Source organism: Nitrosospira multiformis, assembly GCF_900110185.1.
Lineage (GTDB): Bacteria > Pseudomonadota > Gammaproteobacteria > Burkholderiales > Nitrosomonadaceae > Nitrosospira > Nitrosospira multiformis_A.
In genome coordinates this window covers 1-41,573 of sequence record NZ_FOCT01000020.1, presented here as the reverse complement: position 1 = coordinate 41,573, position 41,573 = coordinate 1, and the positions used below count along the sequence as shown (strand labels likewise).

The 41,573-nt window shown below is 54.5% G+C and carries 40 protein-coding genes and 1 tRNA gene; 17 read left to right on the top strand and 24 right to left on the bottom strand.

Annotation, left to right across the window (positions count from 1 at the left end; translation table 11 throughout):
* Positions 1 to 10: 10 nt before the first annotated feature.
* Positions 11 to 106, top strand: a complete 96-nt coding sequence (locus tag BMY01_RS18905; RefSeq protein ID WP_368086254.1) for a DUF445 family protein — start codon at positions 11 to 13, stop codon at positions 104 to 106.
* A 125-nt stretch (positions 107 to 231) separates the two neighbouring features.
* Here BMY01_RS18905 and BMY01_RS15895 read toward each other — a convergent pair whose 3' ends face one another.
* Positions 232 to 486, bottom strand: a complete 255-nt coding sequence (locus tag BMY01_RS15895) for a hypothetical protein (protein WP_254772790.1) — start codon at positions 484 to 486, stop codon at positions 232 to 234.
* Between the two features lie 129 nt (positions 487 to 615).
* Here BMY01_RS15895 and BMY01_RS15890 point away from each other — a divergent pair, with 129 nt between their 5' ends.
* Complete coding sequence (locus BMY01_RS15890; protein WP_074749093.1) at positions 616 to 1,074, top strand: hypothetical protein; 459 nt, start codon at positions 616 to 618, stop codon at positions 1,072 to 1,074.
* 1,000 nt (positions 1,075 to 2,074) lie between these two features.
* Here the strand turns inward: BMY01_RS15890 and BMY01_RS15880 are convergent.
* Together BMY01_RS15880 and BMY01_RS15875 are read right to left on the bottom strand one after the other, a co-directional pair.
* Positions 2,075 to 2,851 carry a hypothetical protein gene (locus tag BMY01_RS15880; RefSeq protein ID WP_074749091.1) on the bottom strand — a complete coding sequence of 259 codons (777 nt, stop codon included), beginning with the start codon at positions 2,849 to 2,851 and terminating at the stop codon, positions 2,075 to 2,077.
* 612 nt (positions 2,852 to 3,463) lie between these two features.
* Positions 3,464 to 3,539: transfer RNA gene (locus tag BMY01_RS15875), tRNA-Arg, on the bottom strand.
* 33 nt (positions 3,540 to 3,572) lie between these two features.
* Between BMY01_RS15875 and BMY01_RS15870 the strand changes: the two genes are divergently transcribed.
* Together BMY01_RS15870 and BMY01_RS15865 are read left to right on the top strand one after the other, a co-directional pair.
* On the top strand, positions 3,573 to 4,817 hold the full coding sequence (locus BMY01_RS15870; RefSeq protein ID WP_074749090.1) for an MFS transporter: 1,245 nt from the start codon (positions 3,573 to 3,575) through the stop codon (positions 4,815 to 4,817).
* Positions 4,818 to 5,371: 554 nt separating this feature from the next.
* Positions 5,372 to 5,767, top strand: coding sequence for a TraR/DksA family transcriptional regulator (locus BMY01_RS15865; RefSeq protein ID WP_074709386.1), 396 nt, complete (start codon positions 5,372 to 5,374; stop codon positions 5,765 to 5,767).
* A 31-nt stretch (positions 5,768 to 5,798) separates the two neighbouring features.
* Here the strand turns inward: BMY01_RS15865 and BMY01_RS15860 are convergent, their stop codons facing one another.
* The 7 genes from BMY01_RS15860 to BMY01_RS15830 form a co-directional block, all read right to left on the bottom strand.
* A complete protein-coding gene (locus tag BMY01_RS15860) occupies positions 5,799 to 6,431 on the bottom strand; it encodes a Smr/MutS family protein (protein ID WP_074749089.1) in 633 nt (210 codons plus the stop codon).
* A gap of 139 nt (positions 6,432 to 6,570) precedes the next feature.
* Positions 6,571 to 7,521, bottom strand: a complete 951-nt coding sequence (trxB, locus tag BMY01_RS15855; RefSeq protein WP_074749088.1) for a thioredoxin-disulfide reductase — start codon at positions 7,519 to 7,521, stop codon at positions 6,571 to 6,573.
* A 38-nt stretch (positions 7,522 to 7,559) separates the two neighbouring features.
* Positions 7,560 to 10,148 carry an alanine--tRNA ligase gene (gene alaS, locus BMY01_RS15850; RefSeq protein ID WP_074749087.1) on the bottom strand — a complete coding sequence of 863 codons (2,589 nt, stop codon included), beginning with the start codon at positions 10,146 to 10,148 and terminating at the stop codon, positions 7,560 to 7,562.
* A gap of 6 nt (positions 10,149 to 10,154) precedes the next feature.
* Positions 10,155 to 10,616, bottom strand: coding sequence for a hypothetical protein (locus BMY01_RS15845; RefSeq protein WP_175463299.1), 462 nt, complete (start codon positions 10,614 to 10,616; stop codon positions 10,155 to 10,157).
* On the bottom strand, positions 10,613 to 11,065 hold the full coding sequence (recX, locus tag BMY01_RS15840) for a recombination regulator RecX (protein WP_074749085.1): 453 nt from the start codon (positions 11,063 to 11,065) through the stop codon (positions 10,613 to 10,615). Before recX ends, BMY01_RS15845 begins: the two co-directional genes overlap by 4 nt.
* A 68-nt stretch (positions 11,066 to 11,133) precedes the next feature.
* Positions 11,134 to 12,153 (bottom strand): recombinase RecA, encoded by a 1,020-nt coding sequence (gene recA / locus BMY01_RS15835; protein WP_074749084.1) that lies wholly within the window; start codon positions 12,151 to 12,153, stop codon positions 11,134 to 11,136.
* A 161-nt stretch (positions 12,154 to 12,314) separates the two neighbouring features.
* On the bottom strand, positions 12,315 to 13,751 hold the full coding sequence (locus BMY01_RS15830) for a tetratricopeptide repeat-containing S1 family peptidase (protein ID WP_074749083.1): 1,437 nt from the start codon (positions 13,749 to 13,751) through the stop codon (positions 12,315 to 12,317).
* A 152-nt stretch (positions 13,752 to 13,903) separates the two neighbouring features.
* On the opposite strand from BMY01_RS15830, the gene BMY01_RS15825 reads away from it, so the two are divergent.
* On the top strand, positions 13,904 to 14,551 hold the full coding sequence (locus tag BMY01_RS15825; RefSeq protein WP_074749082.1) for a TIGR00645 family protein: 648 nt from the start codon (positions 13,904 to 13,906) through the stop codon (positions 14,549 to 14,551).
* A gap of 11 nt (positions 14,552 to 14,562) precedes the next feature.
* Here the strand turns inward: BMY01_RS15825 and BMY01_RS15820 are convergent, their stop codons facing one another.
* The 7 genes from BMY01_RS15820 to BMY01_RS15790 all read right to left on the bottom strand — a co-directional run bounded on the left by BMY01_RS15820 (position 14,563) and on the right by BMY01_RS15790 (position 19,777).
* Positions 14,563 to 15,072 carry a CinA family protein gene (locus BMY01_RS15820; protein ID WP_074749081.1) on the bottom strand — a complete coding sequence of 170 codons (510 nt, stop codon included), beginning with the start codon at positions 15,070 to 15,072 and terminating at the stop codon, positions 14,563 to 14,565.
* A gap of 84 nt (positions 15,073 to 15,156) precedes the next feature.
* Entirely contained in the window at positions 15,157 to 15,789 is a 633-nt protein-coding gene (locus BMY01_RS15815; RefSeq protein ID WP_368086253.1) for a phosphatidylglycerophosphatase A family protein, read from the bottom strand.
* Complete coding sequence (gene thiL / locus BMY01_RS15810; RefSeq protein WP_074749080.1) at positions 15,770 to 16,756, bottom strand: thiamine-phosphate kinase; 987 nt, start codon at positions 16,754 to 16,756, stop codon at positions 15,770 to 15,772. The genes BMY01_RS15815 and thiL overlap by 20 nt, the downstream gene beginning before the upstream one ends.
* Positions 16,757 to 16,848: 92 nt before the next feature.
* Positions 16,849 to 17,325, bottom strand: a complete 477-nt coding sequence (gene nusB, locus BMY01_RS15805; RefSeq protein ID WP_074749079.1) for a transcription antitermination factor NusB — start codon at positions 17,323 to 17,325, stop codon at positions 16,849 to 16,851.
* 100 nt (positions 17,326 to 17,425) lie between these two features.
* On the bottom strand, positions 17,426 to 17,908 hold the full coding sequence (gene ribH / locus BMY01_RS15800) for a 6,7-dimethyl-8-ribityllumazine synthase (RefSeq protein ID WP_074749078.1): 483 nt from the start codon (positions 17,906 to 17,908) through the stop codon (positions 17,426 to 17,428).
* A gap of 115 nt (positions 17,909 to 18,023) precedes the next feature.
* Positions 18,024 to 19,157 (bottom strand): bifunctional 3,4-dihydroxy-2-butanone-4-phosphate synthase/GTP cyclohydrolase II, encoded by a 1,134-nt coding sequence (gene ribBA, locus BMY01_RS15795; protein WP_074749077.1) that lies wholly within the window; start codon positions 19,155 to 19,157, stop codon positions 18,024 to 18,026.
* 2 nt (positions 19,158 to 19,159) lie between these two features.
* Entirely contained in the window at positions 19,160 to 19,777 is a 618-nt protein-coding gene (locus BMY01_RS15790; protein WP_074749096.1) for a riboflavin synthase, read from the bottom strand.
* A 202-nt stretch (positions 19,778 to 19,979) separates the two neighbouring features.
* Between BMY01_RS15790 and BMY01_RS15785 the strand changes: the two genes are divergently transcribed.
* A complete protein-coding gene (locus BMY01_RS15785; RefSeq protein WP_074709373.1) occupies positions 19,980 to 21,245 on the top strand; it encodes an ATP-binding protein in 1,266 nt (421 codons plus the stop codon).
* Positions 21,242 to 21,805, top strand: a complete 564-nt coding sequence (locus tag BMY01_RS15780) for a response regulator transcription factor (RefSeq protein WP_074749076.1) — start codon at positions 21,242 to 21,244, stop codon at positions 21,803 to 21,805. The genes BMY01_RS15785 and BMY01_RS15780 overlap by 4 nt, the downstream gene beginning before the upstream one ends.
* Positions 21,806 to 21,893: 88 nt before the next feature.
* On the opposite strand, the gene ribD is transcribed toward BMY01_RS15780, so the two are convergent.
* The 6 genes from ribD to dnaA form a co-directional block, all read right to left on the bottom strand.
* Positions 21,894 to 22,994, bottom strand: a complete 1,101-nt coding sequence (gene ribD / locus BMY01_RS15775; RefSeq protein ID WP_074749075.1) for a bifunctional diaminohydroxyphosphoribosylaminopyrimidine deaminase/5-amino-6-(5-phosphoribosylamino)uracil reductase RibD — start codon at positions 22,992 to 22,994, stop codon at positions 21,894 to 21,896.
* 114 nt (positions 22,995 to 23,108) lie between these two features.
* Complete coding sequence (nrdR, locus tag BMY01_RS15770; protein WP_074749074.1) at positions 23,109 to 23,588, bottom strand: transcriptional regulator NrdR; 480 nt, start codon at positions 23,586 to 23,588, stop codon at positions 23,109 to 23,111.
* 129 nt (positions 23,589 to 23,717) lie between these two features.
* The gene (glyA, locus tag BMY01_RS15765) at positions 23,718 to 24,968 is read right to left on the bottom strand and encodes a serine hydroxymethyltransferase (protein WP_074749073.1); all 1,251 of its coding nucleotides are present in this window, start codon (positions 24,966 to 24,968) and stop codon (positions 23,718 to 23,720) included.
* Between the two features lie 145 nt (positions 24,969 to 25,113).
* Positions 25,114 to 27,546 carry a DNA topoisomerase (ATP-hydrolyzing) subunit B gene (gyrB, locus tag BMY01_RS15760; protein WP_074749072.1) on the bottom strand — a complete coding sequence of 811 codons (2,433 nt, stop codon included), beginning with the start codon at positions 27,544 to 27,546 and terminating at the stop codon, positions 25,114 to 25,116.
* A 324-nt stretch (positions 27,547 to 27,870) separates the two neighbouring features.
* Entirely contained in the window at positions 27,871 to 28,980 is a 1,110-nt protein-coding gene (dnaN, locus tag BMY01_RS15755) for a DNA polymerase III subunit beta (protein WP_074749071.1), read from the bottom strand.
* Between the two features lie 219 nt (positions 28,981 to 29,199).
* Positions 29,200 to 30,630, bottom strand: coding sequence for a chromosomal replication initiator protein DnaA (gene dnaA, locus BMY01_RS15750; RefSeq protein ID WP_074749070.1), 1,431 nt, complete (start codon positions 30,628 to 30,630; stop codon positions 29,200 to 29,202).
* Positions 30,631 to 30,806: 176 nt separating this feature from the next.
* Here dnaA and rpmH point away from each other — a divergent pair, with 176 nt between their 5' ends.
* The 5 genes from rpmH (at position 30,807) to mnmE (ending at position 34,732) form a co-directional block, all read left to right on the top strand.
* The gene (rpmH, locus tag BMY01_RS15745) at positions 30,807 to 30,944 is read left to right on the top strand and encodes a 50S ribosomal protein L34 (protein WP_074749069.1); all 138 of its coding nucleotides are present in this window, start codon (positions 30,807 to 30,809) and stop codon (positions 30,942 to 30,944) included.
* 21 nt (positions 30,945 to 30,965) lie between these two features.
* A complete protein-coding gene (rnpA, locus tag BMY01_RS15740; protein ID WP_074749068.1) occupies positions 30,966 to 31,313 on the top strand; it encodes a ribonuclease P protein component in 348 nt (115 codons plus the stop codon).
* Positions 31,301 to 31,525: a membrane protein insertion efficiency factor YidD gene (gene yidD, locus BMY01_RS15735; protein WP_074749067.1), complete on the top strand. Its 225-nt coding sequence runs from the start codon at positions 31,301 to 31,303 to the stop codon at positions 31,523 to 31,525. The genes rnpA and yidD overlap by 13 nt, the downstream gene beginning before the upstream one ends.
* 51 nt (positions 31,526 to 31,576) lie before the next feature.
* Positions 31,577 to 33,295 carry a membrane protein insertase YidC gene (gene yidC, locus BMY01_RS15730; RefSeq protein ID WP_074749066.1) on the top strand — a complete coding sequence of 573 codons (1,719 nt, stop codon included), beginning with the start codon at positions 31,577 to 31,579 and terminating at the stop codon, positions 33,293 to 33,295.
* A gap of 78 nt (positions 33,296 to 33,373) precedes the next feature.
* The gene (gene mnmE, locus BMY01_RS15725) at positions 33,374 to 34,732 is read left to right on the top strand and encodes a tRNA uridine-5-carboxymethylaminomethyl(34) synthesis GTPase MnmE (RefSeq protein ID WP_074749095.1); all 1,359 of its coding nucleotides are present in this window, start codon (positions 33,374 to 33,376) and stop codon (positions 34,730 to 34,732) included.
* A gap of 33 nt (positions 34,733 to 34,765) precedes the next feature.
* On the opposite strand, the gene BMY01_RS15720 is transcribed toward mnmE, so the two are convergent.
* Positions 34,766 to 35,047, bottom strand: a complete 282-nt coding sequence (locus BMY01_RS15720) for a hypothetical protein (protein WP_074749065.1) — start codon at positions 35,045 to 35,047, stop codon at positions 34,766 to 34,768.
* A 298-nt stretch (positions 35,048 to 35,345) separates the two neighbouring features.
* Here BMY01_RS15720 and BMY01_RS17935 point away from each other — a divergent pair, with 298 nt between their 5' ends.
* The 5 genes from BMY01_RS17935 to BMY01_RS15700 all read left to right on the top strand — a co-directional run bounded on the left by BMY01_RS17935 (position 35,346) and on the right by BMY01_RS15700 (position 41,419).
* Positions 35,346 to 35,507, top strand: a complete 162-nt coding sequence (locus tag BMY01_RS17935; RefSeq protein WP_175463298.1) for a hypothetical protein — start codon at positions 35,346 to 35,348, stop codon at positions 35,505 to 35,507.
* Positions 35,508 to 37,119: 1,612 nt separating this feature from the next.
* Positions 37,120 to 39,018, top strand: coding sequence for a tRNA uridine-5-carboxymethylaminomethyl(34) synthesis enzyme MnmG (gene mnmG, locus BMY01_RS15715; RefSeq protein WP_074749064.1), 1,899 nt, complete (start codon positions 37,120 to 37,122; stop codon positions 39,016 to 39,018).
* Positions 39,015 to 39,665, top strand: coding sequence for a 16S rRNA (guanine(527)-N(7))-methyltransferase RsmG (gene rsmG / locus BMY01_RS15710; RefSeq protein WP_074749063.1), 651 nt, complete (start codon positions 39,015 to 39,017; stop codon positions 39,663 to 39,665). The genes mnmG and rsmG overlap by 4 nt, the downstream gene beginning before the upstream one ends.
* A gap of 78 nt (positions 39,666 to 39,743) precedes the next feature.
* Positions 39,744 to 40,556, top strand: a complete 813-nt coding sequence (locus BMY01_RS15705; RefSeq protein ID WP_074749062.1) for a ParA family protein — start codon at positions 39,744 to 39,746, stop codon at positions 40,554 to 40,556.
* A gap of 26 nt (positions 40,557 to 40,582) precedes the next feature.
* Positions 40,583 to 41,419, top strand: a complete 837-nt coding sequence (locus BMY01_RS15700; protein WP_074749094.1) for a ParB/RepB/Spo0J family partition protein — start codon at positions 40,583 to 40,585, stop codon at positions 41,417 to 41,419.
* Positions 41,420 to 41,573 lie beyond the last annotated feature (154 nt).

The following is a 41,573-nucleotide window of genomic DNA, read 5'->3' as shown; positions in this document are numbered from 1 at the left end:
CGAGCGGCAGGTGGGCGAGGACCTGCAGTACATTCGCATCAATGGCACGCTGATAGGCGGGTTGGCAGGCCTGACGATTTACACCATCGCCCACGTATTCGCTTGACCTCCAGCCTCCGCAAACATGCTTCCCCCAGCCCGTCCCTGGGAGAGAGATAGCGCCCATGGGCGAATACGGGGTCTTCAAATGTGCACGGCCGCGAGCAATACTGTCGCGATATTTCTATACTTTTATTTCGATGTCTGACTGCTTTTCTCTTTCGTGATGGGATTCTGCAACGTATAACCCTTCTCTTTCATCTTGTAACCGCCGTAAGCGCCGGCACCCCCCGCCAGGAGATACCAACAACCCGAGAGCGTGGGAAGAACGGCCAGCAGAGTAACGAGGCTTATTATTTTCCTGAATTTCATTGCAGTCCGGGAATAAGAGGAAAATAATAATTGTCGCAGAAAGTCGCCCCACAGAAAACAGAATAGGCGCGTCATCCTCGCGTCTCCTTTTTCGTTAATAACACCATGGGATGCAAACAGATCATGGCAAGGAAACTATATCGCGGCCGCACATTACTGAGATAACGTCGAATTCAGCCTGAAGCAAAATTTGGAGGAAAGATCATGAACCAAGCGTCGATTTCAACTACATGGACAAAGCGCTTGCTGCTCCTGGCCCTGGTTGCGCTCCTGTCAGCATGCCAGTCCACCGAAACGAGGCGTGCCGGCGGCTTGATCGGCAGCGTTGCCGGTTCCATTGGTGGCGGCTACCTTGGCAGCTACCTAGGTGGGGGCACTGCAGGCCGTATATTGGGTGCTGTGGCCGGCGGGGTGGGCGGATATTATCTGGGTGCGGAAATCGGAGGACGTCTCGGGCAGGAAGACCAGCGTCGCATGGCTCAAACTTCCCAGCGGGCGTATGAAACCAACGAGACCCAAACTTTCACCAATCCCGATAGTGGCGTGAGCGGGAGAGCCGAGGTCGTGGGCGTTGATAACGACAGTAATTGCAAGACCATCCGACAAACTGTCGTACTAAAAGATGGAAAAACCGTTACAGAGGATGTGAAAAGCTGCAAATAGAAAGGAAAAACAGCACGACACTCAACCTTCTCGCCCATAAATGACAAATAAGCAAGCGAGCAGATCAGACACGCATAAAGTCGCGCCTATAAACGCATGAAGCGGACGATGTTGAAGCGTCCTCATCCGAAGCGATTCACCTCCGCTTGCGCTTTTTGTATGTGGCATGCAAAGAAACGCTTGGGCCCCGCGCGGATTTTCGCCGCATCCGGCGATCAAGAAGCCGCGGGCGACTCCGGCGATTTCCGGGGATAATCGATGGTTGCTGCCTATATTCAACTGCTCCCATGCCCGAAGCCGAAGAATTCATGATCTCCGCTTCCCAGCGTGCCAGGAGCTTCCCCGCTCTATCATCACTTTCCGGATCACCGCTCAATCCGGACAGATCGACCAAACCCCTTCCCATTCTCCCACCCTCCAGTTTCGCCTGATGTGCCTGATGTAAAATAATTCTCGTACTTTCCCAGCACATTGTCTGTGCGGTTCGCCACTTACCTTCTGCCTTCCTACCCTTTCAACGCTGCAGGTTACAAACCCGTTGACAGCCAATCAGAACCCCGAAGACACGTGATCAGACTTTCCTGGTGAAGCTCTGGATTAGAGTTTCAGTTCGATCAGATGAAAGAGAATGAGGAGTTCATTGTTCTGAATGGCAGATGGCAGCAAGTTTACCTACACCATCGATGATTCAACATCTACCCATCCTGGAAGAGGAAAGCAAGTGACGGGCTACATTCTCTCCATGCGGGCGCTTTTCAGGAGAAGTCTGCGGAGGTAATTTCTTCACTCTTCATCGAACTGCTCCTTGCGCCGCCTGACCGGCGGAAGCAGGGCGCAGGAAATTATGGGATGGGAAGGCAGGGCGTGAAGGCGTCTCCCCACCCTGAGAAGCGCTCTATGAAGCCAACACCGTGGACCACTCGGCAGGAACACAATCCCGAGATGGCCCATTTTCAGCCAAGCTCCAGTGAGAAAAATCTCAAGTGGAGCTCAGAACTTATTACTTTTTAGACTTTGGAGCTTCGGACTTCGCGGTTTCGGGTTTTGAAGCTTCAGGCTTTGGAGCTTCGGACTTCAAGGTTTCGGATTTCGGGGTTTCAGGTTTTGAAGTTTCAGGCTTTGGAGTTTCCGTTTTTGGAGACTCCTGAGCGGGAAGCGCGGTTAACTGGACGCGAACCGTGGCAGACTTCTCGAGTTCCTCCCTGTCTTGACCTTTCTTGCTTGCAACTGCCGGAAGTTCAAGATTCAGTTGATAACTTCCTTTGCTTGCTCGCCGTAGAACCGGTTCTTTGCCGCCTGGCTCATTCAGTTTTACTTCTTTGCCATCCGGGCCTATTAAAGTGGCCACCAGATCACTTGAACCCGATTTTGATATTTTTATCCGGTAATCCGGAGAATCAGCGGTGAGCAAGCGAAACTCCACTCTCGCGCTGGAGCTTACATCCGCGCTCGCCAACTTGTTGTTCGTGACATTTCCCAGGCATCCCCCGGTGTCGCAAGGGAATTGTCTCGGATTGCTCTCCTGACAGGTTATGAAATATCCACCGCGCGCGAAAGCCGCACTTTCCAGATTGACTTCCAATCCCAGTTCATTCAGCTTGTTTACGGAAGTTTTTGCACGGCCCCTGGCAAAACTTGTCTGCCTATCCTGATTGCAGTGGCTTGCTTCCTTACCCAAAGCGCTTGCTCCGGCTTCTTTATCGTCGATTGCGAGCCGCGGCCCATCCTTGTTTGCCTGAACCAAAACCCGGTTATACGTCTTGGTGACGATTTCCACCGGTGCTCCTTTCGATTCCCCGTGTGACGGGACAGAAAACAGAGAAAATGGAGTGACGAGGATTAAAAGTTTTAGTCTTAGTGTTCTCATTTGTTATCGCCCAGTTTTTTATAGGTGCGTGATGAAAAGCATCATCGCAGGACGGTAGAGCTGTTCCTCCCGATCGTTTCGCCAAGGAGCGAAGCCGTGGTATTCCAGTTTAGTACATTGCTTCAACGAATGGAATGCCGCTTTGAATTGCGGACCCGATAATTCCCTAAAAATCAGGTAAAAAAGAAGATAAATGATGCAAATATAGCCAATGGGACAATATAGGGAGCTAGAGAGTATAGTGGCAGCATAATGCCATTTGCCTAAACTCTCACTGTCAATTGTCAAAAACCCGATCAATTGTGTTTAGGTCTTTTGTTGGGTTATTAGCAGCAGAATTTTATCACCTGATACGCTGGTGACTACTGGACTAAAGTACACCTGAGTAACAGCTGGACTATCTTATGCAGAAGATGGGATATAAAAAGGCAGAGAAAAGAGGTATTACGGGCGCCGTGCAACCCTGGCGTAACCCCCGCATAATCAGGAAGTTATTTTAAAAGTATAACTTCTTGTTTCTATTGGCGCCCTGAACACGAATCGAACGTGTGACCTACCCCTTAGGAGGGGGTCGCTCTATCCACTGAGCTACCAGGGCGGGTAACCGCGCATTTTACGCTAATATTCGGGTATGGAAAAACCCGATCAGATAGCCCTGCCCCAGCAACCTATCCCCCAGAAAAAACTGCCCCGCACCGTGATCGTTCTCGGGCTGGTGAGTTTCTTCAACGATTTTGCTTCTGATATCGTCGTTCCGCTCATTCCGATCCTGCTGGCGACGGTGCTAGCGGCGGGACCGATAGCGCTCGGATTGATCGAAGGTGTTGCGGATGCGGTGGCGAGCCTGCTCAAGCTGTGGGCGGGACGGCATTCGGATATCATGAGTGGACGGCGCAAGGGGCTTGCGGTCGCAGGATATGCGCTTTCGAACATTACCCGTCCTATGCTCGGGCTCGCGGGCTCCTGGCCCTTGATTCTGGTATTGCGCAGCATCGACCGGGTAGGCAAGGGTTTGCGCAGCGCGCCGCGTGATGCACTGGTTGCGGATGCGACGCCCCCGGGAATGCACGGCTACGCCTTCGGGTACCATCGCGCGATGGACAACGGCGGTGCCGTTGCAGGCAGCTTGGCGGCGGCGGCAGTGCTGGCATGGTCCGGCTTGAACCTCACAGAAGTGATCCTCTGGTCCGCGGTTCCAGGCTTCATCGCCGTGCTGCTGCTCGGTGTGGGAGTGAAGGAAAATAAGGAGGATAAAGAGGATGCGGCTGGTCATCATCCAGCTTCTCCTGAACTTCCACCTTTGCGCTGGTCGCTCTTATCCCTCCCCATGCGTCGCTATCTTCTGGTGCTGATGCTGTTTACGTTTGCCCGCGCCTCGGAAACTTTCATCCTGCTGCTGGGACATGAGTTAGGGGTTGGAACCGTGGAATTACTGCTGCTGTGGTCGGCGCTGAGTTTCTGCAAAGCCGCGACCTCCATCTCGGGTGGGCAACTGGCGGACAGTCTGGGGCGCGGGACGTTGATGCTGATAGGCTGGTCCACGTTTTCACTTTCGTTCCTGATGCTGGGGCTGGTGCAGGGAAGTAGCGGATTATGGGCGGTAAGCATTTTTTACGGTTTATGCGCCGGCATGAGCGAGGGAGCGGAGCGCGCCATCATCAGCGATTACGCGCTGCCGCGGGAACGGGGGACAGCTTTTGGCTGGTATCACCTGATGGTGGGGCTCGCGGCAATTCCCGCTGGGCTGCTGTTCGGATCGCTCTGGCAGTTTCAGAGTGCGGCCACGGCGTTCTTTTTCGCGGGAGGACTGGCTGCGTTAGCAGCGGTGCTGTTGCGGATGTGGGCGTTGCCGGTAAGAAAATTGAATGCAAACTGAAGGATGAGCTTCGCAGAAGCTCTCAAGGCATCGAACAAGTCAAGCCATACGTTTCATCAGTAGGCTGCGCGCTCTACTCACTATACGTTTATTTGCTTTTCGAATAGAAGTTGTGTTGCCTTGGGCACAGTCGATTCCTTCGAAAAGCCCTACTATGCCTCCATTCGACCTTCGACAAGCATGTCCTGGGCACTGTTCGTCCCCTTTGACGGCTTGTCCTGAACCGTTCGCTCCCTTCGACAGTTTCAGGGCAAACGGAGGCGAAGAATTCAGGATTCAAGGGTGAACGGTAGAGAAAAGTTCATGTGAATTGGGATAATGCTCAAGACCTGCAGGAAGAAGGGGCAAGTACAATGCAAAGGGATGAGCGCGGTGCTGCTTACTCTTCTATAATCAATCTATTGCACGTAACACTGCCCTATTGCGGTGATACGGACGCTGATTTCCCCTGCCTCGCATGCAAATTGCACTGTGAATTCGCTTGAGCGGAATATCTGTTTTCCTCTTTCCTGAGGGTTTGTCAGCCGGCAATTCCGATCATAAAGGAATTTATCATGGCACAATTTACTGAAGAGCAATTGGCGCAGTTGAAGGAAGTTCTGCAACAGCGCTACCTGCAACTGCGGGAAGAGGTCCGGGACGAACTGGAGAGTTCGGATAACCAGCACTATGCCGATCTGGCAGGCAGTGTCGCTGATCCGGGTGATGCTTCAGTAGCGGATATGTTGGTGGACGTGGACGCCAACCTCGTGGATCGCCAGGTGAACGAGATGCGCGAGGTGGAAGCGGCGCTAAAACGCCTGGCGGACCTGGATTACGGCGATTGTATCGACTGTGGCGGCGAAATAGGGTTCGAGCGGCTCATGGTTTACCCCACTGCGCAACGTTGCGTACGCTGTCAGGAAGTGCATGAGAAAACTTACATGCACGAGAACAAACCTACCCTTTAAGCAGATCGTTTTAAGCAACCTCCTGAATATTTCACGAGTTTGCTGGCTGACTGTCCGAGAGTATCCTGAGCAGCACGAGCACAGCGCCACTGCCGCCCTCCGCCGGCCCTGCCTGGCAGAACGCCAGCACATCCTCCCGTTGCGAGAGCCAGCCGCCAATCCGGCTTTTCAGGACGGGCTCCCGATTCTGCGATCCGAATCCCTTGCCGTGTATTACACGCACGCAGCGCTTGCCGCTTTCGCCGCTCGCATCCATGAACGCCACCAGCGCGAGCCTTGCTTCCTCCCGCGTAAGCCCGTGCAGGTCAAGTTGGGCCTCTATTTTCCAGTAGCCTCGCCGCAGCCGGCGCAAGGTCTGGCGCGAGACGCCGGGGCGCAAAAAAATCCATTCATCACTGGGATCCATGGAGCGGACATCGTCCGATAGCGCGTCATGGGCAACAGGTCGTGCAGGTTGAAACTGAAGGGGGATGGGTGGCGGATGGCTGGCCGAAAGAATGACCTTATCGGTTGGGGCGAGGGGCGCGACGTCACGCATGGCGTCACGAAACAGGGCAGCATCATTATCCCCGATGGATGGGGCGGTTCCCTCTCGTTTATCCCCCTCCGCAGCAGTTTTTGCCCGCGTGGTATGGATGCCGGGCTTTCTTTCCCGCCGTCTCATCTCGGCCCCCGAGCAACTCCCTTCGGCTCATTCCCCTCGGGCCATGGATAACCTGGATATTGATTGTGCCGGAAGACTCCAAGGTAGGCGTGAATTGGCAAATTACGCGGAAGCCCTGTTCTGATTGCCGCTCCCCGCCTCAGACCAGAACATCCAGGTACTTTTCGGCATCCAGCGCGGCCATGCAGCCAGTTCCCGCACTGGTTACCGCCTGCCGGTAGATGTGATCCTGTACGTCACCTGCCGCAAAAACGCCGGGAATGCTGGTGGCCGTGGCATTGCCATGTGTTCCCGCCTGCGTCATGATGTAACCGTTTTCCATTTTTAGCTGGCCCTGAAAAATATCGGTGTTCGGCTTGTGGCCAATCGCGATGAACACCCCCTGTAAATCCATCGTTTTGGTCGAACCGTCCAGAACATTCTTTATGCGCATTCCCGTAACACCGCCCTCATCGCCAAGCACTTCATCGAGTACGTAGTGAAGCTCCAGCTTAATGTTCCCGTTTTTTACCTTGTCCATCAGTTTGTCTATCAGGATTTTTTCTGAACGGAATTTATCGCGCCGGTGAACGACAGTGACGCTGCGGGCAATATTGGAAAGATAAAGGGCCTCTTCTACCGCTGTGTTGCCACCCCCAATCACCGCCACGTCCTGTCCCTTGTAGAAAAAGCCGTCACAGGTGGCGCAGGCTGAAACCCCCCTGCCCATGTACGCTTCCTCCGAAGGCATCCCCAGATAGCGCGCAGAAGCACCGGTGGCAATAATCAATGCATCGCAAGTGTAGGTCCCCTGATCACCAATCAGCGTAAAAGGTTTTTCTGTAAGTTGGACCGTATGAATGTGATCGAAAACGATCTCTGTATCGAAACGTTCCGCATGCTTCTGAAAACGTTCCATCAGTTCCGGGCCTTGCACGCCCATCGCATCCGCAGGCCAATTGTCCACCTCCGTTGTAGTCATGAGCTGACCACCCTGGGCCAGGCCGGTAATAAGCATGGGCTTGAGGTTGGCGCGGGCGGCATAGACCGCAGCGGTATAACCGGCAGGACCGGAACCGAGGATGAGAAGGCGTGCGTGTTTACTAGTCATTCCTGATCAATCTATTGAAGTTATTGGAGACGCCTTGCTTATAGGTGCTGCTCGACCCAGTTGGCGACACTTTCCAGGGCAGCGGGCAGGCTATCGGGCACTGTTCCCCCTGCCTGCGCCAGGTCGGCTCGACCGCCCCCTTTGCCGCCCACCTGCTGAGCTACGAAATTGACGAGATCGCCCGCCTTGAGCCTTGCTGTCAGATCGCTGGTCACGCCTGCGATCAGCTTGACCTTGCCATCTTCAACGGCAGCCAGCACTGTCACGCAGGATTTGAATTTATTCTTGAACTTGTCCACTGCTTCACGCAGGGTTTTCAGGTCTGCCTCTTCAAGACACACCGCCAGTACTTTCACGCCTTTTATCTCGCGCACCCGGTCAGCGAAGTCATCGCCTTGTGAACTGGCCAATTTCGATTTCATGCGCCCCAGCTCTCTTTCCAGATGTTTCACGCTATCGAGAATCTGGGTAATGCGCACAGCAGCGTCCTGGGGTTGCGCTTTCACTGCCTCGGCAACGCGCTGCAATTGCAATTCCTGCTCCTGGATGTAAGTGAGGGCTCGCTCTCCTGTCACCGCTTCCACACGCCGCACTCCGGCAGCCACCCCGGATTCGGCCACGATCTTGAAGAGACCGATGTCGCCCGTGCGCTTGACATGGGTGCCACCACACAATTCGCGCGAAGTACCGATATCCAGTACGCGCACTTCGTCGCCATATTTCTCGCCGAACAACATCATGGCCCCCGATTTCTTTGCATCCTCGATTGCCATCATGCGCGCTTCGGTGGCAGCATTGGCGAGAATTTCGGCATTCACCAGCATTTCCACCTTGCGGATTTCCGCGTCCGTCACGGGCTGGTTGTGCGCAAAATCAAAGCGCGTTTTATTCGCGTCCACCAGCGAGCCTTTTTGCTGGACATGGTGACCCAATACTTCGCGCAGCGCCTTGTGCATGAGGTGAGTGACTGAATGATTGCGTTCCGTTCGCGCGCGTGCGCTGCGATCAACTTCCGCCAGCACGACATCGCCTGTTACCAGTCGTCCGCTGCGTAGCAATCCCTTATGACCGAACACATCCGCCTGGATTTTCTGGGTATCGGCAACGGCAAAAGTGCCGTTGGCAGCAAGCAGTTCACCGCTGTCCCCTACCTGGCCGCCAGACTCGGCATAGAAAGGGGTTTTATCCAGCATGATCACCGCCTCATCGCCCGCCTCGATAAACTCGACCCGGCTGCCCTCCTTATAGATCGCAAGAACCTGTCCTTCCTGTTGCAGGCTTTCGTATCCATGGAACGCCGTTGAGGGACCATTATAAGCAATGGCTTCCTGCATGATGAATTTGCTGGTGGTGCGTGCGCGCTCGCGCTGGCGCTCCATTGCCTGGTCAAACCCGGCCTCGTCTATGGCAATTCCACGTTCGCGCGCAATGTCGGCGGTAAGATCCAATGGAAAGCCGAAGGTATCGTAGAGACGAAACAGGGTTTCTCCATCCAGCATCCTGTCGCCACGCCGTAGCGCCGCTTCCAGCACCTGCATGCCGTTTTCCAGCGTTTCGGCAAAGCGCTCCTCTTCCTGCTTCAGTACCGCCGCCACCCGCGTCTTTGCCTCCATCAGTTCCGGATAAGCCTGCCCCATGACGCTCGCCAGGTCTTCCACCAGCAGGTGGAAGAAAGGCTGTTTTTGTCCGAGCTTGTAACCATGGCGAATGGCGCGCCGGATAATGCGCCGCAGGACATAGCCGCGACTTTCATTGCCTGGAATCACGCCATCGGCAATGAGAAAAGAACAGGCCCGGATATGGTCGGCAATGACATTGAGCGAACTGCTGGACAGATCGGTTGTGTCGGTGGCTCGCGCCGCAGCCTTGATCAATTCCTGAAACAGGTCGATTTCGTAGTTGCTGTGAACCTGTTGCATCACTGCGGAGATACGCTCCAGGCCCATGCCGGTATCGACCGAAGGGCGCGGCAGGGGATGCCAGGTGCCCGCGCTGTCGCGGTTGTATTGCATGAACACCAGATTCCAGATTTCCACGTAGCGGTCGCCGTCGGCATTCGGTGTTCCAGGCGGCCCGCCGGGGATTTCCGGACCATGGTCGTAAAAAATCTCGGAACACGGGCCGCAGGGCCCGGTATCGCCCATCTGCCAGAAGTTGTCCTGAGTAGCGATGCGGGTAAAACGCGAAGAATCGATGCCTACCTCGTTCAGCCAGATATCGGCGGCCTCGTCATCCTCGGCATAAACCGTAATCCATAATCGCTCCTGGGGAATTTTCAGGATATCGGTGAGAAACTCCCAGGCGAACCTGATGGCGTTGCGCTTGAAATAGTCTCCAAAGCTGAAGTTCCCAAGCATTTCGAAGAATGTGTGATGGCGCGCGGTATAGCCCACATTCTCCAGGTCGTTGTGCTTGCCGCCCGCGCGCACGCAGCGCTGCGCACTTGCCGCGCGCACATAGGGACGTTTGTCCTGCCCGAGAAATACATCCTTGAACTGTACCATGCCGGCATTGGTGAACAGCAATGTCGGATCATTGCCAGGCACGAGGGGGCTGGACGGAACGATCGTATGACCGTGCGTCTCAAAGAATTCAAGAAATTTTTGGCGTACTTCGCTGCTTTTCATCTCGCTTCATTTAATCAGACGGGACAGATTGCTTGCTGCCTGGCTTACTGTCTGGTTTATCCAATCCTTGATGGCCCATTCGTGCCTCTCTATTTCCGTTATCGTCGTTCCCAGAGGTTCGCCGTTTATGATTGCGAGATTTTGGACCTTCACTTTAACGCTCAGTTCTTGGCCGCTTTTCGGCAAATCGTGATCAGTGAGGATAGGGATCTCCCCGCTTTCGTCTTTCAATACAAAAGACTTCATATCAATCAGCGGAATCCGCGTCAGCTCCGTTACCACGCCATGAAGCACGACCTCCTTCCCATCAAAATTTGCAGGGGAGGTATTGACTTCGTTAATGGGTGTAGCGCGAAGACGGTCACAACTGCCGAGCAAAATCCCGAGAGCGGCCACGAGGAACACAGCCTGTAGAAATTGAGCCGTGCGCCGGGACAAACGAGACAAGTGAGGCAAGCGATTTTTCAACCTTCTTCCTTATCGGAGTGTTGCAACACCCGGCGCACCACTTCCGGCCTGAATCCGCGCCCCAACAGAAACCGTGTCTGCCTGCCGAAGGCTTTCGCATCCGCAGGGATTGCACCGAACTTTTTCCGCCATACTTCGTACGCACTGCGCTGCTCGGCTTCCCTGAGATCAGGCAGGACCGCGGTGATCAAATTCTCTTCGATGCCTTTTTCGCGCAACTCCTGCACGATTCGCAAACTGCCAAACCTGGCCTTGCGCATGTGCATTATCTGCTCGACCAGACGAGCCGCCGACAGAAATCCGCGCTGCTCAAGGCCATCCAGCACAGAGGAAAGTTCTTCCGGAGTTTCGGCATGAGGCGCAAGCTTTTTTTCCAGTTCCAGCCGCGAGTGTTCACGCCGGGCCAGATAACCCAACGCCCGGGTTTTGAGACTCGGCGCGCCCGTCATGGCATCTTGGGAAATCTACTTTCGGGATCTAGAAAGCGACGCCGTCACGTTTCTGCCGCTTGGCGCGCTCATTCCACGGGTGCAGGTTCGGCCGGGTTGGAAACTCCGACAGCTGCCCGGATTTTCGCCTCGATCTCCATGGCAATGTCGCGATGCTCTTTCAGATACTCGCGCACGTTATCCTTGCCCTGGCCTATCTTGTCCCCCTTGTAGGCATACCAAGCGCCGGATTTGTCAATCAGCTTGTGCTGCACGCCCAGCTCGATAATTTCGCCCTCGCGCGAAATGCCTTCACCGTAGAGAATATCGAATTCCGCCTGCCTGAAGGGGGGTGCCACCTTGTTCTTGACCACCTTCACCCGGGTCTCGCTGCCAATCACCTCTTCGCCCTTCTTGATGGAACCTGTGCGGCGGATATCAAGACGCACGGATGCGTAGAATTTCAGCGCATTGCCTCCGGTCGTGGTTTCGGGGCTGCCGAACATGACACCGATTTTCATACGTATCTGATTAATGAAAATCACCATGGTATTGCTGCGCTTGATGTTGCCAGTGAGCTTGCGCAACGCTTGCGACATCAGCCGGGCGTGAAGACCCATTTGCGGCTCGCCCATCTCACCTTCGATTTCCGCCCGCGGGGTGAGGGCCGCGACGGAATCCACAACCACTACGTCGATCGAGCCGGAGCGCACCAGCATGTCGGCTATTTCCAGCGCCTGCTCACCGTTATCCGGTTGCGAGATCAGCAAGTCCTGAACATTGACACCAAGTTTTTGCGCGTATTGCGAATCCAGTGCGTGTTCCGCATCGATGAATGCGGCCGTACCACCCATTCTTTGCATCTCTGCGATCACTTGCAGGGTCAGTGTCGTCTTGCCCGAGGATTCAGGCCCATAGATTTCCACAATCCGCCCGCGTGGCAGACCGCCCACTCCTAGCGCAATATCCAGGCCCAGCGAACCGGTGGAGATGACCTGCACGTCCTTGCCGACATCGCTTGCCCCCAGCCGCATGATCGAGCCTTTGCCGAACTGCTTTTCGATCTGGGAAAGCGCTGCCGCCAATGCCTTGCTTCTGTTTTCGTCCATGAAATTTTTTCCTTTGAAGATGGGTCAATTATCGCATACGTGACCCCCGTGGGAAAGCAGGGGAAAAATGACAACGTGTTCAGCAGACACCTGTTTTATGCTTGCTGAAACATTCTTCTGCTCTAATGAACATTCACCGGGGGAACATTCACCGGGGATGTTCATGGCAGGATATAAGTATTGAAATACCGTTCGGCCCTGGACGGGTCCAGCTTGCGCAGCGTCTGGTAGATCTCGCGCATCCTGTCGCGCTCATCCAGAATGCCATAGTCCACCCCAAGGTTGTACCAGGCATCCGCATTCTCCGGCTGGAGCATCACTGTTTTCCGGTATGCCTCAACCGCCTCGCCGTGCAGTTTCAACTCGTCATAGGTCACTCCCAGCTTGTACCAGGCCCTGAAATTTTCCGGGTCAATCCGGAGGGCGTGCCGGTAGGCATGAATGGTATGCGCATATTTTTTGAGGTTATGGTAAGTATTGCCCAGGTCGTACCAGGCCTCGCCATTATCGGGATCCATGCGAAGCGCATCCTCGTAGGCCTGGCTTGCGTTATCGTAGTCTTTGAGATTCGCGTAAGCCGTCCCGAGTTTATGCCAGGCATCAGCATAGCCGGCATGGTGACGAATGGCTTCCCGGTATGCGTTGACCGCCTGGGAATATTGCTTGAGATTGCAGGAAGCAATCCCCACGTTAAACCAGGCAGCCGCATTCGACGGGTCGCGCTTGGTCTCCTGCTGCGAGAGATTCAACAACCTACGCCAGTCGGCCTTCTTTTCCAGCGCCAGCGTTTGATTGAGCCAAGCGAGCCCATGCCTTGGGTCCGCTGACTTTGGGGCCATTGCCCTGGGGGCTTGTGTCATTTCCGGGGGACTGTCAAGCCAATCCGACGGCAATACGAAAGCAAGCGATTCACCTTCTACACGCTGCGGCGAGAGAATTCCGATCAGCCGGCCTTGTTCGTCGAATAGTCCCCCGCCGCTGAAACCCGGCAGGAGGGGTGCCGAAATTCTCATGTAACGGGACCCTGCATAGGGGCGCATTGCGGCCACCACGCCTTCGGCCAGGATCGGGTCACGTCGGTGTTCCTCCTGCAATCCATTGACTTTGCTCCCATCGCACATCGGGCAGATCCTGTCACGCCCATTCCTTCTTTCCTCGTTTCTGCTTCCTTTCAACCTGCCGCCAAGCGTTGGGTGAGGCAGACCGATTGCATTTACCGGTTGTCCCACCCTGAGCTTTTCTGCGCTGCCTAAAGCAAGCGATGGAGCGTGCATACCCGCAACATGGAGGCGACAAAGATTGAGATGTGTTTGCGGTGGTGCCGGCGTGGCCTTGAATACCCTTCCCGACCAGCCCACTCGTGCACTTTCTGCCTGGCGGGTGACATCGCAGGTAGTGATCACTTGGTCCGCGCCCAGCGCCACGCCACTGCCCTGAGCGGCCAGCTCACCCTGTGCATTCAACATATCAACCGACACGATGCGGACTCTTTCCTCCGTAAAAACCTGCTCCGGAGTTTTCGCGCTGGCATGTGGCAAGAGCGGCAAAAACGAGGCCGCCGCAAGAGCCCCCAGCGCGAGGGGAGAAATCGCGGTCATGTTCGTATTCTTCTCTTATTCGGGATGGGCATCGGCAGATCATAGTACATAGTACGTCGACGGACCGGCGAAACCACATGAACGATGTGCGCAACGAAACAGCCGGCGTGTAAAATAGCGGATATTTTTCACCGCAAAATCCACAGAATTGAATGAAAATCAACGAGGACTCTAACGATACCAACGACACCGCACCAACCGTCTACCTCGGGAGGTCAAGGAAGATCCAGCCGCTGGCATATTTCATATTTACCACACGCTGGCTGCAATTGCCCCTGTACCTTGGACTGATTCTTGCGCAATGCGTCTACGTCTATCACTTCTGGGTGGAATTACTTGACCTGATCGGAGCAGTGATGGGTAACAAGGAGGCGCTGGAGCACACCCTGGATGCGGTTTCGATCGAGGGCGCCGCTCCTCCCAAGAAGATCGGGGAAACGACGATCATGCTGGTCGTACTGGGTCTGATCGACGTGGTGATGATCTCCAACCTGCTCATCATGGTGATCATCGGAGGTTATGAGACTTTTGTCTCCCGTATGAATCTGGAAGGACACCCCGATCAGCCGGAGTGGTTATCACATGTCAACGCAACAGTGCTGAAAGTCAAGCTCTCCACTGCTATTATCGGCATCTCTTCCATTCATCTGTTGAAGACATTCATCAATGCCAATGCATATGACGAGAAAACGATCCTGGCCCAGACCGGAATCCACATAGTTTTCCTGTTGTCCGCAATTGCAATCGCCTATAGTGACCGGCTGATGTCCCGTCATGGCGCGCATGAGAGCGATCATTGAGCAACGGGGAGTTATGCGACGGCGGGCGGAATACTGTGTAGCAGATCAATGAGGCCTTGCAGTGCTCCCGATACGGATTGGCGCCTTATCTCCTCGCGGCTGCCGCTGAAATATCGCGTTTCGGCGAGCGCCATTCCCTCTTTCATTATCCAGGCAAAGCATACCATTCCGACCGGCTTTTCCTCGGTTCCGCCCTCCGGTCCGGCAATACCGGTTACTGATACCGCCACTTGGGCATGGCTGCGTGCAATCGCACCTGCGGCCATTTCGGAGGCTGTCTGTTCCGATACCGAACCGTACTGCTCGAGGGTGGCGCTACTCACGCCCAGCATTTCCTGTTTCGAAGCCGTAGCATAGGTAATGAAGCCGCGCTCATACCAGCCGGAACTCCCGGCGACTGAAGTAACGACCTGTCCCAGCCACCCGCCTGTGCAGGATTCGGCCGTGACAAGCGTCAATTCCTGCTGGGCAAGCGCTGTTCCAACCTGCATCGCCAGGTCCTGAAGCATCATATCATCCATGTCGGTTGCTCCTCCTGATATCCATTTCCCCGATACTTGCTGGAAAAATGCCCACCTCTGCGGCGGCCTATTAGAACATGTTGGCTAACCGGTCACATAAGCCTTCCAGAAGGCCAGACACAAAAGCGTGAAGAAAGCTGCCAGCAGGTCGTCGAACATCACACCGAATCCGCCACGCAGTTTTTTTTCGTAATAACGAATAGGCGCCGGTTTGATTATATCGAACAAACGAAACAGCAGAAATGCGAATGCCTGCCACATCAGGCCCTTGGGTGTAAAGAACAAGACCAGCAGGAAAGCAGTGACCTCGTCCCAGACGATACCGCCGTGGTCGGTATTCCTCAACGCCCGCCCTGTCACTTCGCAAGCCCAGATGCCGATACCGAACGCGGCAACAAGAAACAGGAGAAAACCAGGGGGATCGAAAATATATTCGAGTACCCAGAACAGGGGGAATGCGACCAGGGTACCGGCTGTGCCGGGTGCCACGGGACTCAATCCAGCCCCTCCGGCGAAGGCGATGAAATGTGCCACGCTGCTGCGAATGAATGTCTTGTCGGGTATCGGCCGTTCGATCCAGGGGGAAGGTAGGAGCGGAAGAGCCTCTCGTGGGGCTTCATCCCCCTTGTCGATAGAAGGCGCAGGCGTGGATTCCCCCTCGACAGGGTTGCGGTCAGGCGAATTATCGCTCCGGTTGTCAGACTTGGAAATGGTCATAGCCTTTGACCCTCGTAGTGACTGTTCTGCCTGCGGAATCAAGCACGACCAAGCCTGCTCCCTCCTCGATGCTGCCAATACGTGTTAACGGAATGCCTTCCTCGCGCGAAAGCAGTTCCACCTTTGTTCGCTCCGATTTCGGCACGGTAAAGCACAGCTCATAATCGTCTCCCCCCGCAAGTAGGCATTCTATCGCAAGGGGGTGGGGAAAATATTTCTCCATCGCCGCCGAACGGATCATCTGATCGATTCTGACAACAGCCGCCACTCTCGAACACTCCAGAATATGTCCGAGGTCGGCCAGCAGACCGTCTGAAATATCGATGGCGCTATGGGCAAGGCCGATCAGGCGCTGCCCCAACTCCACGCGGGGAATGGGCATCTCAAGCGCGGCCATAATGGCTTCCACTTCGGCGGCTTCCCCTTCGCCCGGTTTCAGCATGATCTTTTTCTTTCGGTAAGCAAGCGCGAGAGCGGCCTCCCCGAGGTAGCCCGAAACCCAGATATCATCCCCCGCCCGGGCACCGCTGCGGCGCAAGGCTTTTCCTTCCGGCGCTTCGCCAATGATCGTCACGCAGATATTCAGGGGACCATTGGTGGTATCGCCCCCGATCAGATCAACCCGATGGACATGCGCAAGCGCAAAAAACCCGTCAGCAAATGCTCGCAACCATGACTCATCCTTTTGTACTATTGATTCTGGCAGCGCCAGCGAAAGGGTTGCCCAACGGGGACGGGCACCCATTGCCGCCATATCGGAAAGATTCACTGCCAGAGATTTGTGGCCGAGCTTGTACGGATCCACATCTTCGAAAAAATGACGCCCGGAAACCAGCATGTCGGTCGAAATTGCCAATTCCATCCCGGGTGCAGGCCTGATGAGCGCCGCATCGTCCCCTATACCCAATACCGTAGCGGGGGCGGAGCGGGTGAAAAAAGACCGGATGATGTCAAATTCCGACAGCACTTAATACAATACTTCGTCAACAAGATCAATTCATGCCGTCACTTCACGCTAGAAGCGGGGGAAATGATTGGGCAGCTCTGACACGCACGCAGTCAAAGCTTCGCCCCGATCTCGACCGCTCTCAGCTTTACCGCCAATTTATCGAGCACTCCGTTGACATATTTATGACCGTGCGTGCCGCCGTAGGCTTTGGCGAGTTCCACCGCTTCATTGATGACCGCCCGATACGGTATTTCCGGGTGTCGCTCCAGCTCATAGGTACCGAGCAGTAATATCGAAATCTCCACCGGGCTGAGTTCGTTGAACGGGCGGTCGAGACAGGGCTGGATTTCCTTCTCGAGCTCAGGTGCTTCCGTCAACACGCCATGGAGCAGACGGGAAAAATATTCCTCGTCCGTTTTCGGGAACTCCTCCGTGTCCCGAAGCTGCGCTTCGATGGTATCGGCGCTTCCACCCGCTACGCACCACTGATACAACCCCTGCAAGGCCAGTTCACGCGCCAGGCGCCGGCGGCTTTTTCGCGCAGTACCCCTTCCCTGTTTCTCCGCCCGTCTCTCTACTCGTTTCACTTCCCGCTTCCTACCTGATTCTGCATCGCGTTCTGCTTCTTTTCACCCGTCACATTCGCTGATTGCCGCGCTTTACCCTGCCACCCATTGCTCGAGTATTTCATTGCTCCATTTCATCAAGCGTTCTTTGCAGGTTGGCCATCTCAATCGCGACCCGCGCCGCTTCGGCGCCCTTCTGGCTCATGCGCGCCAGCGCCTGGTCGTCGGTATTGGTCGTGAGTATGCCGTTGGCGATGGGAATGCCCGTATCCAGCTGCACGGTGGCAACCCCGTTGGTGGATTGCTCGGAAACGACTTCGAAATGGTACGTCTCTCCGCGTATGACTGCGCCCAGAGCGATCAGCGCATCGAACTGGTCGGTCAAGGCCATCTTTTGCAACGCCAAAGGGATTTCAAGCGCCCCCGGGACCGAAACCAGGACGACATTCCCTGCATCGACACCCTGTTTCATCAGTTCCTCCACGCATGCGCCCAGCAATCCCTCGCTTGCCTCGATATTAAAGCGGCTCATGACAATGCCAATGCTGAGATCTTCACCGTTGAGATTAGGTTCGAGCTCAAGAATGTTTTCGTATCGTGCCATGTTCGCTCCTGTAACAAGATCTGAGTGCAAAGGTTGGAGAAACGTTCGATGTATCAGCCCGCCGCCTCTTATTCATCGGCGGATGGCAGGCTTAAGTTGGGGATTCAAAAAATTATCAACGGACCGCCTGGCGACCTTCCGCCAGTCGGCTTTTATCTTCCGGCTCCAGGTAGCCGGTGACTTCAAGTCCGAAGCCCGCCATGCTCGGCATTTTTCGGGGAACAGCCAGTAAGCGCATCTTCCTCACGTTGAGATCCTTGAGGATCTGGGCGCCAATACCGTAATTGCGCAGGTCGGCCTTCGGGACCGGGCGGTGCGGCAGCTTTGCCGGCAACACCCTTTCCATCAGCTCGGACCCGCTTTCCCTGCGATGAAGCAGTACGATAACGCCACGTTCCGCGTCGCTGATGATGCGTAGGGCCTCGTTCAGATTCCAGGAGTGGGTATCATCCTCCAGATCAAGAAGATCCATGGCCGAAAGGGGCTCATGCACTCTTACCAGAGTTTCATCGTCGGGAGCGATCACCCCCTTTACCAACGCCAGATGGACAGTATTGACGGTTTTGTCCAGATAGGCAACGAGCTGGAATCTGCCGTGCGCGGTCTGGAGGGGACGTTCTACAATGCGTTCTACCAGGCTTTCCGTACGGCTGCGATAATGGATGAGGTCGGCTATCGCCCCTATCTTGAGTTGATGCTTTGCCGCAAACTCGACCAGGTCGGGGAGACGCGCCATGCTTCCGTCTTCATTCAGTATTTCGCAAATGACGGAGGCGGGGGTGAGTCCCGCCAGATGCGCCAGATCGCAACCGGCTTCCGTGTGGCCGGCGCGTACGAGCACGCCGCCGTTTTGCGCCATCAGCGGAAAAATATGCCCCGGTTGGACGAGGTCATCCGGTTTTGCGTCCCGATTCACGGCCACCTGTACCGTGCGTGCGCGGTCAGCGGCGGAAATGCCGGTGGTCACGCCGGTCGCGGCTTCGATGGAAACCGTGAAATTGGTGCCGAGCGGAGACCGGTTAGCCGTCACCATCAGAGGCAGGTTGAGCTGGCGGCAGCGTTCCTCCATCAACGTCAGGCAGATCAGGCCGCGCCCGTATGTGGCCATGAAGTTGATGGCTGCCGGTGTAATGAAATCCGCCGCCAGAACCAGGTCTCCCTCGTTTTCGCGGTTTTCCTCATCGACGAGAATGACCATGCGGCCGGTCTTGATGTCAGCAATGATTTCCTGGACTGAACTAATGATCATGTCTAAATCGAGCTCTCGCTCCTGTGCTTGTCGTCCATTGCCAGTAGGCGCTCCACGTAGCGTGCAAGCATATCCACTTCCACATTTACCCTGGCGCCCGCTTTCAATTCTTTCAGTGTCGTTTCGGCCAGCGTATGAGGAATGAGGTTGATCTCCAATTCGTTACGCTCTACCCGGTTGATCGTCAAACTCACGCCATTCACCGTGATTGAACCTTTTTTGGCAATATATTTCAGCAGCGAATCCGGCAACCGGATCGCAAGCAGGCAGCTTTCACCCAGGGACTGAAACTTTGTCACCTCTCCAACTCCGTCGACATGGCCGCTGACGAGGTGGCCGCCCAACCTGTCCGACAGGCGCAGCGATTTTTCGAGATTAACCTTTCCGCCCGGCTTATCCAGTCCTTGCGTGCACTGCAATGTTTCGCGGGAGACGTCTACAGATAACAGATTATCCGCCAGCGCGGTAACGGTGAGGCATACGCCATTTACTGCGATGCTGTCGCCGACTTTTGTCTCTGCCAGAGACAACTTGCCTGGCGCAATGCGCAAGCTTAAGCCATTTTCCTGCGGACTGGCCGTTTTGATCTCGCCGACAGCTTCGACAATTCCTGTGAACATCGGGCCTTTCCTGCTTTCAAATATGCATATCGATATTGTTCCTTTTTCCCTTTGCAGGACTCTGTGCAGGACCATGCGGCAATTTGCCGCATGGTCCTGCATGGCAATATACGCTAATGTTCGGGGATAATATAGCGAAGCCTTGGAGAAGCCCAGGGAAGTTCCCAAGAACTCGCCCAGCATGAGAGAATCCGCGACGAAAATGCTTGTAAATCCCGGCCAGCCACCCCTCCGCAAGAATCTGCAACGTTTATTCCTGCTCAGGAATATCGTCATCGCGGCCCAATGCCTGACTTTTGCGCTGGCTTACTGGGGGCTCGAGCTGGAATTGCCCTGGGCGGAAATGGTTGCGGTTGCGGTTTTGCTGGGGGTGGTGAACCTGGCGACCTGGATACGTCTCCATCGGAAATGGCCGGTTTCCAGCATGGAGTTCTTTGCACAACTCCTGGTGGACGTACTTGCTTTAAGCACGCTGCTTTATCTCAGCGGCGGCTCGACCAATCCGTTTATCTCGCTATACCTTCTGCCTCTGACTATTGCCGCGGCTGCGCTGCCCTGGGCTTATACCTGGGTGATGGCTGCCATCACCATAAGTTGCTATACGCTGTTGCTGTTTTATTATGTGCCTCTGCCCCATAACCATGAAGAACATGGCAGCGAATTCATCATGCATGTGTCCGGGATGTGGCTGGCTTTCGTCCTGAGCACGGTATTGATCGCGTGGTTCGTTGTCAAGATGGGCATATCGATCCGCGAACGCGACAAGGACCTGGCGTTGGCGCGTGAACAGGCATTGCGTAATGAGCAGATCATTGCGCTCGGAACGCTGGCGGCGGGCGCGGCGCATGAACTGGGCACGCCGCTGGCAACTATGGCGATAGTCACGGGGGAATTGCAGGACGAATATATCGACAATATCGAATTTCAAAGCAATATCAGAATCCTGCGGGATCAGATCGCCCACTGCAAGCGCACCCTGACGCAATTGCTGGCAGATGCGGGCCAGGCACGCGCCGAAGATGTCAGTGGCCAGACGGTCGATCTTTTTTTGCGCCAGGTTCTGGATAAATGGCAATTGATGCGCCCTTCCGCCCAGTTTACCTATCGCGGCAGCGGAGTGCAGCCAGCTCCCCAGATCCTGAACACGCAATTGCTGAGTCAGTCCATTTTGAATTTGTTGAATAATGCGGCGGACGCATCCTTGAAACACATCGAGATAGAAGTTACCTGGAGCCATCAGGAACTGCATCTGCAGATACTCGATTATGGAGAAGGACTGAGAGGAGAGGCGGCCCAGCGCGCCGGTCAGCCCTTTTTCACCACCAAAACAAAGGGGCAGGGTTTCGGTATCGGCCTGTTTCTGGCAAATGCAAACATCGAACGCTTTGGCGGCAAAGTGCGCCTAACCAACCGTGAAGGCGGCGCCTGTACCCAAGTCATACTTCCTCTGATACAGCCATCGATATGACAACAACGTTACCCATGACAGAAGTGGATGATCGTCCCGCCTTGCTGGTGGTGGACGATGATCAGACCTTTTGTACGGTTCTTGCCAATGCAATGACCAAACGCGGATTCAACGTCACGTGCGCGCATAGCGTGGACCAGGCGCTGCAGCTTGCGGAGGCCTGCACGCCGGAGTATGCCGTTGTCGATCTCAGGCTGCCCGGTCCTTCCGGATTATCCCTGGTCGAAAAGCTGAAAGCACTCGACCCCGGTACGCGTATCGTCATGCTGACGGGCTACGCCAGCATCGCCACCGCGGTCGAGGCCATCAAGCTCGGCGCCACCCACTATCTCGCGAAGCCGGTCGACGTCCATGAAATCATGGCGGCGTTCGAGCGCACGAGCGGGGATACAGACGTGCAGATCAGCGCCCACCCCCTGTCCGTCGGGCGGCTCGAGTGGGAGTACATTCAGCGCGTACTCAACGAGAACAAGGGGAACGTTTCTGTAACGGCACGCGTCCTCAACATGCACCGGCGGACATTGCAGCGCAAGCTCACCAAGTATCCGACGAAAACATGAGCGGAGCCTTTCATTCTGGCCTGTGCTGTGAAAGTGTGTGCTTACTTAATCCGAAAGGTTCAGAAAGAAATAAAAGAATCGATCCAAATTATGTAGCCATCCTGTCAGCGAGACGGGCAATAATGCGGATATCCTGTCCCACGGCGCGTACATCGTGAATCTTGAGGATGCGCTTGTCTTCCAGATTCGAGAGTTCCGGTAATTTGAGCATGTCCCGCGCTGCATCTCCGATGAGACAGGGGGCAAGATAAATGACGAACTCATCCACCAGGTCCGCCTGGATAAGCCCACCATTCAAGCCGCGTCCCGCCTCCACCAACACTTCGTTTATTTCGAGATCCGCAAGCCGTTGCATCATTGCAGCCAGATCCACATTGCCAGCACTATCCGGCAACAGAATGACGTGCGCACCCACGTCACGTAACGCGACAATTTTGCCTTCACTGGCGGCAGCGGTAAAAATCAGCTCGCCTGCGCCACGCAGCAATCCCGCATCCAGCGATATATCCAGTCCCCTGTCCACCACTACCGGCATGGGTTGCCTGGAGGTATGGATATGGCGGACCGTGAGCTGCGGGTCATCGGCCAACACCGTACCAATGCCGGTCATTACCGCGCAGGAACGGGCGCGCCAGCGGTGCCCGTCACGGCGTGACGCTTCACTCGTGATCCATTGACTGGACCCGTTGTTGAGCGCCGTCTTGCCATCAAGACTTGCCGCGATCTTGGCCCTGACCCAAGGACGACCGCGGGTCATGCGCGAGGCAAATCCGATATTCAAAGCTTTCGCTTCCGCTTCCATCAAGCCGGTTTGCACTTCTATCCCCGCCTCTTCCAAAAGGGCGCAGCCGCGACCGGACACGAGGGGATTCGGGTCCTGCATGGCTGCAATGACTTTCGCGACACCTGCCTGAACCAAGGCATCGGCGCAGGGTGGAGTGCGACCCTGGTGACTGCACGGCTCCAGTGTGAGATAGACGGTGGCGCCGCGTGCCGCCGGCCCGGCCGCAGCCAGTGCATTTATTTCCGCATGCGCCTCGCCTGCGCGTTCGTGCCAGCCGGTACCCACCACCTGTCCATCGCGTACCAGCACGCAGCCCACGCGAGGGTTCGGGCTTGTACTGTAAAGCCCTTTTTCTGCAAGCCGCAGCGCCTGGGCCATGAAGCGGTAATCGGGTGGCGAGAACATTGGAAACTCCATTGTTCAAAGGCGAAGCTGGAAATTCAGTGTACAACTCAAGCGCAGCCGCGTCGCTTGCCGGGATTTGCCGGAAAATGGAATACAGAAGGTAAAACGTGTGAATCAGGCTTTGTCCGGTTCTTTCCTGCTATCTGATCCTTGCAGTTCCCGGATTGCATCGTCGAAATCGGCAGCACCCTGAAAACTTCGATAAACAGAAGCAAAGCGAATGTACGCGACCTTGTCCAGTTTATAGAGTTCTCCCATCACCATCTCGCCAATCTTGTGCGAGGCGATCTCCCGTTCACCCAAGCTTAGCAGTTTCTGGACGACGCGATTCATTGCCGCTTCCACATCCTCTGCCGAAACCGGACGCTTGTGCAATGCGCGTACGAAACCGGTACGCAATTTTTCGCGATCGAACTCGGCGCGATTGCCATCCTGTTTTACGACCTGCGGCAAACGCAATTCCACGGTTTCATAGGTGGTGAAGCGTTTGTCACAGTTGGGGCAGCGCCGGCGGCGGCGTATCCTGTCGCCTTCCTCGCTCACCCTGGAGTCGATCACGCTCGTATCAGGCGCATGGCAGAAAGGACACTTCATGCGTCAACCTGGAACCGTTCGGTCGACTTCAACCCTGGAACCGAAGCAAATTGATCCAGGTGAAGATCGACCAGATCGGCTATGCCGAGACATGGAAGCGACGTCAGGATGCGCCGCTCCATTGCGTGATCAGCCTTGGTAAACGGGGAATTTTGCACATAGCGCTTTTGCCTGGCGTGCAACCTCCGTCAGCACCGAGGAATCTGTCGGCGCTTCCAGTACATCAGCAATCAGATGGGCCAGTTGTTCGGATTCAATCTCGGTAAACCCGCGCGTGGTGATGGCAGGAGAGCCGATACGAATCCCGCTGGTGACGAATGGTTTTTGCGGGTCGTTGGGAATCGCATTTTTGTTGACCGTGATATGCGCCAGTTCCAGCGATTCGGCGGCCTGCTTGCCGGTAATATACTTGGGTCGGAGGTCCACCAGAAACATGTGGCAATCGGTGCGCCCCGAGACGATGCGCAATCCGCGCTCCTGCAACACTTTCGCCATTACGCGCGCATTGTCGATTACCTGTTCCTGGTAGTCCTTGAACTCCTGGCTGGCGGCCTCCTTGAAGGCCACTGCCTTGGCGGCAATGACATGCATCAACGGACCCCCCTGGGTTTGCGGGAAAATAGCGGAATTGAGCGCTTTTTCATGCTCGGCCCTGGCCATGATGATCCCCCCCCGCGGACCGCGCAGCGTCTTGTGGGTCGTGCTCGTGACGAAATCGGCGATGCCGACAGGATTGGGATAGTATCCTGCCGCAACCAGTCCCGCATAATGCGCCATATCCACGAACAGATAGGCCCCTATATCGTCGGCAATCTTGCGGAAGCGCTTCCAGTCTATCACCAGCGAGTAAGCCGAAGCCCCTGCCACGATCAGCTTGGGCTTATGTTCGTGCGCCAGGCGCGCAACCTCGTCATAGTCCAGCTCTTCGGTATCAGAACGAAGGCCATAGGAAACGGCATTGAAAATCTTGCCGCTGAGATTGACCGAAGCGCCATGTGTCAGATGCCCGCCATGCGCAAGCGACATCCCCAGCAGCGTATCTCCCGGCTTCAAGGCAGTCAGATAGACTGCGGCGTTGGCCTGTGAGCCAGAATGCGGCTGGACGTTGACATACTCCGCGTCGAACAGCGCCCTTACCCGGTCGATTGCCAGCTGCTCCACGACATCCACGTACTCGCAGCCGCCGTAGTAGCGCTTGCCGGGATAACCCTCCGCATACTTATTGGTCAGCACCGAGCCCTGCGCCTGCATCACTGCAGGACTCGCATAATTTTCCGAAGCGATCAGCTCGATATATTCTTCCTGGCGCTGCATCTCGCCTTTGATGGCCTGCCAGAGATCAGGGTCTACGCTTTCGAGAGTATTGTGTGAGGACAACATGTTGTTTTAAAACCCTGTAAATAATTTTTATTGGAAAGATTGTGAGTTTACCATCTCAAGATGCCAGATTGCGTCAAGACGCCATCTATATGCGAAGTAGCAGTGTCATCTTCACGTATTGACTTCGATGCAATTGAAGCATCAGTTAAACATCAAGATTCCTCACTCCCAGCGCGTTGTTCTCGATGAATGCGCGCCGCGGTTCCACGATATCACCCATCAGGGTAGTGAAAATTTCATCGGCGGCGATGCTGTCCTCGATCTGGGCGCGCAGCAGGAGGCGAACCTTCGGGTCCATGGTGGTTTCCCAGAGCTGGGCGGGATTCATTTCGCCCAAGCCTTTGTAACGCTGGGTGCCGATGCCTTTTTTGACTTCCTCCAGCAGCCAGTCGAGTGCTTGCTTGAAGTCGCTCACCGCCTGTTTCTTTTCGCCGCGTTGCACATAAGCTGCCGGCCCGATCAGGCCATCGAGCACCTCGGCAGTTTGCCTGATTTGCGCATAGTCGCCGCTTTGCAGAAAATCCTGGTCGATATAGCTGTTGCGAACGTTGCCATGATGCACGCGGGAAATTTTCAGCCGGTATTCTTCCGTGGCGGCGTCATACTTGGGTACGATGGTGATATTTGCTGCATTGACCTGTGCCGCCAGACGAGCCGCGCTTTCGGTCGCGAGTTCCCCATTACTTAGATCGATGTCGGAATGGCGTAACAACGCATGCATGACTTCGCTATCGATCAGCGAACTCATGCGCTCGATCACGGCTTCCGCCAGAAGATATTCGTTCGCGATATTTTCCAGCGTTTCTCCAGTGAGCGGCGATTTACCCTCTCCCGTATGCAGTTCCGCCTCCGTCAACGCCAGACCCAGCAGGTATTGCTTGAGCTCGTGATCGTCCTTGACGTAGCGTTCCTGCTTGCCGTGCTTGATCTTGTACAGTGGTGGCTGGGCAATGAAGATATGGCCGCGCTCGATCAGTTCCGGCATTTGCCGATAAAAGAAAGTGAGCAGCAAGGTGCGGATATGCGAGCCGTCCACGTCGGCATCAGTCATGATGATGATGCGGTGATAGCGCAATTTGTCGGGGTTATACTCGTCCTTACCGATACCGGTGCCAAGCGCCGTGATGAGGGATGCAATTTCCTGTGAGGAAATCAACTTGTCAAAACGGGCTTTTTCCACATTGAGGATTTTTCCTTTCAACGGCATGATGGCCTGGAACTTGCGGTCGCGTCCCTGCTTGGCGGAGCCGCCGGCGGAATCGCCCTCCACCAGATAAAGCTCGGACAGAGCCGGATCTTTCTCCTGGCAATCCGCCAGCTTTCCGGGTAACCCCATGCCATCCAGCACACCTTTGCGCCGGGTCAATTCCCGTGCCTTGCGCGCTGCCTCGCGAGCTCTGGCCGCTTCGATGATCTTGCCGCAGATGATTTTTGCATCGACTGGATGCTCCATGAGGAATTCCGCCAATTTGAGCGACACGATTTCTTCCACTACCGGCCGCACTTCCGACGAGACGAGCTTTTCCTTGGTTTGAGATGAAAACTTGGGTTCGAACAGCTTTACTGACAAAACACATGACAGACCCTCGCGCATGTCGTCGCCCGAGGTTTCGATTTTGGCTTTTTTTGCGAGATCGCTTTTTTCGATGTAATTGTTCAGGGTGCGCGTCATGGCAGCGCGCAAACCGGTGAGATGAGTACCGCCATCCTTTTGCGGAATATTGTTTGTAAAGCACAGCACCTGCTCGGTATAGCTATCATTCCACTGCATCGAGACTTCCACCACGATGCGATCTTTTTCTCCCGCCGCATAGAAAATATTGGGATGAAGCACCGACTTGGTGCGATTGACATACTCGACAAAACTCTTGACCCCACCCACAAAGGCAAATGTTTCCTCCTTGGCGTTGCGCTGGTCTATGAGATGGATTTTGACCCCGTTGTTGAGAAAGGAAAGTTCCCGCAGGCGCTTGGCAAATATATCGTAGTGGTATTCGATATCTCCGAATATTTCCTTGCTCGCCAGAAAATGTACTTCGGTTCCTCGCCGTTCAGTCTTTCCGGTCGCGGCCAGGGGCGCTACCGGCACGCCCATGCGAAACTCGATCTGATGGATATTTCCATCCCGACGGATGGAAAGGCGCAACCATTCCGACAGGGCATTCACGACCGAGACACCAACGCCGTGCAAGCCGCCTGATACCTTGTATGAATCGGAATCGAACTTACCTCCGGCATGGAGTTCGGTCATGACGATTTCAGCAGCGGAACGCTTGAGCTCGTCATCCTGCTTTATGCCGGTCGGAATGCCCCGACCATTGTCCTGCACGGTAACCGAGTTGTCAGGATGGATGATGACTGAAATCTCATCGCAATAGCCGGCCAGCGCCTCGTCAATCGCATTATCCAATACCTCGAACACCATATGGTGCAGCCCGGTGCCGTCGCTGGTATCGCCAATGTACATACCGGGACGCTTGCGCACCGCATCGAGCCCTTTCAGGATCTTGATGCTGTCCGAGCCATAGTCGGTGGAGCTTTTGCTTTTTTGCTGCCGGGAACGCTCTTTTTCGTTCATTGCTGTATCTTCAGTTATTTGAAACGGAATATTCAATCGCTTCCATACTGATGGATTCGCAATAACTTTATTGCGAATTCTGCTGACTGCTATCGGGAAACATCTAGAGCAAACGCTACGGAGAGCCGGTTTTCACTCACCTCTGGGATCAGGGCTCAGAAGGCCACTCAGGGAAGGCTCAAGGAAACTCAACAAAGGTCGTAGCTGAGTCTGCAATACAGGAAAATGCCGTGCAGTGATCAATGAATTATATCATAACCGCACCGACAGACGCTTCTGCCACTGTGAAGCTGCAGAAGCACGGGAAATGACCTGATATTTACATCATATGCGCATGGGCATGACCACATATTTGAAGCTGTCGTTACCCGGAATGGTGATCAACGCACTGCTGTTGGCGTCGCCAAATGCGCACGTTACTGTTTCACTGTCCGCATTGTTCAGCACATCGAGCAGATAAGTGATGTTGAAGCCGATGTCGAGCCCTTCTCCGTTGTATTGAAGTTCCAGCTCTTCCTGCGCTTCTTCCTGTTCGCTGTTATTACAGACGATCCGAAGATTGTCGGTGGTGAGGATGAGACGGACTCCGCGAAATTTTTCATTGGACAGAATCGCAGCGCGTTGCAGTGTCTGGAGTAGCAACAGCCGGTTTATATCGAATTGCTTCTGGTAGCCGGTGGGGATGACGCGGTTATAGTCCGGAAATTTTCCATCGACCACTTTGGATACCAGGACGACATTGGAGAAGGTAAAACGCACTTGGTTCTGAAGTACTTCTATGGTTACCGGCTCCTCGGTTTCATTCAATAGCCGGGATAATTCGAGCACCACCTTGCGAGGAAGAATGACCTCCTTTCTTTCCAGCGATGTCTCGAGCATCATCAGGGCGAACGCCAACCGATGGCCATCGGTTGCGACCACCTTCAGCTGATTGTTTTCCAGCAATAACAGCAGGCCGTTCAGGTAGTAGCGGATGTCCTGGTGAGCCATGGCATATTGGACCATTGACAGGAGCTGCTTCAGTTCCTTCTGCTGTACCTTGACTGTTCCCTGGGTTTCATTACTTTGAGGAAACTTTGGAAAATCTTCAGCAGGAAGTGTCTGCAGATTGAAGCGACTTTTTCCCGCCTTGGCCTGAAGCCGGCTATCGTTCGTTTCCAGCGTCACCCGCATCTTTTCGGGTAGTGCACGCAATATATCCTGAAGCTTTTTTGCAGCCACCGTTACCGAGTATTCCTCATCTGCCTTGCCACCATCCGTGGTGGAGGTAGTAATCTGGATTTCGAGATCGGTTGCAATAAATGAAATATTTTCCTGCTTGCGTTCAATGAGTACGTTGGAGAGGATGGGTAAGGTATGACGTCGCTCGACAATACCGGTAACCGTCTGCAAAGGCTTGAGCAATGTATCCCTGTCGGCTTCTATCAGTTTCATTTTCTAATTGTAAAGCTAGTAATAGTTAATAAGAAATGGCGAAATCCGGTAAAAGTAGGGAAATTCGCCTGATATCAGCATATTAGGCTATTTTGTATTTCTGTATCAATAAGGTATGGACTGTGGATAGTTTGTGAGCAGAATTAAAGTCTGAACAGAAGCGATGAGTTATCCCCAATTCATCCTGATGTTAACCTCAGTTTGTTATTCAGTCTGTAATTAGCCGCGGAGAATGTGCAGCAAGGTATTAAAGTCACGATTGACGGCAGGATCGGAAGCGCGCAATTCGGCAATCTTTCGATACCCATGCAATACCGTGGTATGGTCCCGACCCCCGAAAGCTTCCCCGATATCGGGCAGGCTTAGAGGGGTGAGTTCCTTGGAGATGGCCATGGCCATTTGGCGTGGGCGGGCAACAACACGAGACCGCTTTTTGGAGTACATTTCGGCGACCTTGATCTTGTAGTAGTCCGCCACTGTCTTTTGAATGTTTTCAATGGAGATTTGGCGGTTCTGTACCGCCAGTAGATCTTTCAATGCTTCCCGCGCTAAATCCAAAGTCAGTGCGTGCCCGGTGAAGCGTGAGTAAGCAACCACTCTTTTCAAGGCACCCTCCAGTTCGCGCACATTGGAGCGAATGTGTTTTGCGATGAAAAAAGCGACGCTTTCATCCAGGATGATATCTTCCATCAATGCTTTCTTCAGGAGAATCGCGACACGCATTTCCAGTTCAGGAGGTTCCACCGCTACTGTCAACCCCCATCCGAAACGCGAAATCAACCGTTCTTCCATGCCGGCGATTTCCTTCGGGTAAGAGTCGCAGGTGATGATGACTTGCTTATGTGCTTCGATCAGGGCATTGAAGGCATAGAAAAACTCTTCCTGCGTACGGTTTTTTCCGCCAAAAAACTGGATATCGTCGATCAGCAACAGGTCCAGCGAATGATAGTAGCGCTTGAATTCATCGAATGCCTTATGTTGGTAAGCCCTTACTACGTCGGAGACGTATTGCTCCGAGTGAATATAGCGAACCTTGGCAGCTGGATTGTGCTCCACAACGAAATTGCCGATCGCTTGAATTAGGTGGGTTTTTCCCAATCCTACCCCCCCATAGATGAAGAAGGGGTTATAAGCAACGCCGGGACGTTCCGCCACCTGAATAGCCCCAGCACGTGCCAGCTGGTTTGCCTTTCCTGTGACGAAAGTGTTGAAGGTGAAAGAGGGATTCAGTCTGGTTGGATTTTTTTCCTGTTTTTCCTTCGTATCCTTTGTATCTTTCGTATCCTTCGGCGTCTTTTGCGCTGATTCTGTCGGCGCATCGAACACCGCGGTAATCGAACGGGAATCCATTCCGTTATTCCCGCCAGTCGAAGGGGATGCGCTGGCCGAAACTTGTCCGGCTAGCTCCAACCGCAACTGAATCGGGCGCGCGAAGTGGTTTTCCGCCATCTGCGTGATGCCGCTCAAAAAGTTGTCCTTTACCCATTGGAGGACAAAACGGTTGGGTGCGATCAGCGTGAGGGCAGGCTCAGGCGAGTCGTCCGACAGTTGCAGGCGCAGTGGTTTGATCCAGGTATTGAATTGCTGCGCGCTCAACTCATTTTCAAAATATTCGAGACAGGCAAGCCAAAAGGTATCTGGTGCAAGCATGATATTAATGACTCGTTGGGGAAGGAACGGAAGTTGCGAGCGAGGTGAGCGGAATATTCTAGACCGTTCTTCACAGCTTATCCACAGGGAGAGCAAAAAATATCGGTTGACACAGGTCGTCGTAAAGAGTTGTAATGTCGAGTTTTTATTTATCATTATCAGGAACAGGGGAAATAATGAAACGCACTTACCAACCATCCGTGACGCGCAGAAAGCGGACCCACGGTTTCCGGGTCCGCATGAAAACCGCGAGTGGAGCGGCGGTAATCCGGGCTCGGCGCGCCAAAGGACGAGTCCGCCTCGGAGTGCAGTAACGTACGCAATCCGGGGACCCTATTATTCGTTTTCCTAAAACTCATCGCCTGCATAAGGCAGAAGAATTTTCCTCGGTCATCCGGTTCAGGTGTTCCATAGGCGGTGAATTGCTTCAGGTTTTCGCTAAACCCAACGGTTTATTACATTCCAGATTGGGATTAATAGTGGCAGGTAAAATTGAACGACTTGCCGTAAACCGGAACCGGGTGAAACGAGTGTTGCGGGAAGTGTTTCGTGCATGCCAGGAAGATATGGCGGGCCTTGATCTGGTGATGCGTCTGCGTTGCCGTGCCAGTGATCGCAGTCCAGTGCAGTTGGCGGACGAAGCACGGCGTCTCATGATTCAATTGCAGCAATGTCGCGAATGATTATTGCGTTTATCAGGCTCTATCAATACTGCCTGAGCCCTTTCCTTGGACCCTCATGCCGGTTCAGTCCGTCTTGTTCGCATTACGCCTGTGAAGCGCTTGCCCGGCATGGGGCGACGCGAGGACTCGTTCTGAGCGTCTGGAGGATAATGCGATGCAATCCCTGGAGCAGGGGGGGATATGACCCTGTCCCTGCGGAACCCTTCCGTTGAATGTTTCTGGACGGTTTTTATCTGTCGTAAAAAAATAACTCGCAGAGCAAGATGGATACACAAAGATTCGTACTCTTCCTGATTTTTGCCACATCGCTGTTATTCCTGTGGGATGCGTGGCAGAAAGAACAATATCCTGCAACCCACGCGCCGACCACGGCAGTACAGGGCACAGAAACGCAGGGCGGTGCAGGTACTGCAGGTACTGCAGGTACCGCCGAGACTCCGGTGCCAGGAGATCAGCTTGCTTCATCAGTACCGCAAAGGGGCTCGACCGCGGAAAACGGCGCTCCTGTCAGGGCAGCGGGCAAGCTGGAATCCGGGGATAAAATCACGATCAAGACCGACATGGTGCTGGCGGAAATCGACACCGCGGGTGGCGATATTCGCCGCCTCGAGTTGCTGCATCAGCCTTCCAAGGAGGATAAAAACAAGCCTTTCGCATTACTGGAAAGCGATCCTGAGCGCGTCTACATAGCGCAATCCGGATTGATCGGTGAAGGTTTACCGACCCACAAGACGCGTTTTACTGCGGAACCGGGCACATACGAGCTGGCAGCCGGGCAGGATAAAATCCAGATACGGTTGAGCGCGGCGGAGGCCGACGGCGTACAGGTGACTAAAATCTATACGTTTCATCGCGGAAGCTATCTCATCGATGTCAGTTTCGAGGTCGCCAATCAACGGAACGCAGCCATCCAGCCGTTTTCCTACTTTCAGATGCTGCGCGACAGCCGGCCTCCCGTGGGTTCGTTCTTCATGGTCCCGACCTATACTGGGGCGGCGCTTTATACCGAAGAGGAAAAATTCAAGAAGATCGAGTTTTCCGCGCTGGACAAGGGCAATGCCAGCTATCCCAAGAATGCGGACAATGGCTGGATTGCCATGCTGCAGCAGTACTTCCTGGCCGCGTGGCTGCCCAAGGACAAGCTGCCGCGCGAATATTACGCGAAACGTCTTGGAGAAAACGAATATACCGCCGGTGTAATCGTACCGGTAGGTCAGATAGAACCCGGCAGTAGCGCCACCGTCACTGTCCCACTCTATGCGGGACCGGAAGAGCAAAGCAAGCTTGCGTCGATCGCGCCGGGTCTCGATCTCGTTGTGGATTACGGCTGGCTGACGGTGATCGGCGCGCCATTGTTCTGGCTGTTGTCGCTGTTTCATTCCTGGACTGGAAACTGGGGAGTGGCAATCATTCTCCTCACCATGTCGGTCAAGCTTGCATTCTTTCCCCTGTCTGCGGCAGGTTACCGCTCGATGGCGAAATTGCGTTTAGTGACGCCCAAGCTCCAGCGTTTGCGGGAACAACATGGGAATGACCGGCAGCGCATGCACCAGGCCATGATGGATTTTTATAAAACGGAAAAAATCAACCCGATGGGAGGCTGTTTGCCCATCCTGGTGCAGATTCCAGTATTCATTTCGTTGTACTGGGTGCTGCTCTCGAGCGTGGAATTGCGCTACGCGTCTTTTGCGTTGTGGATAGAGGATCTTTCCGCACCCGATCCCTATTATGTGCTGCCGGTGATCATGGGCATTTCCATGTTCCTGCAGCAGCGGCTCAGCCCCCCGGCGACCGATCCCATCCAGGCGAGAGTGATGCAGATCATGCCTTTGGCATTCAGCGTTTTCTTTTTCTTCTTTCCCGCGGGCCTGGTGTTGTATTCCCTGGTAAACAACGTGCTTTCCATCGCGCAGCAGTGGCAGATCACGCGTATGATCGAAGGTTCGGTCGCAAATACGAGCAAGCAGAAGAAAGCAAATTAGTGATCAGGGGAATTGCCGGACCGGATCCGACTCCCCTCCCTTTCCGTCTTCATACGCGGGGTTGGCATCGAACTCAGGATGACTCGTTCTGATGTGATTGCCGCGATTGCAACGCCCCCAGGCCGGGGAGGTATCGGAGTGGTGCGTGTTTCCGGCAGAAACCTGCAATCGCTCGCTCTCAAGGTCATAGGTTTTGTGCCGGAACCCCGGCGCGCCAGCCTCACCCGATTTCGCGACGGAAATGGTCGCGTTATCGATCAGGGCATAGCGCTCTACTTTCCCGCTCCCCAGTCCTATACCGGAGAAGAGGTTCTGGAGCTGCAAGGACACGGCGGCCCTGCAGTCATGAACCTGTTGCTGGTGAGTTGCCTTTCTGCTGGCGCGCGGCTGGCGCAACCAGGGGAGTTTACCCTGCGTGCATTCCTGAATAACAAGCTTGATCTGGCGCAGGCTGAAAGCGTCGCGGACCTTATTGACGCCAGTACCGAGGAAGCTGCCCGCTGCGCCATCCGTTCCCTTCAAGGTGAATTTTCCAACGCCATTCATGTTTCGGTGCAAGCGCTTACTGACCTTAGAATGCTGGTGGAGGCTTCATTTGATTTTTCGGAAGAAGAAATTGAGTTCATTTCCGGAAGGGAGCTGGAAGTCAGATTGGAGCACATCCGGCACCAGCTTGAGCAGGTGCTCAGCTCGGCCCGGCAAGGTAGCCTGCTGCGGGAAGGAATATGGATTGCTTTGGTCGGGCAGCCGAATGTTGGAAAATCCAGTCTCCTCAATCGTCTCGCCGGAGAAGAAGTTGCTATCGTTACGGAAATTCCGGGCACGACACGGGACGTTATCCGTCAGGTTATAGAGATTGAAGGTGTGCCCTTGCACCTTCTGGATACCGCCGGCTTGCGGGAGACGGAGGATGCGATCGAAAAAATGGGTATGGCGCGGACGCGCTCCACGATCGATAAAGCAAGTATCGTTCTGCTGCTTGTGGATAGCCGAGTGGGAATAACGCCAGAAGATCGAGCCATACTCGCCTCGCTTCCCCCGGGTTTGCGACTCATTGTCGTCCATAACAAAACCGACCTGCTCGAATCAGCACCCAATTCCAACATATCCACCGCCACAGCCACCACAGACATCTGGGTTTCCGCTAAAACGGGTGCGGGCATCGGGTTACTGCAGCAAAGACTCCTGGAAATGATAGGGTGGCAGCCATCAGCAGGAGAAGGAGTCTTTATGGCCCGCCAACGTCATCTTTCTGCATTGACAGCTGCCCAGACACATCTCGAAGCTGCTTGTGCGCTGGCAAACAGCATGGATCAGGTCGAGCTTCTTGCTGAGGAACTGCGGCTTGCCCAGCTGGCTTTATCGTCGATTACCGGTGAATTCAGCGCGGACGACCTGCTGGGCAAAATTTTTTCCAGCTTCTGCATAGGAAAGTAGCAGAACCTCCCGTTCTTGCGAATCTCCTCCCGCTCAAGTTTCAGGCTGACTCTCGCTTGCCTTGTTCTCGCCGCGGTTATCGTCGGTGGACATCATATGACGTGCCTCCGCGCGCAATCCTTTCGCCCGGTTAGCCAAATCGCGTGACTTTGCATCAATGCGCTTACGAGTTTTAACGCCAGCGCTGTATATCTTGTCTTTTGCCAATGCACGGCGGCGTCTGCCTTTAGCGGGATCAAGGAGAAACATGGTGAGCGCACCGAGCGCTAGCCCGCTGAACAACCAGTTTGCCCTGCCAGTCGAGTGTGGATTCATCTTCGCCTCCTTCTCATCAGATTTTCTGCGTTATCGAACTTGATTAGCTGTATAGGTTGCAATCGATCCTATGCAGCAGATAGCCCCAGTTCAAGCACGGCCTATACTGTGCGGCCTTTTTATCGAATCCCCGAAGTGGAGCACTCCGTAGCGGTGGATTAATTTCATGGTAGTACATATTTTTCAAAAGTACAGGCAGCCACTCTCGTGGGAACAAGCCTCTTAAAAAAATAAGGAGAAGTACGGCAGGAGCAAACGTCGCTCAAGTTGCCGGTACTCCAAGTCGAGGAGGTATCGAATGAGCAGACGTAAGAAGCAGATTTACCGCGAGATGCTCCGAAGGCTGTCATCGGCCAAGCGTTTCAGCATGATAGGGTTGGGAGGTGTTGCCGGTGTGGTTGAGCAAGCAGGCGATCCGGTTGTTAAGCCCCGAACTCGCAAATCCGTATATTACTTGTGAGTCACTATATGGCCGTCTGGATTCCGTGCCATGGAAATGGACCGAGGGATGCACGTAAACCTCCTGGAATCTGTTTTTCAGACCCGTTCTAGGGAAGGTCGCCCGAATGGTAGATGTTACTTGAGAAATAATCGGGTTTCCGCCGATGAAGAAGCTTGGATCAAGGATTTTGGCGCGGAGAGGTGAGCAGCAACGGGGGTGGGTCGGTGGGTCGGCAGTAGAGGCTGCGTCTCTTGTACCTAGATCGTGAAGATCCGAATAAGTAATGCGTCGTCACGTTGTTGAACAATCGTGGCCGCATCTGATAACGGCCTGAACTTAGGTATTAAATACCGCCTAGAGAAACGGCAGTACGACTGGATGAGTATCCTGAGCGATACAAAGGGTCATTCGTAAGTTTTCTGAGTTCCGTTCACACAGCCCCTGACGAGTTCGCCCTGGACTTCGATGTATCGGAGAGCCGATGCATGGAGGCAACAGGACTTGTTTGGTCGATAGATCTCGTCTACTGCATCGCTTTGATACTGGCAAGCGAGCGAGTACAGTTTCGGACTGTCCCGGCAGCATAACCTGACCCCAGGGGAGAGCGAGGTACTCCATAGTTACCTTCATTCGCTCGGATTAAAGGAAATATTCGTCGGTTGCCCAAAAAAGCGGCAAGCGTAGAAGCTCTGTAATCGATTATTTTGGATGAGTTAAGGCATAGGTATAGGCTGGAACCAGATCTCGATGGAGAGGCTGGAAAGGCCCCAGCAATTGAACAAGAAGTTTTAGTGGTTAGTGCAGATCGAAACAGGTTCAATTTTAAGCGGGGTAAGGGAATCTACCAAGACCATTAATGTTTCTACCGCTGTATGTGTTTCGCAGCGAGCAGCTGCTGGTATTGTATTTGCACCCTTACTGGATCGACGCTCCTGGTTAAAGCGGCAGCGTGGACTGACTACAGGCGCGCATCATCCTGCACGGCGATTCCAACATTCGCGCCAGAAGATACTCAATTAGCGGGAGGACCTTCTGTCATCTTCCTCAATCGTTTCGGTACTCGGTTATTAGGTGTAATTCCTCTGCCTTTCGACTTCTCCCTGCGGGTTTCCCATTAGCTGTTGTTTCACGTGAAACAAAGAGACCGGCGTTTCTTCACCGCAAGACCTCGCCATGATTCTTATCCACCGTCGTATGGGTTCCGTCGCAAGCAACTGCTGGTATGGTATTTGCACCTTCCTGGATCGATATTGCCGGATAGACGTCGGCGATTCCGGACTACTAGTTAAAGCGGCGGCGGTGCCCGGGTCACGGGGGCATCACTCTGTGTGTGCGGCGATTTCGCTTCCCGCCAGAAGATGCTCAATTAGCGAGAGGGCCCTCTGTCACCTTCCTCAATCATCTCGGTACTGGATTATTGGGTGTAGTTCCCCTGCCTTTCGATTTTCCCCTGCGGGTTTCCCATTAGCTGTTGTTTCACGTGGAACAACAAAATAAAACTGTTTCACGTGAAACAAAGAGACCGGCGTTCCTTCACCGCAAGACCTCTCCATGATTCTTACATGGCCCCACGTTTTGCCGTAAAATGGGCGCCACTCTCAATAGAATTCATTTTTGCCCGATTGCTTCCATGACTGTTCCTGAAATATTCGATGTAATAGTTATAGGCGGTGGCCATGCCGGTACCGAAGCGGCGCTCGCTGCCGCTCGCATGGGGCAAAAGACACTATTGCTATCACACAATATCGAAACCTTGGGGCAGATGTCGTGCAACCCTTCCATAGGCGGGATCGGCAAAGGGCATCTGGTGAAGGAAATCGATGCGCTTGGAGGCGTGATGGCAGAGGCAGCGGATGAGGCGGGCATACAGTTTCGCATTCTCAACTCGCGCAAAGGACCTGCGGTACGCGCAACACGCGCCCAGGCTGATCGGGTCCTCTACCGCCAAGCGATCCGGCAGCGGTTGGAAAATCAGCCGAATCTCTGGCTGTTCCAGCAAGGGGTGGACGATCTCGTGCTTGAGGGTGAGCGGGTGGCCGGGGTTGTCACACAGCTTGGCATCCACTTCAATGCGCGTGCTGTAATTCTTACCGCCGGAACCTTTCTGGCAGGCCTGGCTCACGTAGGGTCGGCAAATTTTCAAGCCGGGCGGGCGGGGGACCTTCCATCCAACAGTCTTGCGGGACGCCTGCGCGAATTGAAGCTTCCTGTCGGGCGGCTGAAAACAGGGACGCCGCCGCGGATAGATGGTCGTACCATCGATTATTCTGTTGTTGCCGCTCAACCCGGCGACGCCCCTGTGCCCGTTTTTTCCTTTATGGGCAATGCTGCTTCCCATCCGAAGCAGGTGTCTTGCTGGATCACGCATACCAACAGCCAGACGCATGATATTATTCGCGGCGGGCTGGATCGCTCCCCTCTATTCTCCGGCGCGATCGAGGGTATCGGACCTCGTTATTGTCCCTCTATCGAGGATAAGGTCGTGCGCTTTTCCGCCAAGGAATCGCATCAGATTTTTCTCGAACCGGAGGGTCTCACGACCCACGAGGTGTACCCCAACGGAATCTCCACGAGCCTCCCCTTCGACATGCAGGTCAGGCTGGTGCGCTCAATCAAAGGATTGGAAAACGCCCATATCACCCGACCCGGATATGCGATCGAATATGATTATTTTGATCCGCGTGCCCTGAAAAGCTCGCTTGAAACCAGGATGATCGAAGGCTTGTTTTTCGCGGGGCAGATCAATGGCACCACGGGTTATGAAGAAGCCGCAGCGCAGGGGTTGCTGGCGGGGATCAACGCTGCGCTAAAAACGCAGGATAGGGAACCGTGGTGCCCGCGCCGGGATGAAGCCTATTTGGGCGTCCTGGTAGACGATCTCATTACCCGAGGTGTTACGGAGCCCTATCGCATGTTCACCAGCCGCGCGGAATACCGGTTGCAATTGCGGGAGGATAACGCCGATCTCCGTCTCACCGAAGCCGGGCGCAGGCTAGGGGTGGTGGATGACGCGCGCTGGATGGCGTTCAATACCAAACAAGAGGTTATCGCTCAAGAGCAAAACCGGCTGAAGACCACGTGGCTCAGCCCGAAGAGCCTTTCCGAAACCGATGCATTGCGTGTCATCGGGAAAAACATCGAGCATGAGTGCTCTCTGCATGATTTGTTGCGCCGGCCCAATGTGTCGTACGCCGAACTCATGACACTGCCCGGCGCAGGCGAACCTGTTGCCGATCTCGCAGCGGCGGAGCAGGTCGAAATCCAGGCGAAGTATCAGGGATACATCGAGCGCCAGAAAGATGAAGTGGCACGGAATGCTTATTATGAAGACATTCGCCTGCCGCAGGACCTGGATTATAAAACCGTGCGCGGCCTTTCGAATGAAGTCCAGCAGAAACTTAATCAGTTCAAGCCTGAAACGGCAGGTCAGGCATCCCGCATTTCCGGGATCACGCCGGCAGCAATTTCGCTATTGCTGGTGCATGTCAAGCGCGGTTTTTCCGGCGCGAATACGAAGAAAAGCGCATGAATCCGGCTACGCAACTCGCTGACGGAATCACGGCGCTGGGTCTATCTATTGCTGAATCAAATCAGGCACGCCTCCTGCAATATCTGGCGCTCATCCAGAAATGGAACCGCGTGCACAACCTGACGGCAGTGCGTGAACCGGAAGCGATGCTCTCGCTGCATGTGCTGGACAGCCTGGCTGTTCTGCCGCACATTGGCGGACCGCGCGTTGCTGATGTGGGCAGCGGCGCCGGCCTTCCTGGAATCCCGGTGGCGTTGGCCCGCCCGGAGTGGCGCGTGGTGCTGGTGGAAAGCAATCACAAAAAAGTCGCGTTCCTGCAACAGGCGCGGATTGAGTTGGGGCTTGAAAATGTGGAAGTCATCGGCGAGCGCGTGGAAAGCGTCCGTTCGAACGCCGGCTTTAATACCGTTATTTCGCGCGCTTTTTCCGATCTGGCGGACTTCGTCAAGCTCGCGGGACATTTGTGCGCACAGGGGGAGGAGCAAAGGACTGGCTGTGGGCGATTAGTGGCGATGAAAGGCGTATATCCCCACGAAGAACTTGCGCAGTTACCCGAGCCATTCATTGTCGACAAAATATTGTTGCTAACGATTCCCGGTCTGAGGGTGAAGCGTCATCTGGTTGTGCTCAAGCGTGCCGGACGGTAAAGTAAGATCCCTTGGCTTTTCGCCAAGTGTTTCACCTCGTATTGATCGGCTTCCGGTATCTCGGTTCTAGGAGTGGCAATGGCGAAAATTCTGGCAGTAACCAATCAAAAAGGTGGGGTAGGGAAAACCACTACCAGCGTCAATTTGGCGGCAAGCCTTGCAGCTGTGCAGCGGCGGGTGCTATTGATAGACCTTGATCCGCAGGGTAACGCCACGATGGGCAGCGGTGTAGACAAAGGCCAGCTGGAGCACACGGTCTATCAGGTTCTGCTGGGAAGCATGGGCGTGGTGGACGTAAGAGTGTCCTCCCCCAGTGGCAAATATGATCTGCTCCCCGCCAATCGCGAGCTTGCCGGGGCGGAAATAGAGTTGATTGACTTACCGGGGCGGGAAACACGCCTGCGGGAAGCCTTGCGGGAAGTCGAGCGGGAATACGATTTTATTCTTATCGATTGTCCACCTGCGCTCAATCTGCTCACGCTGAATGGCTTGTGCGCAGCCGAGGCTGTGGTGATCCCCATGCAGTGCGAGTACTACGCCCTCGAAGGATTGAGCGATCTCGTCAATACCATTAAGAAAGTACGCGCTCACTTCAATTCCAAGCTGGAGATCGAGGGATTGTTGCGTACCATGTTCGATCCACGCAATATTCTGGCACAACAGGTTTCCGATCAGTTGCAGCAGTACTTTGGAGACCGGGTCTACCGTACGGTAATTCCCCGTAACGTGCGATTAGCCGAGGCGCCCAGCTTTGGTATTCCGGCGTTGTACCATGACAGATTATCCAAAGGTACGCAGGCTTACCTGGCGTTGGCGCGTGAAATATTGATCCGATACTTTCCGGAGAGCGCCACGCCGGACCAGCAGTATCAACAGACACTTGAAGCCTAGAAGACATGAAGCCGGATGAAAGAAAAATGAAAGTAAGAGGATTGGGGAGAGGGCTGGATGCATTGCTCGCGGGCAGCGGCGATAACGCTGTCTCGGAGGAGACGCTTCAGAGTATCAAGGTCTCGCTGCTGCAGCCGGGAAAATACCAGCCGCGTACGCGCATGGACAAGGAATCGCTGGGGGAACTGGCGGAATCCATCAAGGCCCAGGGTGTGATGCAGCCAGTACTCGTGCGGCCGGTCGGTGGTGGGAAGTACGAAATTATCGCCGGCGAGCGCCGCTGGCGTGCAGCGCAACTGGCGGGATTGGGCGAGGTGCCCGCCCTGATCCGCGAGGTCCCGGATGAGGCTGCGCTGGCGATGTCACTGATCGAGAACATTCAACGCGAAAATCTCAACCCGCTGGAAGAAGCCCTGGGAATCCAGAGGCTCATCAGGGAATTCGGCATGACGCACCAGGCTGCCAGCGAAGCTTTGGGAAGCTCGCGCAGCGCGGTTTCCAATCTCCTGAGATTGCTTAATCTGGCTGCGCCTGTCCAGGAACTGCTGATGCAGGGAAAGATCGACATGGGGCACGCTCGCGCATTGCTATCACTCGCTGCGGCCAAGCAGATAGAGACGGCAAATCTTGTAGTACATAAAGGGCTTTCAGTACGTGAAACAGAAAAGCTGGTATATCAGATCGAACATCCGGTGGTAAAACATCACCCACAGCGCGACCGTGATTTACTACGGTTACAGGAGAATTTCTCGGCAAAACTCGGAGCGCAGGTCGTGATAACGCCTGGGAAAAAGGGTAAAGGAACCATACTGATTCATTACGAAACCCTGGAACAACTGGATGGAATATTGTCACGGTGGTAATCCGCCGATTCCAGAATAATCCAGAGCCTCTTGCGAAGTAAGTACCCACTTCCAAACTGCTGACAAACTGCTTGACTTAAGTGTATGGCGGGGAGTAGTCTTTACGGGCTTATGGGTATGTAAAGTACTGGTAGAGGCAATAAAGGTGGTACCA

Bases quoted from the DNA above. Each gene is read 5' to 3' on its own strand.
- yidD (WP_074749067.1), top strand. From the start codon at position 31,301: ATGTCGCGAATGATTATTGCGTTTATCAGGCTCTATCAATACTGCCTG.
- alaS (WP_074749087.1), bottom strand. From the start codon at position 10,148: ATGAAAAGCAGCGAAGTACGCCAAAAATTTCTTGAATTCTTTGAGACG.
- BMY01_RS15720 (WP_074749065.1), bottom strand. From the start codon at position 35,047: ATGAATCCACACTCGACTGGCAGGGCAAACTGGTTGTTCAGCGGGCTA.
- dnaN (WP_074749071.1), bottom strand. From the start codon at position 28,980: ATGAAACTGATAGAAGCCGACAGGGATACATTGCTCAAGCCTTTGCAG.
- BMY01_RS15790 (WP_074749096.1), bottom strand. From the start codon at position 19,777: ATGTTCACAGGAATTGTCGAAGCTGTCGGCGAGATCAAAACGGCCAGT.
- rsmG (WP_074749063.1), top strand. From the start codon at position 39,015: ATGAATCCGGCTACGCAACTCGCTGACGGAATCACGGCGCTGGGTCTA.
- glyA (WP_074749073.1), bottom strand. From the start codon at position 24,968: ATGTTGTCCTCACACAATACTCTCGAAAGCGTAGACCCTGATCTCTGG.
- recX (WP_074749085.1), bottom strand. From the start codon at position 11,065: ATGACGGGCGCGCCGAGTCTCAAAACCCGGGCGTTGGGTTATCTGGCC.
- BMY01_RS15830 (WP_074749083.1), bottom strand. From the start codon at position 13,751: ATGACCGCGATTTCTCCCCTCGCGCTGGGGGCTCTTGCGGCGGCCTCG.
- recA (WP_074749084.1), bottom strand. From the start codon at position 12,153: ATGGACGAAAACAGAAGCAAGGCATTGGCGGCAGCGCTTTCCCAGATC.
- BMY01_RS15815 (WP_368086253.1), bottom strand. From the start codon at position 15,789: ATGACCATTTCCAAGTCTGACAACCGGAGCGATAATTCGCCTGACCGC.
- BMY01_RS15785 (WP_074709373.1), top strand. From the start codon at position 19,980: ATGCTTGTAAATCCCGGCCAGCCACCCCTCCGCAAGAATCTGCAACGT.
- dnaA (WP_074749070.1), bottom strand. From the start codon at position 30,630: ATGCTTGCACCAGATACCTTTTGGCTTGCCTGTCTCGAATATTTTGAA.
- BMY01_RS15865 (WP_074709386.1), top strand. From the start codon at position 5,372: ATGGCACAATTTACTGAAGAGCAATTGGCGCAGTTGAAGGAAGTTCTG.
- ribBA (WP_074749077.1), bottom strand. From the start codon at position 19,157: ATGATCATTAGTTCAGTCCAGGAAATCATTGCTGACATCAAGACCGGC.
- BMY01_RS15820 (WP_074749081.1), bottom strand. From the start codon at position 15,072: ATGGATGATATGATGCTTCAGGACCTGGCGATGCAGGTTGGAACAGCG.
- ribH (WP_074749078.1), bottom strand. From the start codon at position 17,908: ATGGCACGATACGAAAACATTCTTGAGCTCGAACCTAATCTCAACGGT.
- mnmE (WP_074749095.1), top strand. From the start codon at position 33,374: ATGACTCGTTCTGATGTGATTGCCGCGATTGCAACGCCCCCAGGCCGG.
- mnmG (WP_074749064.1), top strand. From the start codon at position 37,120: ATGACTGTTCCTGAAATATTCGATGTAATAGTTATAGGCGGTGGCCAT.
- ribD (WP_074749075.1), bottom strand. From the start codon at position 22,994: ATGTTCTCGCCACCCGATTACCGCTTCATGGCCCAGGCGCTGCGGCTT.
- BMY01_RS15825 (WP_074749082.1), top strand. From the start codon at position 13,904: ATGAAAATCAACGAGGACTCTAACGATACCAACGACACCGCACCAACC.
- BMY01_RS15700 (WP_074749094.1), top strand. From the start codon at position 40,583: ATGAAAGTAAGAGGATTGGGGAGAGGGCTGGATGCATTGCTCGCGGGC.
- yidC (WP_074749066.1), top strand. From the start codon at position 31,577: ATGGATACACAAAGATTCGTACTCTTCCTGATTTTTGCCACATCGCTG.
- BMY01_RS15705 (WP_074749062.1), top strand. From the start codon at position 39,744: ATGGCGAAAATTCTGGCAGTAACCAATCAAAAAGGTGGGGTAGGGAAA.
- BMY01_RS15860 (WP_074749089.1), bottom strand. From the start codon at position 6,431: ATGAGACGGCGGGAAAGAAAGCCCGGCATCCATACCACGCGGGCAAAA.
- BMY01_RS15780 (WP_074749076.1), top strand. From the start codon at position 21,242: ATGACAACAACGTTACCCATGACAGAAGTGGATGATCGTCCCGCCTTG.
- BMY01_RS17935 (WP_175463298.1), top strand. From the start codon at position 35,346: ATGAGCAGACGTAAGAAGCAGATTTACCGCGAGATGCTCCGAAGGCTG.
- rpmH (WP_074749069.1), top strand. From the start codon at position 30,807: ATGAAACGCACTTACCAACCATCCGTGACGCGCAGAAAGCGGACCCAC.
- trxB (WP_074749088.1), bottom strand. From the start codon at position 7,521: ATGACTAGTAAACACGCACGCCTTCTCATCCTCGGTTCCGGTCCTGCC.
- BMY01_RS15870 (WP_074749090.1), top strand. From the start codon at position 3,573: ATGGAAAAACCCGATCAGATAGCCCTGCCCCAGCAACCTATCCCCCAG.
- nrdR (WP_074749074.1), bottom strand. From the start codon at position 23,588: ATGAAGTGTCCTTTCTGCCATGCGCCTGATACGAGCGTGATCGACTCC.
- BMY01_RS15890 (WP_074749093.1), top strand. From the start codon at position 616: ATGAACCAAGCGTCGATTTCAACTACATGGACAAAGCGCTTGCTGCTC.
- BMY01_RS15895 (WP_254772790.1), bottom strand. From the start codon at position 486: ATGACGCGCCTATTCTGTTTTCTGTGGGGCGACTTTCTGCGACAATTA.
- gyrB (WP_074749072.1), bottom strand. From the start codon at position 27,546: ATGAACGAAAAAGAGCGTTCCCGGCAGCAAAAAAGCAAAAGCTCCACC.